61 protein-coding genes and 4 pseudogenes (2 of these 65 cut by a window edge) are annotated in these 55,067 nt (G+C 61.9%); 31 read left to right on the forward strand and 34 right to left on the reverse strand.

Annotated elements, in window-relative coordinates; genetic code table 11:
• The 11 genes from BJD99_RS13425 to BJD99_RS13470 all read right to left on the reverse strand — a co-directional run.
• On the reverse strand, positions 1-64 hold the start of the coding sequence (locus BJD99_RS13425) for an Lsr2 family protein (RefSeq protein ID WP_084347358.1). The gene continues 317 nt to the left of window position 1, outside the view; only the first 64 of its 381 coding nucleotides appear in the window; the start codon lies at positions 62-64; its stop codon lies off the left edge, out of view.
• 225 nt (positions 65-289) lie between these two features.
• A complete protein-coding gene (locus BJD99_RS13430) occupies positions 290-826 on the reverse strand; it encodes a hypothetical protein (RefSeq protein ID WP_256895675.1) in 537 nt (178 codons plus the stop codon).
• Positions 823-1,092: a metal-sensitive transcriptional regulator gene (locus BJD99_RS13435; RefSeq protein ID WP_084347360.1), complete on the reverse strand. Its 270-nt coding sequence runs from the start codon at positions 1,090-1,092 to the stop codon at positions 823-825. Before BJD99_RS13435 ends, BJD99_RS13430 begins: the two co-directional genes overlap by 4 nt.
• A gap of 125 nt (positions 1,093-1,217) precedes the next feature.
• Complete coding sequence (locus BJD99_RS13440; protein WP_084347362.1) at positions 1,218-1,628, reverse strand: DUF302 domain-containing protein; 411 nt, start codon at positions 1,626-1,628, stop codon at positions 1,218-1,220.
• A gap of 39 nt (positions 1,629-1,667) precedes the next feature.
• The gene (locus tag BJD99_RS13445) at positions 1,668-1,889 is read right to left on the reverse strand and encodes a YgaP-like transmembrane domain (RefSeq protein WP_084347364.1); all 222 of its coding nucleotides are present in this window, start codon (positions 1,887-1,889) and stop codon (positions 1,668-1,670) included.
• Positions 1,890-1,918: 29 nt separating this feature from the next.
• Positions 1,919-4,078: an MMPL family transporter gene (locus BJD99_RS13450; RefSeq protein ID WP_084347366.1), complete on the reverse strand. Its 2,160-nt coding sequence runs from the start codon at positions 4,076-4,078 to the stop codon at positions 1,919-1,921.
• A 122-nt stretch (positions 4,079-4,200) separates the two neighbouring features.
• A complete protein-coding gene (locus BJD99_RS20770) occupies positions 4,201-5,217 on the reverse strand; it encodes a zinc-binding dehydrogenase (RefSeq protein ID WP_143542156.1) in 1,017 nt (338 codons plus the stop codon).
• Positions 5,214-6,035, reverse strand: coding sequence for a phosphonate ABC transporter, permease protein PhnE (gene phnE / locus BJD99_RS20775; protein ID WP_143542157.1), 822 nt, complete (start codon positions 6,033-6,035; stop codon positions 5,214-5,216). Before phnE ends, BJD99_RS20770 begins: the two co-directional genes overlap by 4 nt.
• Positions 6,032-6,826 (reverse strand): phosphonate ABC transporter ATP-binding protein, encoded by a 795-nt coding sequence (locus BJD99_RS13460; RefSeq protein WP_084347368.1) that lies wholly within the window; start codon positions 6,824-6,826, stop codon positions 6,032-6,034. Before BJD99_RS13460 ends, phnE begins: the two co-directional genes overlap by 4 nt.
• Positions 6,823-7,731, reverse strand: coding sequence for a phosphate/phosphite/phosphonate ABC transporter substrate-binding protein (locus BJD99_RS13465; protein ID WP_084347370.1), 909 nt, complete (start codon positions 7,729-7,731; stop codon positions 6,823-6,825). The genes BJD99_RS13460 and BJD99_RS13465 overlap by 4 nt, the downstream gene beginning before the upstream one ends.
• A gap of 23 nt (positions 7,732-7,754) precedes the next feature.
• On the reverse strand, positions 7,755-8,852 hold the full coding sequence (locus BJD99_RS13470) for a TIGR03364 family FAD-dependent oxidoreductase (protein ID WP_084347372.1): 1,098 nt from the start codon (positions 8,850-8,852) through the stop codon (positions 7,755-7,757).
• A 170-nt stretch (positions 8,853-9,022) separates the two neighbouring features.
• On the opposite strand from BJD99_RS13470, the gene BJD99_RS13475 reads away from it, so the two are divergent.
• The gene (locus tag BJD99_RS13475; RefSeq protein WP_218775720.1) at positions 9,023-9,766 is read left to right on the forward strand and encodes a GntR family transcriptional regulator; all 744 of its coding nucleotides are present in this window, start codon (positions 9,023-9,025) and stop codon (positions 9,764-9,766) included.
• Positions 9,763-10,458 (forward strand): phosphonatase-like hydrolase, encoded by a 696-nt coding sequence (locus BJD99_RS13480; protein ID WP_256895676.1) that lies wholly within the window; start codon positions 9,763-9,765, stop codon positions 10,456-10,458. Before BJD99_RS13475 ends, BJD99_RS13480 begins: the two co-directional genes overlap by 4 nt.
• Here the strand turns inward: BJD99_RS13480 and BJD99_RS13485 are convergent.
• A complete protein-coding gene (locus BJD99_RS13485) occupies positions 10,455-11,075 on the reverse strand; it encodes a TetR/AcrR family transcriptional regulator (RefSeq protein WP_256895688.1) in 621 nt (206 codons plus the stop codon). The two genes, BJD99_RS13480 and BJD99_RS13485, sit on opposite strands and share 4 nt — an antisense overlap.
• A gap of 37 nt (positions 11,076-11,112) precedes the next feature.
• Positions 11,113-12,777 carry a class I adenylate-forming enzyme family protein gene (locus BJD99_RS13490; protein WP_084347376.1) on the reverse strand — a complete coding sequence of 555 codons (1,665 nt, stop codon included), beginning with the start codon at positions 12,775-12,777 and terminating at the stop codon, positions 11,113-11,115.
• Positions 12,778-12,995: 218 nt separating this feature from the next.
• On the opposite strand from BJD99_RS13490, the gene BJD99_RS21290 reads away from it, so the two are divergent.
• Genes BJD99_RS21290 through BJD99_RS13500 form a run of 3 tightly spaced genes read left to right on the forward strand, consistent with a single transcriptional unit; the run spans position 12,996 to position 15,319 of the window.
• Positions 12,996-13,937: an MFS transporter gene (locus tag BJD99_RS21290; protein ID WP_256895677.1), complete on the forward strand. Its 942-nt coding sequence runs from the start codon at positions 12,996-12,998 to the stop codon at positions 13,935-13,937.
• Positions 13,904-14,311: a hypothetical protein gene (locus BJD99_RS21295; protein ID WP_256895678.1), complete on the forward strand. Its 408-nt coding sequence runs from the start codon at positions 13,904-13,906 to the stop codon at positions 14,309-14,311. The genes BJD99_RS21290 and BJD99_RS21295 overlap by 34 nt, the downstream gene beginning before the upstream one ends.
• A 24-nt stretch (positions 14,312-14,335) precedes the next feature.
• A complete protein-coding gene (locus BJD99_RS13500) occupies positions 14,336-15,319 on the forward strand; it encodes an NADPH:quinone oxidoreductase family protein (protein WP_084347378.1) in 984 nt (327 codons plus the stop codon).
• 117 nt (positions 15,320-15,436) lie between these two features.
• Here BJD99_RS13500 and BJD99_RS13505 read toward each other — a convergent pair whose 3' ends face one another.
• Together BJD99_RS13505 and BJD99_RS13510 are read right to left on the reverse strand one after the other, a co-directional pair.
• Positions 15,437-16,138 carry a type 1 glutamine amidotransferase domain-containing protein gene (locus BJD99_RS13505; protein ID WP_084347379.1) on the reverse strand — a complete coding sequence of 234 codons (702 nt, stop codon included), beginning with the start codon at positions 16,136-16,138 and terminating at the stop codon, positions 15,437-15,439.
• A gap of 37 nt (positions 16,139-16,175) precedes the next feature.
• Entirely contained in the window at positions 16,176-17,648 is a 1,473-nt protein-coding gene (locus BJD99_RS13510) for an MFS transporter (RefSeq protein WP_084347381.1), read from the reverse strand.
• 101 nt (positions 17,649-17,749) lie between these two features.
• Here BJD99_RS13510 and BJD99_RS13515 point away from each other — a divergent pair, with 101 nt between their 5' ends.
• Positions 17,750-18,115, forward strand: coding sequence for a cupin (locus BJD99_RS13515; protein WP_256895679.1), 366 nt, complete (start codon positions 17,750-17,752; stop codon positions 18,113-18,115).
• A 142-nt stretch (positions 18,116-18,257) separates the two neighbouring features.
• Here the strand turns inward: BJD99_RS13515 and BJD99_RS13520 are convergent, their stop codons facing one another.
• On the reverse strand, positions 18,258-19,934 hold the full coding sequence (locus BJD99_RS13520) for an HNH endonuclease signature motif containing protein (RefSeq protein ID WP_084347383.1): 1,677 nt from the start codon (positions 19,932-19,934) through the stop codon (positions 18,258-18,260).
• Positions 19,935-19,997: 63 nt separating this feature from the next.
• On the opposite strand from BJD99_RS13520, the gene BJD99_RS13525 reads away from it, so the two are divergent.
• The gene (locus BJD99_RS13525; protein WP_084347504.1) at positions 19,998-20,999 is read left to right on the forward strand and encodes a hypothetical protein; all 1,002 of its coding nucleotides are present in this window, start codon (positions 19,998-20,000) and stop codon (positions 20,997-20,999) included.
• A gap of 9 nt (positions 21,000-21,008) precedes the next feature.
• Here the strand turns inward: BJD99_RS13525 and BJD99_RS13530 are convergent, their stop codons facing one another.
• Positions 21,009-21,992: an NAD(P)-dependent alcohol dehydrogenase gene (locus tag BJD99_RS13530; protein WP_084347385.1), complete on the reverse strand. Its 984-nt coding sequence runs from the start codon at positions 21,990-21,992 to the stop codon at positions 21,009-21,011.
• A gap of 51 nt (positions 21,993-22,043) precedes the next feature.
• On the opposite strand from BJD99_RS13530, the gene BJD99_RS13535 reads away from it, so the two are divergent.
• Complete coding sequence (locus tag BJD99_RS13535; RefSeq protein ID WP_084347387.1) at positions 22,044-22,709, forward strand: TetR/AcrR family transcriptional regulator C-terminal domain-containing protein; 666 nt, start codon at positions 22,044-22,046, stop codon at positions 22,707-22,709.
• Between the two features lie 163 nt (positions 22,710-22,872).
• On the opposite strand, the gene BJD99_RS13540 is transcribed toward BJD99_RS13535, so the two are convergent.
• The gene (locus tag BJD99_RS13540) at positions 22,873-23,622 is read right to left on the reverse strand and encodes a MerR family transcriptional regulator (RefSeq protein ID WP_084347389.1); all 750 of its coding nucleotides are present in this window, start codon (positions 23,620-23,622) and stop codon (positions 22,873-22,875) included.
• Positions 23,623-23,674: 52 nt separating this feature from the next.
• On the opposite strand from BJD99_RS13540, the gene BJD99_RS13545 reads away from it, so the two are divergent.
• The 5 genes and pseudogenes from BJD99_RS13545 (at position 23,675) to BJD99_RS20985 (ending at position 26,601) form a co-directional block, all read left to right on the forward strand.
• Positions 23,675-23,953: a hypothetical protein gene (locus tag BJD99_RS13545; RefSeq protein ID WP_084347391.1), complete on the forward strand. Its 279-nt coding sequence runs from the start codon at positions 23,675-23,677 to the stop codon at positions 23,951-23,953.
• Between the two features lie 266 nt (positions 23,954-24,219).
• Complete coding sequence (locus BJD99_RS13550) at positions 24,220-24,561, forward strand: hypothetical protein (protein WP_084347393.1); 342 nt, start codon at positions 24,220-24,222, stop codon at positions 24,559-24,561.
• Between the two features lie 159 nt (positions 24,562-24,720).
• A complete protein-coding gene (locus BJD99_RS13555) occupies positions 24,721-25,347 on the forward strand; it encodes a DUF1109 domain-containing protein (protein ID WP_084347395.1) in 627 nt (208 codons plus the stop codon).
• Between the two features lie 443 nt (positions 25,348-25,790).
• Positions 25,791-26,430: pseudogene (locus BJD99_RS13560) on the forward strand (RES family NAD+ phosphorylase).
• Between the two features lie 18 nt (positions 26,431-26,448).
• Positions 26,449-26,601: a hypothetical protein gene (locus tag BJD99_RS20985; RefSeq protein WP_179142331.1), complete on the forward strand. Its 153-nt coding sequence runs from the start codon at positions 26,449-26,451 to the stop codon at positions 26,599-26,601.
• Positions 26,602-26,710: 109 nt separating this feature from the next.
• Here BJD99_RS20985 and BJD99_RS13565 read toward each other — a convergent pair whose 3' ends face one another.
• Positions 26,711-28,054, reverse strand: coding sequence for an MFS transporter (locus tag BJD99_RS13565; RefSeq protein WP_084347397.1), 1,344 nt, complete (start codon positions 28,052-28,054; stop codon positions 26,711-26,713).
• A 117-nt stretch (positions 28,055-28,171) separates the two neighbouring features.
• On the opposite strand from BJD99_RS13565, the gene BJD99_RS13570 reads away from it, so the two are divergent.
• On the forward strand, positions 28,172-28,582 hold the full coding sequence (locus BJD99_RS13570; protein ID WP_084347399.1) for a MarR family winged helix-turn-helix transcriptional regulator: 411 nt from the start codon (positions 28,172-28,174) through the stop codon (positions 28,580-28,582).
• 587 nt (positions 28,583-29,169) lie between these two features.
• Here BJD99_RS13570 and BJD99_RS13575 read toward each other — a convergent pair.
• On the reverse strand, positions 29,170-30,132 hold the full coding sequence (locus BJD99_RS13575) for an oxidoreductase (protein WP_084347401.1): 963 nt from the start codon (positions 30,130-30,132) through the stop codon (positions 29,170-29,172).
• A 55-nt stretch (positions 30,133-30,187) separates the two neighbouring features.
• Here BJD99_RS13575 and BJD99_RS13580 point away from each other — a divergent pair, with 55 nt between their 5' ends.
• Positions 30,188-30,619: a MerR family transcriptional regulator gene (locus tag BJD99_RS13580; protein WP_256895681.1), complete on the forward strand. Its 432-nt coding sequence runs from the start codon at positions 30,188-30,190 to the stop codon at positions 30,617-30,619.
• Positions 30,620-31,036: 417 nt separating this feature from the next.
• Here the strand turns inward: BJD99_RS13580 and gap are convergent, their stop codons facing one another.
• The 4 genes from gap to BJD99_RS13600 form a co-directional block, all read right to left on the reverse strand.
• A complete protein-coding gene (gene gap / locus BJD99_RS13585) occupies positions 31,037-32,044 on the reverse strand; it encodes a type I glyceraldehyde-3-phosphate dehydrogenase (protein WP_084347509.1) in 1,008 nt (335 codons plus the stop codon).
• Positions 32,045-32,061: 17 nt separating this feature from the next.
• Positions 32,062-32,640: a TetR/AcrR family transcriptional regulator gene (locus BJD99_RS13590; protein WP_084347403.1), complete on the reverse strand. Its 579-nt coding sequence runs from the start codon at positions 32,638-32,640 to the stop codon at positions 32,062-32,064.
• Positions 32,641-32,851: 211 nt separating this feature from the next.
• Positions 32,852-33,790: a triacylglycerol lipase gene (locus BJD99_RS13595; protein WP_084347405.1), complete on the reverse strand. Its 939-nt coding sequence runs from the start codon at positions 33,788-33,790 to the stop codon at positions 32,852-32,854.
• A gap of 223 nt (positions 33,791-34,013) precedes the next feature.
• Positions 34,014-34,610, reverse strand: coding sequence for a TetR/AcrR family transcriptional regulator (locus tag BJD99_RS13600; protein ID WP_179142332.1), 597 nt, complete (start codon positions 34,608-34,610; stop codon positions 34,014-34,016).
• 134 nt (positions 34,611-34,744) lie between these two features.
• Here BJD99_RS13600 and BJD99_RS13605 point away from each other — a divergent pair, with 134 nt between their 5' ends.
• The 5 genes from BJD99_RS13605 to BJD99_RS13625 all read left to right on the forward strand — a co-directional run bounded on the left by BJD99_RS13605 (position 34,745) and on the right by BJD99_RS13625 (position 39,134).
• Positions 34,745-35,317: a pentapeptide repeat-containing protein gene (locus tag BJD99_RS13605; protein ID WP_084347409.1), complete on the forward strand. Its 573-nt coding sequence runs from the start codon at positions 34,745-34,747 to the stop codon at positions 35,315-35,317.
• A 456-nt stretch (positions 35,318-35,773) separates the two neighbouring features.
• On the forward strand, positions 35,774-36,367 hold the full coding sequence (locus tag BJD99_RS13610; protein WP_084347411.1) for a DUF6461 domain-containing protein: 594 nt from the start codon (positions 35,774-35,776) through the stop codon (positions 36,365-36,367).
• 183 nt (positions 36,368-36,550) lie between these two features.
• Positions 36,551-37,135 (forward strand): DUF6461 domain-containing protein, encoded by a 585-nt coding sequence (locus tag BJD99_RS13615; RefSeq protein WP_084347413.1) that lies wholly within the window; start codon positions 36,551-36,553, stop codon positions 37,133-37,135.
• Positions 37,136-37,155: 20 nt separating this feature from the next.
• Positions 37,156-37,881, forward strand: coding sequence for a YdcF family protein (locus tag BJD99_RS13620; RefSeq protein ID WP_084347415.1), 726 nt, complete (start codon positions 37,156-37,158; stop codon positions 37,879-37,881).
• Positions 37,878-39,134, forward strand: coding sequence for a hypothetical protein (locus BJD99_RS13625; RefSeq protein WP_084347417.1), 1,257 nt, complete (start codon positions 37,878-37,880; stop codon positions 39,132-39,134). Before BJD99_RS13620 ends, BJD99_RS13625 begins: the two co-directional genes overlap by 4 nt.
• 188 nt (positions 39,135-39,322) lie before the next feature.
• Here BJD99_RS13625 and BJD99_RS21520 read toward each other — a convergent pair whose 3' ends face one another.
• From BJD99_RS21520 to BJD99_RS13640, 4 genes and pseudogenes are all read right to left on the reverse strand, one after another.
• A complete protein-coding gene (locus BJD99_RS21520) occupies positions 39,323-39,613 on the reverse strand; it encodes a hypothetical protein (RefSeq protein WP_373270543.1) in 291 nt (96 codons plus the stop codon).
• Between the two features lie 40 nt (positions 39,614-39,653).
• Positions 39,654-39,734, reverse strand: a pseudogene (locus BJD99_RS20780) (transposase); the annotation flags it as partial.
• Between the two features lie 178 nt (positions 39,735-39,912).
• Positions 39,913-40,335, reverse strand: a complete 423-nt coding sequence (locus BJD99_RS13635) for a hypothetical protein (RefSeq protein WP_143542159.1) — start codon at positions 40,333-40,335, stop codon at positions 39,913-39,915.
• Positions 40,336-40,441: 106 nt separating this feature from the next.
• Positions 40,442-40,750 carry a hypothetical protein gene (locus tag BJD99_RS13640; protein ID WP_084347420.1) on the reverse strand — a complete coding sequence of 103 codons (309 nt, stop codon included), beginning with the start codon at positions 40,748-40,750 and terminating at the stop codon, positions 40,442-40,444.
• A 285-nt stretch (positions 40,751-41,035) separates the two neighbouring features.
• Here BJD99_RS13640 and BJD99_RS13645 point away from each other — a divergent pair.
• Positions 41,036-41,858: pseudogene (locus tag BJD99_RS13645) on the forward strand (transposase).
• A gap of 159 nt (positions 41,859-42,017) precedes the next feature.
• Complete coding sequence (locus BJD99_RS20785; RefSeq protein WP_143542160.1) at positions 42,018-42,206, forward strand: hypothetical protein; 189 nt, start codon at positions 42,018-42,020, stop codon at positions 42,204-42,206.
• 138 nt (positions 42,207-42,344) lie between these two features.
• Here the strand turns inward: BJD99_RS20785 and BJD99_RS13655 are convergent, their stop codons facing one another.
• The gene (locus BJD99_RS13655; RefSeq protein ID WP_136170175.1) at positions 42,345-42,923 is read right to left on the reverse strand and encodes a hypothetical protein; all 579 of its coding nucleotides are present in this window, start codon (positions 42,921-42,923) and stop codon (positions 42,345-42,347) included.
• Between the two features lie 58 nt (positions 42,924-42,981).
• A pseudogene (locus BJD99_RS21300) lies at positions 42,982-43,443 on the reverse strand (hypothetical protein); the annotation flags it as partial.
• Between the two features lie 2 nt (positions 43,444-43,445).
• On the opposite strand from BJD99_RS21300, the gene BJD99_RS13665 reads away from it, so the two are divergent.
• From BJD99_RS13665 to BJD99_RS13685, 5 genes are all read left to right on the forward strand, one after another.
• The gene (locus BJD99_RS13665) at positions 43,446-43,898 is read left to right on the forward strand and encodes a MerR family transcriptional regulator (protein ID WP_084347427.1); all 453 of its coding nucleotides are present in this window, start codon (positions 43,446-43,448) and stop codon (positions 43,896-43,898) included.
• Positions 43,899-43,910: 12 nt separating this feature from the next.
• Positions 43,911-44,903 (forward strand): aldo/keto reductase, encoded by a 993-nt coding sequence (locus BJD99_RS13670; protein WP_084347429.1) that lies wholly within the window; start codon positions 43,911-43,913, stop codon positions 44,901-44,903.
• A 306-nt stretch (positions 44,904-45,209) separates the two neighbouring features.
• Positions 45,210-45,692, forward strand: coding sequence for a hypothetical protein (locus BJD99_RS13675; RefSeq protein ID WP_084347431.1), 483 nt, complete (start codon positions 45,210-45,212; stop codon positions 45,690-45,692).
• Positions 45,641-46,252, forward strand: coding sequence for a helix-turn-helix domain-containing protein (locus tag BJD99_RS13680; RefSeq protein ID WP_084347433.1), 612 nt, complete (start codon positions 45,641-45,643; stop codon positions 46,250-46,252). Before BJD99_RS13675 ends, BJD99_RS13680 begins: the two co-directional genes overlap by 52 nt.
• Positions 46,245-46,664, forward strand: coding sequence for a hypothetical protein (locus BJD99_RS13685; protein ID WP_084347435.1), 420 nt, complete (start codon positions 46,245-46,247; stop codon positions 46,662-46,664). The genes BJD99_RS13680 and BJD99_RS13685 overlap by 8 nt, the downstream gene beginning before the upstream one ends.
• A 227-nt stretch (positions 46,665-46,891) precedes the next feature.
• Here BJD99_RS13685 and BJD99_RS13690 read toward each other — a convergent pair whose 3' ends face one another.
• On the reverse strand, positions 46,892-47,482 hold the full coding sequence (locus BJD99_RS13690) for a TetR/AcrR family transcriptional regulator (protein ID WP_218775721.1): 591 nt from the start codon (positions 47,480-47,482) through the stop codon (positions 46,892-46,894).
• Between the two features lie 71 nt (positions 47,483-47,553).
• Here BJD99_RS13690 and BJD99_RS13695 point away from each other — a divergent pair, with 71 nt between their 5' ends.
• A complete protein-coding gene (locus BJD99_RS13695) occupies positions 47,554-47,970 on the forward strand; it encodes a DUF1707 domain-containing protein (RefSeq protein ID WP_084347439.1) in 417 nt (138 codons plus the stop codon).
• Positions 47,971-48,175: 205 nt separating this feature from the next.
• On the opposite strand, the gene BJD99_RS13700 is transcribed toward BJD99_RS13695, so the two are convergent.
• The 3 genes from BJD99_RS13700 to BJD99_RS20990 form a co-directional block, all read right to left on the reverse strand.
• Entirely contained in the window at positions 48,176-48,898 is a 723-nt protein-coding gene (locus tag BJD99_RS13700; protein WP_084347441.1) for a class F sortase, read from the reverse strand.
• Entirely contained in the window at positions 48,898-50,259 is a 1,362-nt protein-coding gene (locus BJD99_RS13705; protein WP_218775722.1) for an ice-binding family protein, read from the reverse strand. Before BJD99_RS13705 ends, BJD99_RS13700 begins: the two co-directional genes overlap by 1 nt.
• Before the next feature lie 546 nt (positions 50,260-50,805).
• The gene (locus tag BJD99_RS20990) at positions 50,806-50,976 is read right to left on the reverse strand and encodes a hypothetical protein (RefSeq protein ID WP_179142333.1); all 171 of its coding nucleotides are present in this window, start codon (positions 50,974-50,976) and stop codon (positions 50,806-50,808) included.
• A 987-nt stretch (positions 50,977-51,963) separates the two neighbouring features.
• On the opposite strand from BJD99_RS20990, the gene BJD99_RS13710 reads away from it, so the two are divergent.
• The 3 genes in view from BJD99_RS13710 to BJD99_RS13720 are tightly spaced (each overlapping or abutting the next) and all read left to right on the forward strand, a layout consistent with a single transcriptional unit that may run on beyond the window.
• Complete coding sequence (locus BJD99_RS13710) at positions 51,964-53,460, forward strand: hypothetical protein (RefSeq protein WP_143542162.1); 1,497 nt, start codon at positions 51,964-51,966, stop codon at positions 53,458-53,460.
• Positions 53,453-54,856: a glycosyltransferase family 2 protein gene (locus tag BJD99_RS13715; RefSeq protein WP_084347447.1), complete on the forward strand. Its 1,404-nt coding sequence runs from the start codon at positions 53,453-53,455 to the stop codon at positions 54,854-54,856. The genes BJD99_RS13710 and BJD99_RS13715 overlap by 8 nt, the downstream gene beginning before the upstream one ends.
• Positions 54,853-55,067: the start of a hypothetical protein gene (locus BJD99_RS13720; RefSeq protein WP_084347449.1), read on the forward strand. Its footprint extends 1,774 nt past the window's final position; 215 of the gene's 1,989 nt are visible here — the first part of the coding sequence; it begins with the start codon at positions 54,853-54,855; its stop codon lies beyond the right edge, outside the window. The genes BJD99_RS13715 and BJD99_RS13720 overlap by 4 nt, the downstream gene beginning before the upstream one ends.

Here is a 55,067-nt window from a genome sequence, read left to right on the forward strand (position 1 = left end):
CGCCTTCGTCGATTGCTGTGCCGTCGATGTCGTCGACCAATTCATAGATTACTTGCTTCGCCACGGTGCGAGATCCCTTCGAGGTGTGTATTCCTCCCGAGAGTAGCGAATAAATGCGCTTGGTGCGAAAACTGAGAATGGACCGATATGCCCGTTTTCGCGGGTGTAAAAGAGTGGGTGATGTTCAATCGCTAAGTATCGAGCTATTCCCCAGTGCATTCACTAGTTAGAATTACCAGAGTTGCCGATAAGTAGTTGTTGCGGCCCATAGAATTACGCCCACGCGGGCTCAGAATTGCTGCACGAACCGGTACCAATCACCATCGTATCTTTCGTATCCGATGTCTCCGTCGCGCCGCGGTTCGCCGAGGTAGGGCGCGCCGTCCGGTAGGTAGGCCAAGCCGATCGAGTCGATGAGGCCGCCCACGATGAAGAACAGGCATCCGCTGTCGGTGGGGCGGACCGAACGGACCGCGTATGCCCCGATTCGGCGGGTGTCCGTGGATTTCGTGCAGTCCTGGGCGACGGTTTCCAGTGCGCCCTGCGATACCGCGAATGCGCCTTTCGACGGTACGGATAACAAGACGAGTGCGGCTGTGACGATGACGATGGCCGGTGCAACTGCGGTCCATCGCAGCGAATGGTATTCGAACCACCCGATCAGTGCCAGTACGAGCCATAGTGCGCCCAGGAACAGCAAGACGGCAGAGGCCAGTGCGTAGACGGGGAAGAAGACGACTGGCGGCGTGAAGGTGGAGATGATCACTGCGCACACCACTGCTACCAGTGCCGCGAGGGTCCCCGTCAACCACTTCCAGACGGTCAAGCCAGTGCGAGGAATAGCTTCTCGAGTTCGGCCTCGGTCATCGGTTCGGTGTTGTCGGCGGTCTCGCCGGTGATGCATTCGCGTAGCCCGGTGGCGACGATTTTGAATCCGGCTTTGTCGAGGGCGCGGGAGACGGCGGCGAGCTGGGTGACGACGTCTTTGCAGTCGCGTCCGTTTTCGATCATGCCGATCACGCCGGCGAGTTGTCCGTGCGCGCGTCGCAGTCGGTTGAGTACCAATGCGATGCTGTCTTGGTCGCCGTTCATGTCGGACTCCTTATGATTGTGCTGGGTGTGCCCCCCCAATGGTACCCCTGGGGGCATCTTCGGGAGTGGGGTGTCGAACGAGGGGCGGCCAGGATGAACCCAGCCGCCCCCGAACGCTGCTTGGATCAGGAGTTCTTGCCGCCGAGAGCGGAGATCGCTGCCTGCAGCTTGGTCGTCGCTTCCTGTGCGACGGAGGACAGTTCGGCTTCGCCGGTGACCTCGACCATGATGGCGGGGTTCATTGCCTCGACGAGGAACGATCCCGCGGTGGTGGTGTCGGCGCGGACGAGGACGTTGCAGGGGAGTAGCAGCCCGATCTGGGGCATGACGCCGACCGCGCGGTGCGCGAGGTTCGGGTTACAGGCGCCGAGGATCAGGTACTGCTCCATGTCCTCGCCGAGCTTGGCTTTCAGGGTGGCCTGCATGTCGATTTCGGTGAGGACGCCGAAGCCTTGCGCGGAGAGTGCTTCTTTGGTTTTGGCGACGGCAGTGTCGAAGTCGGTATCGGTCAATGTGGTCGATAGTGCAATGTTCATGAGTGGTTCCTTTCGGTTGTGAGTGGCACTGTTGAAGGCTTACCCGTTACGAAGACTGGGCACGCCGGCTTTGGAGAGAAGCAGGCTCGCCGGGCACCATCCGACTGCAGCGTAGAGGCCCAGGTTTGCCGCGGCGAAGGCGCTCAGGAACCGCCAGCGCGGGGAGCTGGTTTCGCCGAGGACCAGACCGGTGGTGACGACGGCGGCCGCGAGGGCGGGAACGGTGCGTTCGATGGGCCAGCCCGAGAACTTGTCGATCATGTTGCGTCTCCGATCTTCTGTAAAAAATGTCAGTGGGAAAAGCTGATGGACGGTAGGACCTTGCGGAGCCATGCTGGTGACCACCAGGCTGCGTGTCCGGTCAGGCGCAGCAGCACGGGGAGCAGGATGAGCCTGATCAGCACTGCGTCGAGTAGGACGGCGACGCCGAGGATGATGCCCATTTCTTTCGGTGGTAGCGGGTCGGAGAGCGCGAAGGTGAAGAACACCGCGACCATGACCGCTGCTGCCGCGAGGATGACGCGACCGGAGTGGGCGAGGCCGTCGACCTGGGCGATCTTTGCGTCACCGGACTTCTCGTAGTGCTCTTTCGCGGTGGCGAGGAGGAAGACGGTGTAGTCCATGGCGATGGCGAAGATCATCGCGAAGAAGAACACCGGTCCCCAGCCGTCGAGGAAGCCCTGTGGGGTGAAGCCGAGCAGTGACGCGCCGTGACCGTCCTGGAAGATCAGCTTCGCGACACCGAATGCGGCGGCGGTGGACAGCAAGCTGACGACGGTACCGAGCACCGCGATCAACGGAGCTTGCAAAGCGACGAGCAGGAGGATGAACCCGAGGACGAGGATGATGCCGATCACCAGCGGCAGGTAGTCGTTCAGGGCCTGCTGCAGGTCCAGGTTCTCCGCCGGTGCGCCGCCGACCAATGCGGACTCCGGAAGCTCGGCGCGGAGGTCGGTGAGGATGGTGCCCATCGCTTCATCCGAAGGATCGACCGTCGGAAGTGCTTGTAGCAGTGAGTATCCCGATCCGTCCATGGCGGGTTGGGGTGGGGTGACCATGGCGATTCCGTCGACGCCTGCTGCCGCTGACGCGGTCTGTTGGGCATCGGCGTCGGCGACGACTATCTGCAGTGCGCCGGGTGCGCCGTCGCCGAACTGTGTCTGGACCAGTTCGTAGCCTTGGCGGACGGGTGCGTCCTCGGGGACGACGGCGATGGACGGCATCGCGACCTTGAGTCCCAGGACGGGCAATGCGAGTGCGATCAAGATGCCGACGGAGACGACTGCGAACGGCCAGGGGTGCTTGTGGAGCAGTTCACCCCAGGCCGCGAACTTCGGTGAGCGGTGCGTTTGGCGTTTGGCGTAGGGCAGTGAAGCGGCGTTGACCTTGTGGCCGAGGGCGCCGAGTGTCGCCGGTAGCAATGTCAGGGTGGCGACGAGCACGAAGAACACTGCGAGCATGATTCCGACGGCCATCGTCCGCACCGCGGGGGCAGGGACGAGTAGGACGGCGGTGAGGCTGACCAGCACGGTCAGGCCGGAGAGCACCACTGCCTTACCAGCGGTGTCCATGGTTTCAGCGACCGCGGCCCGCGGATCGGACTTGCGTAGGGCGTCACGGAACCGGGCGACGATGAAGAGGGCGTAGTCGATTCCGAGGGCGAGCGCGAACATCATTGCGAAGTTCATCGCCCACACCGAGATCGGCGTGACCTGGTTCAGGAGCACGAGGCCGCCTGCGGAGGCGACGAGTCCGGCGACGGTCAGCAGTAACGGGAGGCCTGCGGCGACGAGGGAGCCGAACGCGAGCACCATGATCGCCAAAGTGACTGGCCAGGAGATCAATTCGGCCTGGATCATGGCGTCGTGGTTGGCTTTGTTGAAGTCCGACCACAGTGCGGAAGATCCAGTGGGGTAGACCTCGATGCCGTCACCGGACAGTGCGGTCAGGTCCTCTTTGACGTCGTCGACGGCTTTGACCATGTCGTCGGTGCTGGCATTGGCGCCGGCGATGACGATGCCGGTGTGCTGGTCGGGGCTGATTGTCATGCCTGGTTGTGGGGCGATGATCTCGCCGAACCGGGCGTCGCCGTCGAAGACTCCGGTCACCGCGGCGAGTGTCTGCTGCACCGCGGGGTCGTCGATGGTTGCGGTGTCGGAATGCACGACGACCTGCACTGCGGCCGAGGAGTTACCGCCGAAGTGTTCTTGCGCCAGCTCGCGGACCTGAACGGATTCGGAGCCGTTGGCCTGCCATCCCGCTCCGGCGAGCGAGGTGAAGACCGAGGGTGCGGCGGACCCGAGGGCGACGAGAGCGATGAGCCAGACCCCGAACACCCATCGGCGACGGGTGACCATCGTGCTGCCCAGTCGGCCGAGTATGCCGGGCGGGCGGTGCTGTTGTTTTTCCGATTCACGACGTGAATCCGGAACGGTGTCCGACTCGGACATCAGCTACTCCTATACGGGTGGGGGGTATGCGACCAGCAGCGGTCAGCGGTGGTTCTGTCGCTCCACTGTCGCACATACCGAGGGGGGTATGCAAGTACCCCCGGGGGTACCCCACCTGTGGGCTAGCCGACGGCACCCCGCACAGCGGACCGTCCGGAGTCGAAGGCAGCGTCGATCTCCTCGAGTGGATGAGGTACTCCGACGGCCGCAGCCAGTAGCTGCGCCGCCGGCGTGCGCTGCAAGAACTCCACCGCTTCGACGAGGTCGGCCGGCGCGTAGTTGTGGCTTCCGGCGATGGTGACGAGCTTCCGCACCAGAAGTTCAGGATCGAATTCGACCGCTGAACTGGGGAACACCGATCCCACCAATGCGATCCGCCCACCCAAGCCCACCACGTCGAGTGCAGCGGCGACGGAAGACGAGCTCCCGGACATTTCGAAGATCGCATCGGCTCCGCGGGCCGCGTCGGGTAGCTCTTCCGGCGCGCACACCGCGGTCGCACCGATTTCCGACGCCGATGCTCGACGGGCCGGGTCCGGATCGCAGGCCATCACCGATACGGCCTCGCGGTCGAGGGCGTAGGCCACAGCTGTCAGCCCGAGCATGCCGCAGCCGAGGACCACCACGGCGTCACCCGCGGTGAGCCCGATTCGGCGTGCCGCGCAGACGACGGTGGCGGTGGCGCAGCCTGCGGGGGCGAGGAGCGTCGCGGGCAGATCTTCCGGGACGACGACGGCGCGCGTCCCGGCGAGGAGGTGTATGTGAGTTGCGAAGCCGCCGTTGAGAGTCCACCGGTCGCTGATTGCGGTGTGCCCGTATTTGCGGAGGTCGACGCATTTCTGCGGTATCCCGCGCAGGCATCTCCGGCAGGTTCCGCAGGCTGTGCCGACGGTCCACACCACGCGATCTCCGACGGCGACGGTCGCGTCCGCGCCGATGTCGACTACGCGTCCGACACTTTCGTGCCCGAGGACGGTGGGAACCGGTGTGCTGCGATGCCCGGCGACGGTGTGCAGGTCGCTTCCGCACACCGTGGACAGTTCGATCTCGACGAGGACTTCACCGTCATCCAAGTCTGGGAACGGCACCTGCTGCAGGGAGAACGAGGTCCCCGACCACACGGCCGCGAGAGCGGTCATGCCCCGAGGCGCTTGCGCACTGCACCGCTGAGCAGGTCGACGGCGACGACGAGCACCAGAACCATCAGGATGTAGGTCATCATTTCGTCGAAACGGAACAGTGAGATCGACTGGTTGATGAGGAATCCGATACCGCCCGCGCCGACCAGTCCGAGAACGAGCGAGGACCGGACGTTGACGTCGAGCCGGTATAGCAACAGTCCGACGAACTGCGGAACGACCGTCGGCAGGACTACATGTACCGCCACCTGCGTGCTCGACGCGCCGGCGACGCGGAGTGCGTCGATGGGTCCCTGATCGATCTCTTCCATCGCCTCCGACCACAGCTTGGCCATCACTCCGGTGTTGTGCAGGATGATCGCCAGCACACCAGCGAACGGTCCGAGCCCGACGGCGGTGACGAAGATGAGCGCGAACACGATGTCGGGAACCGCGCGCAGGAACGACATGACGGCGCGAGCGGTCTGATATACGAACGGGTTTCGGTTCGTCGACCGTGATCCGAGTACGGCGAACAGGATCGAGAACGGGATGGAGAACGTCGTGCCGACGAGTCCGATCGCCAGCGTGACCAGGCATGCCTGGATGCCGGGTTGCACGACGGTCGTCCACGAAAAGTCCGGTGGGAAAGCAGAACCGAGGAACGACGCGATGCCCTGCCACCCGCTGATGAGGGCGGTGGCGGACACCTCGGTTTCCTCCACTGCCCAGATGTGCACGGCGATCAAACCGAAGATGAGGGCGGCGCCCCCGATCAGGCCCATTCGGCGACGCGGGTGCGGTGGGACCTCGAGGCGTCGAACATCGAGAGTGGTCATCGTTCAACTCTTTTGGAGGGGTTGTAGAGCGCGGCGACGGTGTCGTCGTCCAGGTCGTAGGCCCCGCAGGAGAAGGAGATCCGGCCCTGATCGAGCCCGACCATGCGATGGCAGTGCCGTCGCGCAAGATCGGGTTGATGCAGTACCGCGGCGACGGCGATGCCGTCGGAGGCCAAGGACTGCAGCAGCGTCATGACCTGCTCGGCGGAGGCTGGGTCGAGGGCCGAGACGGGCTCGTCGGCGAGGAGGACGGGCGCTCGTTGGCACAGTGCACGGGCGATGGCGACGCGTTGTTGTTGGCCGCCGGAGAGTCGGTCGGCGCGGTCGTGTGCTCGGTCGGCGAGGCCGACGCGGTCGAGGCATCCCATCGCCTCCTCCCGCAGCGCGCGCGGGAATGCGAGGGTGGACCACGACCGGCGGAGCGACAACCTGCCCAGCGCGCCCGCGCAGACGTTGTCGAGGACCGATCTGCGTCCGACGAGATGAATCTGCTGAAACACCATGGCTGCCTTACGGACACGGCCGTGATTCAGTGCGGATTCGCCGCCGATGTCGATACTGCCGCCGTCCACCGACGTCAGGCCTACGACGCATCGCAGCATCGTCGACTTGCCGGATCCGTTGGCGCCGAGGATGCCCACCAGTTCCCCGGCGTGCACGTCGAGGTCGACGCCGTGCAGGACGGTGCGGTCACCGAAGGAAGTTCGCAGCGCGCGGATCGACAACGCGGGGGCATTACGCTCGAAAGCAACTGCGTCCCTTACTGTTTTAGGCAACACGTCGGCGTTCATTCCGCGTCCTTGGAGGTGAGACCGAGGGCGTCGGCGAGGTCGAACAGTGGCTGATAGGTGCTCTTGTCAACAGGAAGGAGCTGGCCGGCCGGGTCGACGTCGAGCAGAGCGCCCGCCTCGGCGACGGCGTCGGGCGGCAGGTCCATCAGGGCGTCGGCGACGGCTTTCTGGAATTCGGGGCTGGTTCCGCCTGCGACGGTGATGGGGTCGTTGGGGATCGGGTCGGATGTCCACACCTGACGGAACTTCGAGGTGTCGAACTGGCCTTCCCCGGTGGACGTCGCCAGCTGTTGGGAGTTGATCTCGGCGGCGTCGACTTTGCCGTTGGCCAATGCCAGCAGCGCCTCGGGATGTCCTCCGGCGTAGGTGATGTTGACGTCGTCGTCCTTCATTCCGCTCTCGCGCAGCGCCATTCGGGGGAGACCGTCACCCGAGGTCGATCCGGGCTCGGAGAGGGCGAGGGTGCGTCCGCGGAGATCGTCGATCGAGTCGATGTCGGAGTCCTTGGGCACCCAGATCCCGGCGGTGTAGGTCGAGAGCTGACCGTCGGCCGTCCCGAAGGAGGCGAGCGCGCGGGCATCGGCTTCCTGGCTCGCGAAGACGTAACCGAGTGGGCCGAAGACGCCGAGCTCGAGCTGCCCGTTGCGCATGGCGAGGACCTCGGCGGAGTAGCTGTCCACTACGGTCACCTCTACGGGGCAGTTCAACTTCTCCGACAGAGCTTCGCCGACGACCTGGAACGCCGGAGTCAGCTTGGCGGGGTCCTCGAACGGCTCCACACCGAAGCGGATCTTCCCGCCGGGGCAGGTGGGTGTGCTCGCGGCGGAGTCGGAACTGTCGCCACAGGCGGTGAGGGTGAGTGTGAGCGCGGCGATCACGAGGGCCGCGTGGCGGGGCTTGAACATCGGTTCTCCTGGTGGGGTGGGGGTCAGAACGAGTCGAGGACGGTGGGTGCGAGGCCGAGCGCGGTGGTCATGCCGATTCCGGAGGTCACCGACACCACCCGGACGTTCGAGGAGGGGGAGGCAGTGAGGAAGTCGGTGCGGTCGCTGGTGGCGTAGACCCCACGCCACCGGCGCAGGACGGTCAGTGGTGCGCCGAACAGTGATTCGCCCTCGCGCAGAAGGAGTTCGGCGTTGCATTCGTCGTCGAACGGGGTGTGGGTGCGTGCGTAATGGTGAGTGTCACCGAGGACGATCGCGCCGTCGGGGCGTTGGGTGAGCATGAGATTCATGACGGCGTCGAGCAATTCGGGTGAATCTGCCTTCATCCGCGCGCGTACTGCGACGGCAGAAGGCATGGCCGCGAGCCCGTCGTAGCGCAGCATGGACAGTCCGGTGAGTACGGCCGCGTCGATGACGACGTCGCCTGGTGGGGCGACTTCGAGCATCTGCAGGCGGCAGCGTTCGACGTTCCATTCGGCGGCGATGTCGGGGAAGAGTCGGTCGACGTCGTGGCCGACGGCATGAATCATGTTCCGGCCGTGGATCTCCCCGCGCGAGGTGTGCACGGCATTCGTGTCGATACCGGTTACGTGTGTGTTCCAGAAGAATTCGACGCCTTCCGCTGCCAGCCACGCCGCGATCGCCGGCACCGCCTCGCGAGGGTCGACGCGGAGGTCGAGAGGGAGGTGCGCGGCGCCGACGCCGCCGAACGGGCCGGTAGCGGCGCCGAGCGTCACCTGTTCGGATCCGCGTTCGGCCGCGAACTCTTCCAGTACTGCCAGTTCGTCCGGTGCACGGGCGAGCACGAGGGTGCCGCATTCTCGTACCTCGAAGCCCGCCTTGCGTCCGAGCATCAGCCAGCGTTCGCGTGCGGACAGCGCCAGCGTCAGGGCGTGTCCGGATTGTGCTGTGGCGCAGATATGTCCGAAGTTTCGGATGGAGGCGCCGACAGCATGGTCGTCCTGTTCGACGACAGCCACGGACATTCCGCGCAGGACCGCGTCGACGGCATGGGCGAGGCCGACGATGCCGGCGCCGACGACGACGAGGTCGAATCGGTGGTGGGGGGTTCGGTCGATCATCACCTGGACAACAGTTCCCCCTCGGTGACCGGGCGTCAACGGTCCGGAGCGAGTTGTTCGAACAAGTTCACCATGCGTTCATGTCCGTTGTGCAGCATTGTTTCTGCCAGGTTCGAATGGTTAGACTGCGTAGCAACAAAGTTGTTCAATCATGTTGGAGGCCAGCCTCAGTGTCACTTCCGCTGCATTCCCGCGTCGCCGATGCGCTCCGTACACAGATCGCCGACGGCACCCTGCCCGTCGGTGCTCCCATGCCTTCGGAGGCAACGTTGTGCACCACATTCGAGGCCTCACGCGGGACGGTGCGGGCCGCACTGGCTGCGCTCCGTAACGAGGGGTTGATCGCCGGTGGCCGTGGACGTCCACCGGTGGTGTGCGACACCGCCGTCGGGCAATCGTTCGAGACGTTCATGTCGTTCACCGCGTGGGCGGAGGCGATCGGCCGTAAACCGGGTCAGCGCACCCTGGAGATAGCGCGCCGCGCAGCGACTCCGCTGGCCGCAGCCGCGCTCGGCCTGGAGGCAGGCACCGCTGTCGTCGACGTCCTCAGGCTCCGGACACTCGACGGCATGCCCGCGATGCTCGAGCGATCCAGCTTCATCGAATCCGTCGGACGCACCCTGTTCGACTTCGACCCCGACTCCGGTTCCATCTACGCATACCTGATCGGGCAAGGCATCGACCTGCACGAAGGAAGGCACACCATCGATGCCGTCGCCGCCACCGACGTCGACGCGGCGCACCTCGACATCGACCCAGGCGCACCACTGCTACGCGAAAGACGCAGAGCAGTAGACCTTTCCGGTACTCCACTCGAATACGCCGACGACCGGTACCGACCCGACCGCGTCGCGTTTACCATCGACAACACCCGATCCGCGCACGACCTGCGCATCGTCAAGGAGATTTCGTGACCACAACTCGCTCGTTCGACCTCGCCAGCCTCGACATGGCCGGCACCACTGTGGACGAGGGCGGCCTCGTGTACGAGGTGCTCTCCCAGACCGTCGCCGACGCAGCAGACACCCCACTACCCGCCGAACTGCTGGCCGCGTGGAAGGGGACCAGTAAACATGAAGCGATCGCCGGGCTACTCGACGGGCTGGGCGCGTCCACCGATCCGAAGTTCGTGGACGAAGTGTTCGAGGATTTTCGTGCGCGCCTCATCGTCGCCTACCGGCAGACCCCGCCGAAACCGGTGGCGGGTGTGCCCGAGGCCCTGCGGGCTTTGCGTGCTCGGGGCGTGAAAGTGGCTCTGCAGACCGGGTATTCCGCGGACATCGCCGACGCCATCCTCGCCGGGATGGGCTGGACCGTCGGGGCGGGGAAGGAAGACGCCGTCGACGCGCTCGTCACCTCCGACCTCGTAGCCGCGAGCCGGCCCGCGCCGTACCTGATCTTCCGCAGCATGGAGGCGACCGGAGTCACCGATGTTCGACGCGTCCTCGTGGCGGGGGACACGCCCAATGATGTTCTCGCCGGGCACAATGCGGGTGCTGGCATCGTCGTCGGCGTGCTCAGTGGTTCGTTCGGCGAGGACGAGCTCAGGAAGTCACCGCTCACGCACGTCTTGCCGAGCCTCGCCACTGTCGGTCGGCTGCTCTAGACCTCTGCGCGAACACCGACCGCACCCAACGCGATGGAGACATAGCGCTCAGCTATGTCATCGGGGGTCAAACTGCCGTTCGGTCGATACCAAGACGAGATGGCGACGCCCATGTTTATGATTGCTCGCGAGGCTTCGACCGGATACACCGTGGTGAAGACTCCATCGGTGACTCCGCGGTGGATGATGTCGCGAAACAGTTGCTGTTGTTGATCTCTGAGCGATATCACCAATCTATGGCCGACCGCGTCGAGGCTGCGGATCTCGGTCGAACTGATCAGAGCTTCAGCGGTGTTGCAGGCGTGGAACTGGACCCACGCGCGGACCACCGCCTCGAGTTGCTCCACCGGGGATTGCCCGGCGTTTATCAGCGCCGATTGGGTCCGAGAGATAACGGTTTTCAGTGCACTCTCCATGAGGTACTGGAGGATGTGTTGTTTCGATGGAAAGTGGTGATAGATCGATGCTGCAGTCATGTCCGCGTCCCGGGCAATATCTCGTATCGAAGTGCCATGATAGCCGCGGTTTTGGAAGTTCTTCGTGGCCGCCGCAATGATGGCGTCCCGGCTTGCGGTTGTGTCGGGACGAGTTGGGTAGCGTCGAGTGGGATGGCTCACTGCGTCCCTTTCGTCGGATTCGGTACTCGAGGCTGACCTAGGCATGACGCGGCTCTCTTCGCAGAATTTTTCCGCTTGAAGTTTTCGGAAGTTCTTCGAGGATTATCACAGAGCGAGGGTACTTGTATGCAGCCATTCGGCCGCGGCAGAACTCGATGATCTCCTCGGGTGAGGCTTTGGTTCCTGACAGGAGGGAGACAGAAGCTTGCACGGTCTCGCCGCGGTATTCGTCGGGAATTCCGCGCACCGACGCCTCCCTCACTGCGGGGTGCTGGTACAGGACGTCCTCGACATCCCTCGGGAAGATCTTGTAGCCCCCTGCGTTGATCATGTCCTTGAGCCTGTCGACGACGAAGAGCCACCCGTCATCGGTTGTCTTACCGATGTCGCCGGTATGTAGCCAACCGTCCCGGATCGCGTGGGCGGACTCCTCAGGAAGGTGCCAGTAACCCGGTACGACCATCGGACCGGCGACGACGATTTCACCGATCTCACCATGGCCCAGATCGTGGCCGTCTTCGAGGTCCACGATTCGCACTCGGGCGCCTGGAACTGGAACGCCGACTGACAATGCGCCGGTATCGGGGTCTGTCGGGGCGTCTACATCGGGTGGTCCAAGATGTGTGGGTGATGTCGTTTCTGTCATGCCGTATGCACCGCGAAGAACCCACCCGGTAGAAGCTCGAACACGGTCGAGGAGTGCCTGGCTGACGGATGCGCCCCCGGAGGGGGTCTTCGTCAAGGAAGAAGTGTCTGTGCTCGCGAGAGCGGGATGGGTGCTCAACGCAATGAACGCAGTACTCGCTGCGATCATGAATGTGCCTCGCCACCTTTCGATCGCGCGAAGCGTTTCCTCTGCGTCGAACCTGTGCAGAAGTACGAGGGGTACGCCACTGACGATGTGCGCACCGAATCCTGCGATCAGTCCGGTGATGTGGAATACGGGTGCGACGCCGACGATCACGTCGCGTTGCGGATGCAAATCCCACCACTGACTGAATACTGTCGAACTGTGCACCATGGCGCTGTGCAGGTTCATCGCACCTTTGGACGCGCCCGTCGTTCCGGAGGTGTACGTCAGCATCCCGATATCGTCACCACGAGTGTTCAACGGCGGTGGTCGCTGTCCGCGGTAGGTGTTCATCAGAGATGTCCAGTCGAGCGTCCCCGCGAAGCCCTGTCGTCGACCGATAATGGTGGACATCTTCGGTGAGAGGACGGCATCGGGGGTCATGTCGAGGGGGTGCGTGGTGATCACCGTGTGCAGTTGCAATTCATCTCGAACCTCCGCCACTACGTCGGCGTACAGGCTTTCCAGGCAGAGGAGGACCTTTGCCTCGGAATCGGCTAGGTGATGTGCCAACTCCTTGCTCAGTAGCATCGGGTTCACCGCGGTAGGGACCGCCCCGATCTTCCATACGGCCAGCATCGATACAAGCCATTGAGGATCGTTCTGTAGGTAGATCGCCGCACATTCGCCGCGACGGAGCCCGTTTTCGAGCAGAGCCGAAGCGAGGGCATTCGCGGCGTCTTCCAGGCCCGCGAACGTCAGCGTCACATTTAGATAATGGACGGCAGGATCGGTCGGTCGGGTGTGGACCTGGTGGTCCCACGCTGCCAGCATCGTCGGAAACTGGGTTGTCAATTCTGTTGTGACGCCCTTGGGGTAGTGGATCACCCAGGGGGGCTCGATGACGTCCATTCGATCACCTTTCTCTCTGCTTCGACTGCGTGCGCAGGACCGTCGACCTACCGAGATTGGCACTCGAACGTTCGTTTGTCAATGAAACTGGTAATTGGAACTAAGTCCAGTAAAAACCAGCAACATTGCACCTTTATCGGCTGAACGATTGACAAACGATCGTTCGGGACACATCATTCTGGATGATCTTGCTCACATGCCCACTCGAGGAGTTGTAAGTGTTCGAAGAACAAACCACGACCATCCAACCGGTGGTCCAGTCGGCAGAAAAAACGACGAAAGCACGCAGAGCAGCCATCGCAGGCGGTGTGGGCACGCTGATCGAGTACTACGACTTCAGCCTCTACGGCTACATGGCAGTGATCATCGGGCCGCTGTTCTTCCCGAGCGATCGACCCGTCACCTCGTTGCTGTCTGCTCTGGCGGTTTTCGGAACCGCCTACCTCGTCCGGCCCCTCGGAGGCCTGGTGTTCGGCCACATAGGAGACCGATACGGGCGTAAGAAAGCCCTTATGGCAACACTGATCTGCATGGGTGCGGGAAGCACGGCGATGGGGCTACTCCCCACGCCATCCCACATCGGGATCTGGGCCGCGGTCCTTCTCGTGGCGGTGCGTGTAGTGCAGGGGTTCTCTGCTGGTGGGGAGGTCGGCGGATCCGCGACGTTCATTGCCGAATCGGCGCCGGCGAACCGCAAAGCCACCTATGGCTCATTCACACCACTGGGTGCGACAGGTGGTTTCGCCCTGGCCGCCGCAGTGGCAGGCGTCGTTTCTGCCCTGACAAGCGATAGTCAGATGGAATCGTGGGGATGGAGGATCCCGTTCCTGCTGGCACTTCCGCTCACGCTGTTCTGCCTCTGGGCGCGCACGCGGGTGGAAGAAACATACGATTCTGCCGAAACCGACAAGTCGATCCATTCACCGGCCGGCGCGATCTTCCGACGTCAGCCGAGGGCGCTCGCCCAAGCGGTAGCCATCAGTGCAGCCGTCAACGGAACTGCGTACATCGGTCTGACGTACATGACCATCCATCTGGCCAAGCAGCTCGGATACGACGCCACCCCGGTGTACTGGGTAGCGACGATAGCCATCGGCATCTCGGCAGTATGCATGCCCTGGGTGGAATGCTCGGCGACAAAATCGGATTGGTGCGACTGATGACCATCGGCTTCGTCGGGTACATCGTGCTGACCTACCCGATGATGAGCATCATGCAATCCAGTTTGCTCGTCGCCACCCTTGCATACGTGGTGATCATGCTGAACACCGTTGCAGCGCAAGTGGGTGCATACACCGTCCTCCCCCAACTCTTCGAGAAGGAATCCCGCTACACCGGAGTTGCTCTTGGCTGGAACTTCGGTGTCATCATCGCCGGTGGCACAGCGCCTTTCGTTGCAGTCTGGCTCGTCGAATACACCGGCGACGTGCAGTCCCCGGCGTACTTCGTCATCGCCCTTGCGATCGTCGGACTGATCGCCCTCTCGACTATTCGGCACAGTCACACCTCTCGTGCCGACCTGCAAGCAAATTGAACCAACGAAACCAGGAGAAGCATCGTGAAAGCATGGCGCATAAACAAACTCGGCGAACCCCGAGATGTTCTAGACATCGAGGAGGTGCCCGATCCAGCGCCAGGAGCAGGGCAGCTACTCGTGCAAGTGCTCGCTGCACCGGCCAATTTTCCCGACGTGTTGTTGTGCCGAGGCGAATATCAAGTCAAGCCGACGTTGCCCTTCACCCCTGGTGTCGAACTCTGCGGCAGGGTCGTCGCGGTCGGAGACGGCGTCACCAGGTTTGCAGTCGGTGACCGAGTGATCGGCACCCCGACCTTGCCCATAGGTAGCTTTGCCGAATTGTCCGTACTGGACGAAGAGAATACGTTTGCCGCCCCTGTGTCATTGGACGATGCTGAAGCATCTGCGTTGACTATCGGCTACCAGACGAGTTGGTTCGCTCTGCATCGGCGCACCCAGCTGCAGCCCGGTGAGACGCTACTGGTGCACGCCGCGGCGGGTGGCGTGGGAAGTACCGCAGTACAGCTGGGAAAAGCGGCAGGTGCCAAAGTGATCGGTGTCGTCGGCGGTCGAGACAAGGCGGAATACTGTCGCCAACTCGGAGCGGATCTGGTGATCGATCGACGGCGTGAGGACTTCGTCCCACTCGTCAAAGAGTTCACCGACGGCCGCGGCGCCGACGTCGTCTACGACCCCGTCGGGGGCGACTCGTACATGAAGTCCACGAAATGCATTGCATTCGAAGGACGTATCCTCATCATCGGATTCGCCGGCGGCACTATCCAAACCCCCGGGCTCAATCATGCTCTGATCAAAAACTACTCGATCATCGGGCTGCATTGGGGGTTGTACAAGCAATACAACCCTCAAGCGATGCACGAGTGTCATGCCGAGCTGACAAGACTTGCAGATTCTGGTGCTATCAAGCCGATGATCAGTGAGCGGCTGCCCTTTGCTGACGTCGCAGACGGGATTGGACGCCTCGGCGAGGGAAAGACCGTCGGCCGCATCGTATTTCAGTTCTGATGTAGCCTCCGCGAGAACCGGGGATGGGATCTTCCGCGCTCACGAGGATGTTCATCACCCATGGTTGCGTGCAGGAACGGAGCGCCGTGTGGGCGCTCCGTTCCTTTGTCGTACTGGTTACTTCTTCAGCTGCGCGACGATCTTCTCGGCAACCTCGGTGCTCGACTGCGGGTTCTGGCCGGTGACGACGGTGCCGTCGACGACGGAGAACGGTCCCCACGCGGGCCCGACCTTCAGATCGGCGCCGGCGGCGCGGAGCCGGTCCTCGAGCAGCCACGGTGCCTTGTCGGCCAACCCGGCCTGGCGCTCTTCGTCATTGGTGAACCCGGACATCACACGCCCGGCGAATGCCCATTCGCCGTCCGGCTTCGTCGCGGAGAGCAGAGCGGCGGGGCCGTGGCAGACCGAGCCGACGACCTTTCCGGCGTCGAGCATCGTGATGAGCAGCTTGCCGAGAACCGGGGAGACCGCGAGGTCTTCCATCGGGCCGTGCCCACCCGGGATGTAGATGGCTGCATAGTCATCGGCCGAGACGTCTTCGAGCTTCACTGGTGCTGCGAGCTGGTCGTCGATGGCGTCCAGTGCGGCGCGCTGGCGAGCGGATTCTTCTGCGCCACCGGTCGATTCGGGGGCGAGGCTGGTTTCGTCGACCGTCGGGCGGACGCCACCCGGAGTAGCGATGGTGAACGGGATGCCGGCGTCGCGGAAAACGGACAGCGGGCTCAGCAGTTCCTCAGCCCAGAATCCCGTCGGATGGAGGGTGCCGTCGTTGAGGGTCCAATGGTCCGAGCCGGTGACGACGATAAGTACTGAGGTCATAGTTGTACCTTCTTCTCTGGTTGGCTTGATGTTGTCTTCAACGTCCGGTGACCGTCGACCATTCCGCGGCGAGGGAAGTCGCCCGTTCCTGTTCGATCTCCAGGGCGGTCCGGGTGTCGACGCGTGAACCCGGGCGAGGCAGGCCTACGGCGACGATGACGGCGCTGAGGGTGAGTCCGACGGCGCCTATGACGAAGGCGATGACGTACGAGGACTCCTTCGGCAGCCCGATGGGGAGCAGCTGGCTGCTGAGGAGGGTGATGACCACCGCGCTGGCCAGCGAACTGCCGACCGACCGGGCGATGGAGTTGACGCTGTTGGCGACACCGGTCTGATCGGGGCGGACCTCGTCGACGATGAGCGCGGGCATCGCCGCGTAGCCGAGGCTGACAGCACTGTTGATGAACAGCACCCCGAGGATGAGCTGCCAGCTGGCGGTGTGGAGAACGGCGATGAACGCGAAGCCGACAGCGCCGACCAGGGAGGCGAGGATGAGGGTGAAGCGGCCTCCGAAGCGGTGCACGAGGCGTCCACCGATCGGTGCGACGACCACTCCCGCTAATGCGCCGGGCAGGAGGTAGACGCTGCTGGCGGCGAGGACGCTGGCTGAGAAGCCGTAACCGACCTCCGATGGGGCCTGCACGAACCCGGAGACACCCAGGAACGAGACGAACATCGCGACGCCGATGAGGAGGCCTGCGGCGTTCGTGACCATGAACGGGCGGTTGGCCAGCAGCGACGGAAGCACGAGCGGCTCGTCGACCCGGCGTTCGAGGACGATCCAGAGCGCGAAGACGATCACCGACGCGACGAGGCAGCCGATGGTGGCGGGCGAGGCCCAACCCCATTCGTGACCCTGCGAGAGCGGGAGCAGCAGCAGTACCAATCCGGCGCCGAGCACTCCGCCGCCGAGCCAGTCGATCTTGCCGCCGCCCACTGGGCCGTGCTTGGGGACAGTGACCGCTGCCAGCACCAAAGACACCAATGTGACGGCGAGGGAGAGCCAGAAGATGCGGTGGTAGTCGCCGCCGTCGCGGGTCAGTAGCCCGGTGAGCACCAACCCGATGCCGCCGCCGATGCCGAGAGTGCCGCTGACCACGGCCATCGCGCCGGTGAGGCGCTGCGCGGGTAGTTCGTCACGCAGTACCCCGATAGCGAGAGGGAAGAGACCGAACGATGCGCCCTGCAGAATCCGCGCGAGGATCAGCAGCGGAAGCGAGGTGGTCAGCGCCGCCAGCAGCGAACCCGCCGCGACGACGAGGAGAATACCCAGGAGTACTGGGCGTCGGCCGCGGACATCACCGAGCCGTCCGAGTATCGGGGTCAGGACCGCGGCGGCCAGCAGGTTCGCGGTCACCGTCCAACCGACCGCTGAGGAGGATGCGTTCAAAGCTTTGCCGATGTCTGCCAGTACCGGGATGACCACTGTTTGGAGCAGCGCGACGACCATCACGGTGACGGCGAGCGCCGGGATCAGCACTGGACTGGCCTGCTTTTCGGTTGTGCTCATAGGTCTCCTCATGTTTGTGCAGGCGGCGCGGTGTCGATGCACCCGGAAAACAGTAGTTCACAACTATGTTGTGCACAACTGACGGGGGTGTGAGCTGCGCCATGCGCGGGGCGGTAGCGTCCGGTGACCGACTTCGACAGATGGAGGGCGAGCAGATGCGTTTCGTGACGGCCGGCGAATTTACCGCGGAGCAGGCTTGGGGCGCGCAGCTGCTCGCGTCCATCGACAACGCCACTGTCCGGCTGCATTGGACTGACAGTGCGTACGTCTGGCACGTCAACGATGGCACCGAAGTGTTCGTCGTCGTCGACGGCATCGTGGACATGCACTACCGTGACTCCGGGGGCGAGCACGTAGAAAGGCTCGTCCCCGGAACGATGTGCGTCGCCGAGGTCGGTGACGAGCACAAGGCGGTGCCGGTCGGGGAGGCACGGATCTTGGTCATCGAGCAGGCGGGTTCGATCTGACGGCTACTGCCCGGGTAGCTCTGGTCTTGCTTTTCGTGCTTCTCGCTATGCGGACTCTGAATGGGTTGGGGCACAGCAGCTCCTGGCGTCGATGTGATGTGGCCGGGCGGCGACGCCGGCCAGTGCTGACGTCAATGTTGTTCTACATGGCGGGTTTTCGTCTTCGGTGGTAGCTGGGTCTTGGTTTTCGGTGCGGGTCAACGGTGACTGGCGGGATGACGACGGGGTGGCCGTCGTCGCCGAATGCGATTTCCCATCCGTCGTTGTGGATGGCGCGGTGGCATTCATTGCAGACGAGGGCGAGGTTGTTCACGTCGGTGGGGCCGCCGTTCCGCCAGAAGACGACGTGGTGGAGCAGGCACCAGTCGGCGGGGCGCCCGCACATGACGCAGCAGCGGTCCCGGAGGATGACGGCGGTGCGTTGGGAGGTTGTGCCGAGGCGGACCGTCCGGCCCATCGCTAGGGGAATCCCGTTGTGGTCGATGATGATCGGCGTCAGGTCGGCGTCGCAGCTCAAGAGTTCGGCGAGGTTTTGGCTGATGGGCCCGGTCCACCCGAGGCGGAAAGGCCAGTCGGGACTGTCGGGACTCGGCTCTGCTGCGCCGCCGGGACCTTCACCGTCCGGCTCTGCTGAGTCGTCGGGACCGGGGACATCGGCACCTGGGCGGTCCAGACCCAAGGCATCGGCTCCTAGGCCGTTGGTATCTGGGCTGTCGGGACCCGAGACATCGGCACCTGGGCATTCGGTACCGAGGCCGTTGAAAGCTGTGCCGTTGGCCCTGATTCCGTGTAAACCCGAGCTGTCGGGCACCAGACTGTTGGTACCTGCTCCGTCGGAAACGGCTCCAGCACTCCCACCCATTTTTGCCTGCGCTTCGGGGGTGAGGAGGTCCCGCAGGTTGACGGTGACGTTCACCTGCGGCCTCGACCCACCGTGGCCGGGGGCGTACCCGGTGAGGTGTGCGTCGAGTAGCTCGGAGAGTGCGTCGGCCTGGCGTTTCGATGGACTCCGGGTGTCGGGGGTGGCCGCGGGCTCGGGTTGCGGTTTCGACAGCGGTGACAGGACCGTCCGCAGCTTTTCGGCGAGGATCTTGTCGACGTCCCCTCTCAAGGTGGTGCGTCCGTCGGATTGTAGGTAGAGGTCGAACCTGTTGAGTGCGGGGTTCTCCGATGCCGGTAGAGGAGGCGGCCCCTCGGGCACACCGTCGGCGCCGTCTTCGACCTTCTCTTCGTACTCTTCTTCGTGCTGGCCTTCGGGTTCGACTGCGTCACCGAGCTTTTCCTGCTCCCGGCGTTCTTCTTCGCGTCGTTGGCGTTCGCGCTGGGCTTCGTCGTAGCGGGCGCGGGCGTCATGAGCGACGGCGTGGGCGAGTTCGTGTGCCCGCTTCTGTACCTTCGCTGCGGTCGCGTCGAATGCGACGCCGAGTAGGTCGTCGACGATGTCGGCGATTCGGGTGCTGCCGAGCGTGGGATCGGCGGTGCGGATGTGGGTGTAGCCGTCGTAGATTTCTCTGACGTGCGCGATGTGGATGTCACCGTCGCTGAGGGCCTTCAATACTGCGGGCCAGTGGGTGAGCCAGTTGGCGGTGTCGAATTGTCGGGCGGCGTTTCCGTCGGTGACGCGGGTTCCGGAGGCGAGCCACCGCGTCGGCGTCGAGTATTTGAGGGTGACGTTGAGGCCGCGTCGGGAGAATTCGGCGAGGAGTGCGTATTTCTGTGCAGCGAAGTTGTTTTCGGCATGGGTGATGTCGCTGATGCCGGACACGATCTCCTGATCGGAGAGTGCGTCGGCGCTGCGAAAGTCCCCCAACTTGTGCATAAGAAAAAGATACAACGCCCCACCGACAAGAACTCGAAAGTTGCCGGGCGTAGCCTCGACGGCATGCGTCGCTCAGCTGTGTGGTTGCCGCTCGTGGCGGTGGTGTGTAGCTCGTGCAGTTTTGGATTGCAGATGGTCGGCATCGACGCGGTGTCGTTCCGGCCGCCGACGGCATCAGTGGTGGAGTCCGCGGATTGCTTGTCCCGGGACATTTATACAGCCTTGACAGGTGTGGGGCCCTGGGATCCGGGCATTGCGTCCACGGCACCGGAAGTGGGTTATCCACCTGCGGATTTCGAGCCGGTTGCGGTGGTGCGGTGCGAGCGTGGGGTCAGCAGTTCGGGTGAGATGTCGGTGGATTCGGTGCGTCTGCAGGGTGATGTGGGTGCTGTCGCGGACGCGTTCTCGGTTGGTTCGTCGCGGTATGCGGACAATATTTCGGCCAGCTGCGTCTTTGCGGTCGAGGTTCCGGCGGGGTTGTGGCTCGTTGATGATGCTGGCCAGGCCTTTCGCCCGGCGTGGCCGAGTGCTCCGTGTGGGTTTCGGGATGATCCGTTGGAACCCCTCGGAATGCTGGATGAGGTGTCGCGGTCCGTCCACCCGACGGGTGTCGCCGTCGATGCCCTGGGGTGTGGTGGCGCGTCGGGTAGCGAGTTCGAGAACACCACTACCGAGGACGTCGATGCGGCAGTGGAACGTGAGCGCGAGGGTGGCCGGGTTCGTCCGCCTGCGCTGGTGATGCCGATCAGCGATGTCGGCGGCCTGCAGGTCTGCAGGTATCCGGCCGAGCCGGCGGGGCTGGATGGTAGTTATGTCGTACCGGGATCGACACTTGCGTTGAATCGTTCCGACAGTGCAGCACTGGCGATATCGCTCGCGGATGCGCCTGTTGCACAGTCATGTTCGCTGGATGCGACGCAGATGGCGTCGACCGTTCTGTTGCGGCCTGATGGCTCGGGTGGAACTCAGGTGTCGTTCGAGCTCGACGGGTGTCGACGTGCCGTCGGATTCGATGGGTACCGGGAGTTGCCCGACGCGACCCTTGCCGTTCTGTCTCGTCCCTGACCTGCGGATTCAGATGGTGATGGCGATCTTCCCGCAGACACGTCCTGATTGCAGTTCGTCCAGTGCTGCGGGCACGGAATCGAGCGGGTAGGTGCGGTGTATGTCGGGGACGATGTGGTGGCGTTCGATGATGTCGGCGAGGCGCTCCAACTCCTCGCGCCGGGTGCGCGCTGTCACCACTGCGTAGCGCTGTCGCTTCGGGATCATGCGCGCAGCGTTGAGGAATGGCTTTTCGAAGCCTCCGGTCCAGGGGCCGCCGGTTTCGTTTCCGACGAAGACTGCTGTTCCGTCGTCGGCGAGGATTCGGCGGAGCTGCGGTAGTGGTGTGCCGCCGGCGATGTCGAGGATGGCGTCGTACGGATGTTGGGTTGTGGTGTGGTCCTCGCGCTGATAGTCGATGGTGTGCGTTGCGCCCCAACCTTTGACGATCTCGGCTTTTGCGCCGCTACACACTGCGGTGATGTCGGCGCCCCTGGCGGCAGCGATCGCGACGGCGTAGTTGCCGACCCCGCCGGACGCTCCGATGATCAGTAGTCGCGTGCCTTGTTCGACGCGAGCGGCATCGAGGGCTTGGAGTGCGGTGAGCCCGGATTCGGCAAGGACGGCGGCGTGCGCGTCGTCGAGTCCGGCGGGTGCGGGTGCGAGGGATTTTGCGTCGGCGATGGCGTATTCGGCCAGTGAGCCTTTCGCGATGCCGAATACTCGTTGTCCCACATGGAAATCGGTGACGCCTTTGCCCATGGAAACGATGTCTCCGGTGACGTCGAGGCCGGGGATGCGTCGGCGCGGGGTGCGGAGGCCGGTGAAGAGGCGCATCACTCGGGGGAGGCCGGTGAGGAGGTGGACGGTGCCGCGGGAAATGCCTGCGCCTCGCACTTGCACCAGTATCTGGCCGGGTCCGGGTGTGGGGATCGTGGTTTCGCCGACGACGAGTGTTTCGATGGTTCCGTAGCGCGGCTGCAGTATCGCGCGCATCGTGTGTGCTTGATTCATCAGCCGGCCTCCGGGAAGTTGATAACGTACAAAGTACGTTACTCTGGAACGATGGTAAAGGCACGCGCTCCACGAAACTCGCTGACGCGGGAACGCGTCGTAGCCTGCGCGGTGACGCTGGCAGATCGTGACGGCGTACCGGCGCTGACGATGAGGGCGCTCGCCGACGAGCTCGGGGTTCGCCCCATGGCGATCTACAACCACGTCGCCAACAAGGAGGACATTCTCGACGCGCTCGTCGATCACGTTTTCGGCGAGGTCTATCTGCCCGTGGCGGGCGGGGTGTGGAGTGAAGAGTTGGCGCGCAGGTCACGGTCGCTTCGGTTGACGCTGGGTCGGCACCCGTGGGCGACTGCGTTGATGGAGACGCGGGTCAGCCCGGGCGAGGCGACGTTGACCAATCATGAAGCTGTGCTCGATGTGCTTCTCTCGAACGGCTTTTCGCTGTCCGCGGCTGCCCACACTTACGCGGTGGTCGATGCGTTCGTCTATGGGTTCGCGTTGCAGGAGGCCATGCTCGCGAGTATCGACCTTCCGGGTTCGGCACCGGAGATTCGGGATGCGATGGATCTGAGAAAGTTCCCGCGGATGGCGCAGTTCGCCGGCGAACACGTGATGCAGCCGGGGTATTCGTTCGCGGACTCGTTCGAAATAGGCCTGGCGATGGTGATCGACGGCGCGGGCGCGCTTCGGGTGCCCAGCGACGAACATCGATAGACCGGCATCGGCCCAGTGCCGTTCTGCATGTTCGCGGGTCGGTTCGCTGCCGCCAGCAGAGCAGCCGAAACACGCACCCGAAGGCTGGATCATGTTGAACACGAGTGGTGTTGAAGACTTTAGTAGGTTCAGCGCCTGCGCTGGTCGACCAGGCACTTGGAGATCAGTAATCGCGAGGCGCTCCCTGCTCTGTTAATCGTTGAGTGAGGAGCTCTTCGAGGCGCCTCCACGCGGGGCTGTCGATGCCTTGATGGCCGGTGAGGATCTCGAGGGTCGCTGGGGGCGCTTTGTCGAAATCGGGAAGGTCGGAGACGAGCGTCATGTGCTCAGCGAGTAGTGCTGCTGCGTCTACGATTTGGAGGAGTCGGGGGTCGTCGGGATTCCAGTCGATTGCGTCGTCGTATTCGCGGAGCACCGTGATGTACTCCGGATCGCTCAGTAACGCGGTGCGTGTGGGAAGGATGGCTCGGGTGATGTCGGGGGCGATGGCGTAGCCCAGGATCCAACCGTCGCGGATTGCGTTCACGTGACGGTCGGACAGGCAGATTGCGCGGAGCCGTTCCATGTAGTCGATGGCTTCGGCCGGGAGGCATAGCCGCTCGGGCTGATCGAGGTGCTGTAGCCGGATCCGACGTTGCTGGAGCTGGCGGATGCGGTCGCGTAGCTCAGTATCGATCTGATCTATGTGTTCGGTGGCTGCGTCGGCGGATAGGACCGCGGGGATGCGGGCCAGCGGGACGCCGGCCTGAGCGAGGGTGATGATGCGTGTCAGGTCGATAATTGCTTGCGCGTCGTAGCGTCGGTAGCCGGAGGCGTCCCGTTTCGGTTCAGGCAGCAACCCCTTGGCGTGGTAAACACGGATTGCTTTCGTCGACACGCCTGCGTAGGTGGCGAGTTTCCCGATGGTGATCATCGATCATTCTGTACTTGACCTTGCCCCAGGGGCAAGGCTGCACACTAAGTTCATGACTGATCACGATGCCGATGCCGATGAGACGATCCTCCGTGCGCTTGCCGACGAAGGCAACGAGACCGCGCTGGATCGGCTCGCCGACCTCGCGGATGCCCGAAACGACGTGGATGCACTGAACGAACTGCTCGATGAGGGCAGCGAGCATGCCGGGCTCTTGCTGACCCGTCGCGCGGTCGAGAGCCGCGACTTGGTTGAGCTGCAACGACTGTCCGACGCCGACTGTCCGAACGCCGGCTCGGAGTTGGAACGACTCCTCGGTGACAGACCTTAGATATGACCGACCGCGTGCCCAGTCCCACCCCCGCAGCACATCGGACCGGTGCGGATGTACTCGCTCTCCGGGCTCATTGCCATAGCACCTCCGGCATTCCCGTTGATTTACGTACTCCTCCGGGGCAGTAGGCGTCGACGGTCGAATGCCTGGGATGATGGGCTGATGGCACAACGGACGATGCGGTACGAGTTCAGAAGTGGACTCTGATTAGGATCCGCGAACTACCGCGCCACCCGATCAATTGGGTTGCGGGTGCGCTCCTCTTGGCCGCGTCTGTCGTGTTCGCCAATTATAATTTCCAGGACGAAAGTTATCGGGAAGTTTTCTGGCAGTGGCACCGAGGGCCTCCTTTGATTTTGTTGGCAATGGTTGGCTTGATTTGTGAAGTGCTGTATTTGATCGGCAGGATGCGTCGAACGAGAGCGCTCATCTTGCTGCCATCGGCGATATATCAGCTTAAAAATGTGCTGTTCTTCCTGTACGCCCCGGATCCGACCTGGCTGCCAGGAATTGCAAGCGCCGCGCTGATCGTTGTCGCTGCAATTGTTGCGCTCGAAAAGCGAGGCCCGGAGATGCTGTCCGGGCCTCCGTTGCCTGCCGGATAACGTTGAATCAGAACTTAATTCGGACAATGACGGTGCGTGTAGCGTTCCATAGAATCGACGGGTGTCCAGAACTCGAAACGTGCGATATCCCATGATGGCGACGCCGGTTCACATGATTTGGACCAGCTCAGTCGAACCGCTCGCAGATATGGTGGCTTGATGACGAAGTTCCAGGCCCTGGATGAGTGGGTAGCTGAGAAATTGATCGGCGAGCCTGCATTGCGGAAGCCACCTGGCTCAATCTTCCTGGCGATTGTCTCCGCCGCCGTCATGGTGTGGATCTGTCTTCAGCGCAACTGGTGGCCTTCCCCGTTTGGGGTGTTCGCCTGGCTGGACCCTCTGCTCGTCACCCTCGCCCTGCTTTTCCTTTTCCTCGCTTTAGCCGTATTTTGGGCAATTCGCACTCTGTACGTTCTCTTGGCTGATCGTCGATGGTCCTGGTGGATCCTTCCGGCGCCGATCGGCGTAGGCGTAGGTATGGCTGCATTGGTGCTGCTACCACCGCAATCGATTCTCGGTGATCGAGCCGAATTTGAAACTGTCGCCTCGGATCTGCTGCGAACGCCCGGAACTACTCGCGAGGATTTCGAAATTGGGCCGTTCGACATAGGGTTCGCTCAGGCAACCCCGGAAGGCGAAGTCTACTTTCACGACGAGGGCAGCATTTTCCTCACCACTGTGGGATGGGTGTACTCACCCGACGGTGAACCCGCCGGGTTCGATGACTTCACCGCAACACATTTGGACGGTCCCTGGTACGAATTCACAGCCACCTGGCGAGACTGACGAGCACAATCGCAAACGCCGAGAATCGCCTAGTCGAACTCGATTCCGCGCGTGTCGAGGTTCGGCGCGACTTGGATCGACAGCGGCTTGGTGATGAGGCTTTCTACGAGCGTTTAGTCATCTTCTGAGATCTTGCGTGCAGAAGTGGACTTCACAAACGGTCATCCAGGTTCGAGTTATCGGAAGCTGAAACGGGGGTGGACCGACTCCGGAATTGAGGGATGGTCACCGACCTGGTGGCCTCCGCTCCTGTCTGCAGTGTTCACAGAGGACTAGGCGGGGGCTCCCACTCGGGGCGGCAAACTTGTTCGCACTGCTCGACCGTGGCACGTCCGGTCGCCGGCGACAGCGAGGGGAAGCATGGCCGGAGAGCCGGTCGACTCGGTGCTGCAGCTTGTCGAGGTTGGCGACTGGGTAGGTTCGTGACGTCGAATCCAAGTCCGATGCTGCCGGATTCACCTTCCCCACAAGTGCTGCGCGAGTTGGGGATCCAGGACGGTGAACTACGGGCGATTACGGCCGAGGAGGTGTGGTGGCGGGTTCATGGGACCGACGGCGACCATGTGCTGGCCTGGGAGCAAAATGTGTACCTACGGACCGCTGTTGCGCTTCGACCCGCACGCCCTACCTCTCGGCTATGACCCGATCGGTCGCGGTGTCTGGTACGGCGCATCAACTCCGGAAGTAGCTCTAGCCGACGCCTTTCAGGTAGATCGCACGATCGATCGAGAGTGCAATCGCCCCTATCTGACGGGTCTTTCGTTCAACCGACCGATCACCGTCCTTGACGTTGCGACCGATAGCGATGGAGCATGGGCGACGCGCACTGGCGGAAATTTCGCACTATCGACCGGACAGCATGCAGTCACTCAGCAATGGGCACGCCACGTCGTGGAGGCATTCCCGAACCTTGACGGACTGCGATACAACAGCCGGTTCGCCGGCGGGCCTTGCGTAGCGCTGTTCACACCTGCTGGCGCTGCAATGCCCATTCGACCAGTGCTTTCTTTACCGTTGAGTCATCCTGACCTTTCGGGCCGCATCACTGGCGCTGCAAAAAAGCTGGGCTACCTGGTGGTCTGAAGTCGCTGAGGGACGCAGGTGGCACCGTCAGCGACGACGACGCCGCCGAACTCGGCCGGCGCAGCAGCACGCGCCTACGTCGAAACTGCCGACTCCGACAACGTCGACGTCCCAGGTTGGATCCGTGACGTCGCAGCCGGCGGCAAGGTCCCACCGCCACATCAACACTGACCATCAACAGCGAAGGTCGCCGCCGCGAAATAGTGGTGGCGGCCTTCGACGCGTGCGGTGTCGGTGCGCAACGCAATACTCGCCGGTATGCAAATCCGAAACACTAATTTCATGGCCGTGGTCCGATGGTTGCCTTCGATTCGGCCGCTTTCTGGGTGACAGAAACATATATTGCACCAAGGGTGAGTGAGATTGCGGCGACCCCTGCGGCCACCGATGCGGCGTGGTCGGTGACGGGCACCAGCGCCACCGGGATGGCGAGGCCGACACTGGCACCGAGTTGTTGCAGGGTGCTCCCTATAGCCCCAGCGACGCCAGCATGAAGACCTGCGTTCTGGTTCATGGAACTGTTTGCAGTCGGCATCACACGCGAGGTGCCAAACCCCATGACGCCGAGGGCAAATAGCATGCTGAACAGGCTCATCGGGACCAATGCCAAGACTGCCTGCCCGAAGCCGATCAAACTTAAGCCGATACTGATTGCGTTCGCAGATGAGCCGAGCAGTCCGCGGCGTCCTACGAACAATCCAATTTGAATAGTCGCTGGGTAGACAAGGAAGAACGCGCCTGCTGCGAGGGGTGAGAAACCGAGATCTCGCTGGAGCGTTCCGCTGACCCAAACGAAGGTCGTGATAGTAGCCACTCCCCAGAGGAAAAGCGCAAGGTAGGCGCTCGCCCTGGCGCTATCGGTGAACAGCACGACTGGAATCAATGGAGTGCTGGAAGCCCGATCCAGGACCGAAAACACGACGATCACGATCAGCCCTGCAAGTGCGAACACAAGGGCCTCGGTCGGGTTGTCGGTCACAGTCAACGCTTGCAGCAGGGCGCCTGCACCGGCGGCAAGAATCAACCCCCGCCATGCTCCTCTCAGATGGCCCGGGGACCTTTCGGGAGAGTCCCTCGCATAGACCGAAAAGATCAGTGCTACAACAACGAACAACACGTTGACGTACATGCACCATCGCCAACCGGCGGACTCGGTCAGGATCCCGCCGAGCAGGACACCGACAGCGGTTCCACTACCCATGATCATTCCGAAGATGCCGTAGGCCCGGTGGCGATCAGCGCCGGGGAAGGCAGCTGACAATCGTGCCATCGCTGCCGGGGTCAGCACAGCGGCACCGACACCCTGAACTACCCGGGCGGCAATGAGAACTCCCGCATTGTCCGCGCTTCCCCCCACCGCTGAGGCAACCGCGAAAATGACCAGTCCGCACGTCATCATTCGTGTGTAACCCAAGGCTTGGGCAATGCGACCTCCGGTGATCATCAGCGATCCCGCAGTGAGTACATACCCCGCCATTACCCAAGTGGCTCCGGCACTCGAAAGCTCGAGGTCGGGAATCGCGCTCGGGAGTGCGAGCGCGAGGATGGTGGCATCGACCGCAACCATCAATTGAGCCGTGGCAACGCATGCAAGCACCTGCCAGGGTCTTGGTCCTTCGGTCATCGAGGCTCCTTATGTTGGTGTCACCAACGAACGGTAGGCTGTTGGTGACACCAACGCAAGGGGTATTCAATGGCCTATCAACCACCGCGCCGACTGCTGCAGACTCCCAGTTGGCTGATGACACAGACAGCGGTCACCGCTGCTCGAGCCTCACGAGAGGTGTTCGATGCGGTGGGTGCGGGCCGCTACCATTACGCAATTCTGTGCGCACTCGACGAATTCGGGCCATGCAGTCAAGCTGATGCCGGCAAGCACTTGCGCATGGATCGCAAAGACGTAGCAGACAGAATCGCTGAGTTGGAGGATTCTCAAAGTGTCACCCGTAAAGCCGATCCCGAGGATCCTCGCCGTAATCTAGTCCGCATCACCGATGCAGGGCGACGGCGAATGATCGAAATACATGACCGCTTGTCCATCGCGCAGGATGAGCTGCTCAAAGACCTCACCCCTCAAGAGCGAGCGAAGTTAGTTCACTTGTTGCAGGTCGTTCTCGGCCATCGAGCAAAGCCTTCCGCCAACGCAGACTGATTGCTCAGTCAATTCAGCTGCACTAGGCGGTCACGATCTACATCTGCACAGATTTCTCGATAAGTTCTGCGCGGTAGTCGGCCCACTGGGGCAGCTCCGTAAATCTCGATCCCGACGAAACTTGAAGGTAGAGGGGCATCAAACTGAAAGAAGTGTCATTGGGCTGGAATGGCTCGAGGTCTCACCCGAGAATCGAATTAGACTAAACGCCAAAGTCGCCGAAAATGCCTTCATCGCTGCCTATTTCCTGCTAGACCGGTCGCCGCGCAGGTTATCCTCCGGAGGGTAGAGGACGCCCGCTACCGACGAATTGACTGCAGTGTGGCCCTATCACCCGATCTTCACCAACAGAAACGTTTCCGGCGACGACCGTCACGTCAGCCGCGAACTCCATGCTGCTGCTGGAACCGTCACAGGCTGTTTGTACGCGAAAGGTCGCGGGATGACGCATCCTATCGATCCGTGACATCGCTTGAATGCCGACAACCATTGAAACGTTAGGCGGGCCAGCGGTCGAAATACCCCGGACAAGACCGGCACGACTTGCCGGTCAGCAACCGATGTAGAGCAAGTCGGATCCACTGGGGTTAGGTGAAGGCGTTGACGTCGGTAAGGGATGCGGAGAGGGTCCACAGTCGGGCGGCATCGACGGGGTCGATCGCCCACGGCTTGACGCCTCCAAGGAGCATGTCGTTGTCGATGGCCATAGAGGCGATGTCGCAGTCTTGGCAGTACGCCCCGGAAAACGCATCCAGGCCTGGAGCGGTCGCCGCCCAGACAGCGGTTGCTGCACCCTGCTCTGGAGTCTTGAACCCGTCGACCTGACGCCCATTCGGATCGATCCAGCCGAGCTCGATTTGTTCCTCTTCAGGGATGTGGCGTTGTAGGGGGGTCAGGATGCTGCCGGGATGAATCGAGAACGCGCTGATTCCCCGCGGGCCAGCGACTGCGGCGAGGTGCACGGCCATCAGCGCGTTGGCAGTCTTGGACTGCGCGTACGCCGCCCAACGGTCATAGCCACCACTGAAGTGCATGTCTTCCCACCGGATGCCGGAGAGAAAGTGCCCGGAGGAGGAAAACAACACGATGCGGGCTCGACCGGGAGTGAGAGCAGGCACAAGCCGGTTGATCAGGGCATAGTGCCCGAGGTGGTTCGTTGCGAAGTGGGCCTCCCAGCCTTCCCCGACGTGCGTTTCCGGGCAGGCCATGATGCCGGCGGCACCGAACGCGAGATCGAGGCGACGCCCCGATTCCAGATAGCGATCCGCGAACCGCTCTACGCTCGCGAGGTCCGCGAGGTCGAGTTCGTGGACCTCAACCGAGGGGATCCCAGCGACGGCCTTGGTGGCAGTGTCGACGCGGCGCGCCGCGACCACCACTGTTGCCCCCGCGTTAGCGAGCGCGCGGGTCGTCTCGAGGCCGAGCCCGGATGCACCGCCAGTGACCAGCGCGACCAGCCCGGAAAGATCGACACCGCCAAGAACATCCGCCGCGGTACTACGGGAATCGAATTGAGAACCGATGGGGTGCTGTTGTACGGGAGGTGTCATGCCCGCTGACGCTATGACCTAGAGCAGGCTCTAGGTCAAGCCGTAGACTCGCGCGGTGGAGTCCATCACCGAGGAAATGTCAATCGGCGAGGTTGCCAACGTGACGGGCTTGAGCGTGCACGCGCTTCGATTCTTCGAGCGTGAGGGACTGCTGCTTCGTGATGTCCCTAGGAGCGGGAGCTGTCATCGGGTATATGCGCCGGCGGATGTGGAGTGGTTGAAGTTGTGCAACCGTTTTCGTGCTTCGGGGATGCCGCTGGCGACCATCCGGACGTTTGCAGATCTTGTCCGGGCCGGGCCTGGCAATGAAGCCGAGCGTCTCGCGGTGCTTCGAAACCATGAGCAACATACGCGGGATCGGATTGCCTCGTTGAACGCCGACCTCCAGGTCATCCATGAAAAGGTGATCGCGTACGAGCGTCATGTTCAGGACGGGACCACTGACGGCGTGTGGGACCCCACTCAACCCCCTGCGGTGAAAGCGTAGACCGCCCGATAGTCGACGATGCCCGGTGCATCCTGATTGCGCCCCTTGACTCGTACTCGCCGAACTGTGCATTCCCGAAGCAGACCGGTACGCCATCCGAACCCGAGTAGTTCTGTGAAGCGCCACGTCAGAGACGGATCTTTAACTCCGTGCTGGAAATCGATTCGCTGTTTCCACCGAGAACTTGCAGATCCAACGAATCCTCTTGGCGGCGAGATTGATCCCGTATACACATCGATGAAGCAAATGGATCAGTCGATGATTACTCGCCCCAGAATCCGGGCACGGACGCGGTGCAGATCCGGTCTCGATTCGTTCGGGGCCGGCCGTCATCCGCGAAGCGCGTGGTGACCCGATCTTCTAGGGCTGACCCACTTTGTTGTCGGGGATGTGTTGACCTGTCGAGACCACGGTCGTTTACGGTTGAGCGCTCTCGGCGATGCGCTGGGACAGTTCGACTAGGCGGTTGGAGAATCCCCATTCGTTGTCGTACCAGGCGAAGACCTTGACCTGATCCCCTATGACTTGAGTGAGCGGGGCGTCAAAGATTGCGGAGTGAGGGTTGCCGACAATATCGGCCGACACCAGCGGTGCTTCGGAGTAGGCCAGATATGTCGACATTTCCGGGGCGGCGGCAGCACTGCGGAAGGCCGTGTTCACTTCCTCAGCGGTCACCGGTCGGCTGAGTTTGGCGGTCAGGTCAGTGATTGATCCGATAGGCACAGGAACACGCAGCGAAAGGCCGGTGAGCTTTCCATCCAGCTCGGGGATGATCCGCCCGATGGTACTGGCAGCACCGGAGGAGGTCGGGATCGTGGACAATGCGGCAGCGCGCGCCCGACGCAGGTCCGTGTGCGGAGCGTCTTGGAGGCGTTGGTCGCTGGTGTAAGCGTGAATCGTTGTCATCAAACCGGATTCGATGCCGAATGCTTCGTGTAGCACCTTCGCCATAGGCGCGAGGCAGTTTGTCGTGCAGGAGCCATTCGAGAAGATATTTCCCGCCAGGTCGACAGCGTCGTCGTTTACTCCGAGGACGATTGCGGGAACGTCGCTGTCGGCGGGTGCCGAGATGATAACCTTCTGCGCCCCTGCGGCCAGGTGTTGCCGAGCACTCGCGGTGCCCGTGAATCGGCCAGTGGATTCGATGACGACGTCCACGTTGTCATCACCCCAGGGGATACGGGCCGGCTCGCGTTCGGAGGTGACGCGGATCCGAGCGCCATTGACGACGATCGTATTTCCGTCGACATGCACACCGGCCAAGTGCCCAGAAAACGAATCCCATTCGAGGAGCGAGGCGAGGGTTGCCGCATCGGCGATGTCGTTGATTGCGACAACCTCGATGTCGGCGTTGCTGAGTAGTGCGGCGCGGAGGTAGCTGCGGCCAATTCGGCCAAAACCGTTGATCCCGATGCGAGCTGTCATTCGTGTCCCCTTGTTGATCATGACTCGGTGATGATTGCCAGTTGGGCGGCGTCGAGCAGCGAAAGTGCGCCCCTGATTGCTGCGTCCATAGGGCCTTGCTCGCCCTTGGCGCGAGCAAGCACATAGCCGCCCTGGATCACGGCGGACAGCGTTCGGGCAAGGTCGCTTGGGTCGATGCTTGTCGGTAGCTCGCCTGCGGCGATCGCGGCGGCGATCGTCTGTTCCCACCGATCGAGCATCGTGTCGAAAGCATCAGCGACGATAGCGATGAGTTCTTCGTCAGCGACGACTTGCGGGTCCTGGGTCATTCGTCCCACCCGGCAGCCCAACGTTCCTGGGCGCGGCAAAGAGAGATATTGCTTCATCCGTTTCAGCGGAGAGCCCCCTTCTTCGAGAGCGGCGGATGCGGCCGTCAGATCACCGGCAATGGTGGATAGTGCCTCGACGGCGAGTTGGTGCTTTCCGCTGAAGTGGTGATACATGCTGCCCTGGCCGACACCGGCACGAGCCATCACGTCACGTGGACTGGTTGCCGCATAACCGCGGTCCCACAGCAGATCCGCCATCGCATCCGTCAGTCGGTCTCGAGAAGTCATGCAGGGAATGTAACAACTAGTATGTACGGGTTGAAACTGCCCCCTCGGGGGATGGGCGGTTCGGTATCCCGATGCGTATCGACGCCGCCCTTCGGCGAGTATGTCCGGGGCCCGCCCGACCTCGTATTCGCATTGCGCCCTACATCCGCGGTGGCCTGGCTCGGTTCGATTGACCGCCGCCGGGACGCACTTACTCGATTGCTTTGTGCGCTCAGAAGGCCGAGCCGGACAAAGGTGCCGCTCGATCGCAGGGGACCGGCCGCGGATTCTCTGGATCGAGGGCGTTGAGCACGAAGTGGGCCGCTCGCCGGGATCCGGCGATGCCGGCGTGCTCGGTGAAGTCGACGTCGCATCCGTCCTGGACGAGGATGTTGTGAACGTTGTCGCCACCGGGCTGCAGGGCCGAGGAGTACGGGACGACGAGTTCGTCGTACTTCGTTGCGATGTTGGTGTACTCGATCTCGGGGTAGTAGTAGCCACCCTCCCGGATCGCCCGCATGAACGACGAGTCGGGATCGAGCTGGCCACACGCATGGCAGATCGGTAGGTCCTCGGTTTTCATTCCGAGTCGCCGGGCCTGTTCGAATATGAGGTCCATTCCTGCCACGGTGGTGCCGTTCCATGCGGGTGCGATCGAGATGTATTTGTCGATCTTGTCGCGGCCACCCAGATACTTCGCGTAGTAGGCAGGCAGGATCGTGCCCTGGGAGTGGCCGACGACATCCACCTTGGAGGCGCCGGTAGCGGTGAGAACTCCGTCGACGAAGGTGGCGAACTCGCTCGCGCTGTCCTCCATGTTTCCCATGCCCCCGATTGCCGTTGCAGGCCAGGGCAACCCGTCCGGTGCACCGTAGGTGAGCGCAAAAACGCAGTATCCCTCGTTCTTCAGCAGAGGAACGTATGTCCCCCAGTTGGTCTGTTGCGAGCCGCCGGTTCCGTGCACGAGCACCACTGGGTCGGGATGTTCTTCGGACGGCACGCACCCGTAGTCGTTGGAACCGGGTAGTGAGCCACCGGGATTGGTCAGCTCCGGCACGATGCCGCCGAAGAAGTCGTACGACACCGGGAGTTCCGACGCCGAGGCCTGGCCGGTTCCGGCGAACAGCAACGCAACTACCGAGCCGAGCGCCGCAATCAGTTTCCTCTGCATGTCGAGAACCTAGCCAATGCTTGATCTCATGGGGCCTGTTTGGTCAAAGAAGCGGACCATCGACTCCACGAGGGGAGCGACGACCGCACTGCCGGCACTGACCGAACTGCTCGAGGTACTTCTAACCGATGCGACAGTCAGGTATCGAAACCATCTGGACAGGAGCAGTTCTCAGTTTCCGGCAACGGGGACATGAACTCCCCGGAGTCGATCCAATTCCCGCTCAGTGTGGGGTGAGGTTTCGCAAGGCCAGACCGAGAATGCGCGGCAGGTCGTCGACTCCGTAGCCTGTCCCGGATTCGCCTGTCCGGTCGGTAATCAGGTGGTTGGACATTGCCAGCCCGTGCAACAGGACCCAGAGCAGCGGGCCGACGTCCCGGGCGTCGCCGGTGATGAGAATGTTGCTCCGCTGCGCCTCGACGACCAGTTCATGGAAATAGCTGGTGAAGTCGGTAGCGGTCTCTTTCAGCACCCGGCTCGGCTTGAACGCGTAGTCGCCTCCGAACTCGAGTCGGTAATGGTTCGGGTATTCCCAGGCGACACGGACGTAGGCAAGGCAGGCGCGGAACAGCGAGGTGGAAGCTGTCGCGGGGTCCGCTACTGCGCGCTGCATCTCCGCTTTCAAGAACGTCAGGTTCTCGGCGGCCACCGTACTGAGCAGATCGTCTTTGTCTTGGAAGTGGCGGTACGGCGCGGTCCGCGACACATCGGCGGCCGCGCCGACTGCTCGCAGTGTGACGTGAGCGGGCCCGCCCCGTGCCAAGAGGTCGCTGGCCGCGGCTATCAAGGTGCTGCGCGTGTCTCGGGTCTGTTCTTGCACCTCCTCAGGATATGAGGTTGTTGACGCTGTCAACGAGTCGCTGCTAGGTTGACGTTGTCAACTTGATGCTCGGTGGCGTTGGTTGCCCTGGTCAGGTGGTGGCCAGTCACTGTGCTTGTCCTACCGGGGGTTCAATGACATCGACAGCGCAGACGCATCTCCTCGAACTACTCCGCACGGATGTCGCGGCCTGGAATTCCCTCCGAGTCCGTGGCCTGAAGAGCGCCAGTCTCGTCGACGCCGATCTGGCAGGGGTGAACCTGGCGGGTGCAAACTTGTCGGGCGTGGACCTCACCGGTGCCGACCTGTCTGGAGCCGATCTCACCGACGCCACCCTCGCCGGCGCCGATCTGACGTCCGCCGAATTCGTCGGCACTGATCTGGCGAGGGCCGATCTCACTGGAGTGACCGCTCACGACGCCAACTTCACCGGCGCTTACCTCACGCGGGCTTGTCTGAGGGATGCAGACCTGACGTTGGCATATCTGACGTCAACCTTTCTCGGGCACGCGAATCTCGCCGGAGCGGATCTCTCTTGCGCGTACATGACCGGCGCGTACCTCGCTGACGCTGACCTGACCGGCGCCATCCTGATTGGTACCTATCTAGGCAAGGTCAACCTGACCGGCGCGAAAATCGGCACTGCTGTCCTGACCGGTGCAGATCTCACTGAGGCAACGATGCCGGACGGCACCTCGACGGATTGACGGCGATCGGCAATCGGTACAGAACTCGGTTCGCCAGCAGCCGTCCGAGCGAAGCGGTCAGGCCCAGCCCTCTGAGTGTCGACGTCAGAAACGACACACCACCCATTTGTCCCCGCCATGCTCGATGACCGACTGAACGGAACCGGCCCACCCAGGTCACCGATACAACGCTGCGCTCGCAGCTTGCACGAGCCGAACAGTCGAGAGTGTGCACCTCATACGCTCGGGGTTGCTTCCCTCATTGAGATCCGCATTCCATACAACGGCGCGTCAACGGATGAACTCGCAGTGGATCGTGAATTGGCGTTCGGGCCTTGACTGGTGCCGGAATGCAAGCGGACGTTTCTATGCTCGATGCTTACGCGTCATCCAAGAAACGGTCACAGGTATGTGAAGCCTTCTGATTACACGCGATACCGACAGGTTTGATCAGGGCAATCGACGTAGATTAGGACGATGACCGACGTGCGTTACACCGATTACGCATGGATCCGAGATAATCCATTTCTGTTCGACGAGGGATTCTGTTTGACGATCTGCACTTCAGCGACCATCGACGACGTAGCGGCAGTGCTACCGGCGGTGACCGCATCGAGTAGCGGTGATTACGAAGCCCTCACCGAATTCGCGTATGACCACGGGTTCGATCTGATCGGCGGTCTCCTTCAAGTCGATGATGCCGTCGTATTCTACGAGCCCTACGGCTACCTCGGTGACGATGCCAAGCAGTCACTATCGGTTGGTCGGACAGTGGTCAGCATCGATGGAAACCCTGCCATCAGCTACTTCAAGTTCTTCCGAGACGGGTCGACGGTCACAACGTTCGAGAAGATGTTCGCAGACTCACGGAGCGGCGAGGACCCTGATGCACTTCTTCCGCTCATGGAACGGATCGGTGGCTTTCACCTCGGTCGAGAACCTGATGAGATGCTGCCAGAGGTCGTCACCTATCACCAGGCAGCCTTCGCGCTGGCCGAGGCGATAACCGTTGTACGACTGACTCATTCGTTGCTGAGTCAGTCGCAGTACCGCATCTGTCAGTTCACCTGATCAGCAGTAGACCTTCGAGCTCATGCATTTCGCCGAGGGTGTCGACCGGGCCTAGCTCCAGGGTGTACACGTCGTAGTTCGCGGTGTCGGACATGGAGCCGACTGTAGGTCCTGTATTGCGACAAATTGTCCGGGGACTGCTGCGTGTTGGGCTGGTGCCTCTTCGAGTGGAAAGCTGTCCTGATGACGTCGACAGAAATTTCTCAGGACGATTTTGCGTGGGTCGAGGAGGACGACCGCTTCGATATGGGTTTGTGTTTCACGCTGGTGCATTCCGCTGATCCGGAGGCTGTGCTCGAGGTGTTCAATTCCGTGAACCCGAGGAAGGTGCGCCGGGCTGCGGGGATGAGTGACGACGAGTGGATGGATTCGCTCGGTGATGATGATCTGGCGCAGAGGTTTGCGGGTGTTGCCGGTGGCTGGGTGTGGGTGCTCGAGGAGTTCGCGATCAATGCGGTGTTGCCACCGCTGCCGGAGCGGTTGTCGGATGCGTTCGGCACCAGCATCACTGTGCAGTGGGATGTGAATTTGCTGTCGACGTTCGTGTACGCCGTCGATGGCGGCATCGAGCGGCATTTCGAGTTGGGGCGGGTGGCTGACCCTTCGGATCGCTCGGTTCCCGAGGGTTATCTGGATGAAGAGGACGAGATCGATTGGGACGAGTGGATGTCGGGTGGTTTGTGCATGCAGGCGCGGCTCGCGGGAGTGATTGCTCTGACGGCTGATCCGATCGAACCTTTGATCACCGAGACCTGCGGTGGGGCATAGCTGTCGGATAGGTTCGACAAATGTCCTTTGACGCACGTGCGGTTGCGCTCGGCCTCGTCGCGGTGCTCGGGCTTGTACTTCTGATCGCGGTGGTCGTTCTCGAGTTGTGGTTTTTCGTGCTGTGGGCGGCGGTGTTGTTGGTTGTGCAGCTCGCAGCGTTTGCCGTGTACGCCTTGATTTACGGACGTATCGAGCCGCCGGAGGGGAGTGCATCTGTCGTCGCGTTGGGCTGCGGGTTAGGTCCGGGCGGCAGCGTCACTCCGCTGTTGACGAGCCGGTTGGATCGTGCGCTCGGGGTGTACAACGGTCAGATCGAGGCCGGCAGCTGGCCAGCTCTGATCGTGTCGGGTGGGCAGGGGACCGACGAGTCGGTGGCCGAGGGCACTGCGATGAAGCAGTACCTCGCTGCGCGGGGCGTCGCGGAGGCGAAGGTCTTTGCGGAGACGGAGTCGCGGAATACCCGCGAGAATCTCGTGTACAGCAAGGAGTTACTGGACTCGGCGGGCCTGACATCTGAGCCGATGATTGTCGTCACCAGCGACTTTCATGTGCTGAGAACAGCAGGGCTCACCCGCGATCTGGGTATCAACGCTCATGTGACGGGGGCCAGAGCTGCCCGGACCCACTCGCGAAAGGCTTTCCTACGCGAATTCGCGGCTGTGCTGCAGCGCTATTGGAAAGCCAACGCCGTCTTACTCGTTGGCATACTTGCCTTCGTGGTCTTCCTACAGAACGTCAACGGATGAATGGGAAGCGCGCACTCGCGCATGTGACCCTGTTGGCGGGGGCGTTCGTGGCGGCGTTGACGCTGACGACAACGGTCTCGCACAACTTCGCGTTCGTCTCCGGCGGTGACCGGCTCGATGTCTTCTTCGACAGTGCCGCGTCGGCGGCGACGCTGGGTGCGATTGTTGCCGTGGTGATTGCGACGGTGGTATCACGTACCCGGAGTGCCGGTGCGGCAGCGGGATTCGGCGTCGTGCTGCTTGCGGTCGTCTCGCTCGTGCAACCGGCCGGGCAGTTGCAATTGCGGGCTCTTGCAGCGGGGCTGATTCTCGGCGGTGTCGCGGCTCTCACCGGCATGCGGGAGCGTCGAACATTGCAGTGCGCTCTGGTGGTCGGCGTGGTGTCCGCGACGGCTATGGCGGGCCCGCTGGAAAGCGAAGGCATGTCGCGTCGCTACGCCGACTACCTCGAGCCTGATGCACCGCAGACGTATCTACTGGTCGCGCTCGGTGTGTTCGCTGTCTTGTTGGCTGTGTCGGCGTCGATGAAAGCGTTCGACAAAGAACCCGAACCCGTGGACAACAAGGGTCGAGTCCTGTTGGTAGGGATAGTAATTCCTGTTGCCGGGTTGGTGCTTTACTGGCTGTTTCAGCGATCGGTGTGGAGCCTCGGGACCGGCGAGGCCATGCAGAATCGGTGGTTGCTCGGGCTTGTGGTGATCCCGCTACTGGTCGGCGCGGCGTTCGCTCTTCCTGCCGCGTCCGGGGCTGTCGTTCTCGCCGCGCTGGCGTATCTGGGTGCCGGCTCCACCGGTTCGTTCGAGATGTCGACAGCGCTCGTGTTCGTTGCGCTGTTGTTGGCGGGCTCGGTGGTCGGGTGGCGATGGCGTTCACCGATGACGGGTTTCGCGCTCCTGGCGGTGGTCGCTGCTACGGGATTGTTCACCGATCCACCGCTCGACTGGATCAACATGGGGGCCAACGTTTTCGTGCTTCCCTTCGCTGTCGGCTTGCTCTACGCTTCGCTGCTTCCTACGGATGTACCCGCCGCGACGATGTCGGTGACGACGCCGATCGCGGTGTCGATTCCGATCGTCGCCGAGTTCGGTTGGACGGCCTACACCCCGCTCACCACGATCGAGCCGACGTTCTCCCCGACCGCCTGGACGTGGACGTCCACCGCGGTGTCCGTCGGCTCGGTCCTGGCAGCAGGTGCGGCATTCGTGGTTCTGCGGCACACTCGCCGAGGAAGTTACGAGGCGCCATCGGGGTAGCTCCCCGGCGGCGCCTCACCATGCCCTCTTGACAAACTTTCCTACATATCAGTTTTCCTACATATCAACCGAGGCGGCTCATTCGAACCGCAGGTCGGCGAAGGACGGCGTTGTATCGGCGTCCCACACATGTTCGAAGGATTGTTCGACCAGTGGCCACAGGTGCTGTTCTCCGTCGTACACCGAGTTCACGACGTCGGCCCCGTCACCAAAGACCACGAATTCGTGGGGGATGACTCGTCCCGCCGCGTCTCGTCGCCCCTCCGGGTCCGGAAATCGCACAGCGACGACTTGTCCGTTTCGGCGCCACGCCGCGGGTTCGTCCGCGAGTTCGGCGAATGCACGCTCGTATTCTGGAAGCGGGCGAGTCCGTTGAACAGGCCGTGTTCGATGGCAGCGAGTATTTGTTCTCGGTGCCCGGCGATGCGACGTTGCAGTGTGACGAACGATTCGATACGGCTGCGCCGTGCCCACTGAATCCAGCGTTCGAGTGCGTCGGCGGCCCGGTCGACGGGGAGCTCCGGTGTCGTGGTCGACGACGACGGTGAGGTACTTGTGGCCGCGTTTATACGAGATCTCGTCGATCCCGATTCGTGTCAGGCCAGGCGGCAATTGTTCTGGTCGTGTTGTCGGTGTTCCAAGCTGGACAGAGTTATTTTTAAGAGCAGGCCCGCTACTCCCGCGACGATCCAGTTATCCCGATCGACAATTTCGGAGTACTCGTTCTGTGTGTGCTGGCCGCTGTCTTGATCGCCGCCGGGCCGTCACGGCCGGTCCGTCAACGTGGCATCGTCTGATTGCTGGACTTGCGCGAGGCGGCCAGCTGGTGGAAGACCGCCAGCACGAGCGCCGGTACCGTCACCGGGGCAGCGCTTGCCAGCGGCGACCACAACGATGGCGTCGACATGCCCGCGTTGTAGAAGCCCACTGCCGTCAGGACCAGCATGGTTCCTGCAGCTACCCATGACATCGAAGACCTGCAGACGACCGCGGCGACCAGAAAAAGCGCAATAGGGATCGCCAGCACGAGGACGAGCGGGAATCGGAAGTAGTCGAGTAGCGGCTGTTCACAGCTTTCTGGAGCCATCGTCAAGCCGAGTTCGCAGTTGGTTATTTGGAGCATCGGCCAGTCGGTGGCCCTTACGCCCAGCGCTACGGCGATTACTGCGAGCACGGCCCACGCGACTCGAATACCTGGCATCGCGTAATCGTCTCACGAGCGACTGTGGCTCCTCTAGCTCAATCCCTTTTGACCAGATCCCCGATACGTCCGACGCATCCTGGCACGGCGCATCCGCAGCAGCCGGTCATACATCGGCGAGGAAAAGCGCCATCATCAGCCCAGATCTATCGGAGGAGTCCGTGGTCTCGAAAATGTGATCGAGCAAAGCCTCTACCGGAACTGGCTTCGGGATTTCGTCATACTTGTCGCTGACCCTTCCGAGCTTCAACAGATCGCTGTTGTTGACGCAATCCAGAATTAACCTGACATCCGAGCGATCTGCATCCCCCGAGCTCGTCCCCATAAGCAGCAATACATCCGCGATCGAGAGCCAGTCGTCGATCTCTAGAATCCCGTGAAGGACCTTGCTGACCAGGTCGTCATAGCGCGACATGCATTTTCCCATCCTCGGATACAGAACGTTGTTCGATTCTAGTTGTGAGAAGCGACGGCCACCCGGCCGGGAACTGGCTCGATGTCACGTAACCCACGCAACGCTCGCTGGAGGTAATTAGTGGCCGTCCGCGGGGGCTACGCCGTGGCCGCGCTCCAGGGTTCGGATCCTGTTGGTTTTCCGAGCCATCACGGTTGGGTCGCTGATCGCGCCTGAGCGGCCACACGCCCTCCCCCGTCTAGGTTTTGGCTTGTCGAAGGTCAAAACTGAAGAACGGAGAACGGCGTGCAGAACGCTAGCTTATGGCGCACTGTGTTGGGCGTCGAGAACGTCGAGAACGTCGAATTCGACGACGACACACAATCGATCGTGGCGCATGCAAGGCCTGCAAGTGCGACCAGGGGTCGATGTGGAGCTTGCGGTTCGAGGGCCTCCTGGTATGACCGTGGGCAAGGTCGACGGCAGTGGCGCGGCCTGGATGTGGGAACCGTTCAAATCTTCCTGGAGGGAGATGCTCCGCGGGTTGATTGCCGCATCCACGGGCCGACGGTGCGCCAGGCCCCGTGGGCTCGTCATGGTGCCGGGCATACGCGCTCGTTCGATCAGCAGGTCGCCTGGTTGGCCACACAGTGCTCCAAGAAGGCAATCACCGAGCTGATGCGGATCGCCTGGCGCACAGTGGGATCGATCATCGCTCGGGTGTGGGCCGACACCGCCGCCGGTATCGACGCGATAGCATGCCTGACACGAATCGGGATCGACGAGATCTCGTACAAACGCGGCCACAAGTACCTCACCGTCGTCGTCGACCACGACACCGGAGCTCCCCGTCGACCAGGCCGCCGACGCACTCGAACGCTGGATTCAGTGGGCACGGCGCAGCCGTATCGAATCGTTCGTCACACTGCAACGTCGCATTGGCGGCCACCGCGAACAGATCCTTGCTGCTATCGAACACTGCTTGTCCAACGGACTCGTCGAATCCATGAACACCAAGATCCGACTCCTCACTCGCATCGCTTTCGGATTTGTCCGTCCAGAGGCACTCATCTCCCTGGCGATGCTCACTCTCGGAGGACACCGACCTTCACTACCGGGCCGCCGATGACCCCACACATCAGTCACAAGGGCCGATTTCCTTGACACTCGGCTATGTTTCGATGTGGGAAGCAAGCCAACGAATATCGTTGCGTCACAGTCGCGGCAACGCGAGGCCGACGATTTGAGGTTCGACGGTAGGACCAACCAGCGCAGACAGGAGCGCCACATGACGACTGCTGCATTGTTTGTTCTCGCAACGCCTGTGGTGTTGGTTGCGTTTCTGGCGGTTCTCACCGGCCTCGGTGAATACCGCCGCACCGGTAAATGGGCCTTGGCGGTGCTGGCCGTTCCATGCTTTCCACTGTTTTGGGTTGCTTGGTATGTCCGTGACGACCTCGGAAGCGCTTCGCGCTGACCGCGGTGGGCCGCTGTTAGTGAGGTGCCAGTTCGAGACGCCATCGGCGGTTGTCATTGGTGAAGCCGCTAACCGGGCCCAGGCGAACAGTGCATGGCCAGTACGTGGCCGCGGGTGTCTGTGTCGGAGTGTGCATCATCAGAACACTGGGCCGTCGGTGACTGAGGAGCATTTGACGAAGCCTGTGACGGTGACATCGGTGGTCGAGTCGGGTTCGATCGAGCGTGTTGTTGCCGAGAATCCCGCGCCGACAATCTCGGTGTCGACGACTTGAATGTCGAGCTGGTCCAAGGCAGTCAGGTCATGGTGGACGCCCTCGCGGTCGACGTACTGCAGCGACATGTAGTCCGTCTTTTCTCCTGCCTCGTTTGAGATGTGGGTGGGGCCGAACAGGAGTTTGAGCGAGAAGTCCTCGCCTGGTCTGGCGCTGCCTTCGTCGAATATGGCGAAGTCGCTGGTGGCGGCTGAAAAGGCGCGGGAGGATCCGTCGGAGTTGGTGGTGCACTGTGTTTCGGTTCCGGCCGGAAGGCTTGCGGCCCCGAACCAACCTGATTCGAACTGGATGTAGCTGCCCTGGCCGTCACTGCGCGGGGTAGTGGGAGCCGGGCGCAGGTCCACCTGGGCGTGACTCTCGTCCGGTCCTGTACTGCAGCCAACCGCTGCGGCGAGCAACAATGCCGTGATGAGTATCGGACTAACCCTGCCGGATGCGTGCACGTGCTGCCTCCCGATGGTTGATAGACACGGACAGGCTAGCGGTATGAGGTACGGACGTCAGTGACGCGGTGCCGGGCCGGCGGTAAGCGGCAGGCGGTCGTCCTGCGCGTGCTGAAGGCGGTCGGTGGTAATTGCAGTGAACGTTCCAGATTTCGACAGCGGTGCGTCGTTGCTGTTCACGGGAGTAGCGCACCTCCTCGGCGAGGATATGGCTGTAGCGTTCGACTTCCCGTGGGCACACCAACCGCAGCCGTCGGGGATTCTCCCGACTTTCTTGATGTCGACGTGCATCATCTGACCGGGTGGTTTCGCGAAGATCCCGATGGCGTCGGCGCGCAGTTCGAACGTAATTCGTGAGGCCGACCATTTTCGGGTTCACCGCATGGATTCGATCTCGGCCACGACCTGTGACGCTGTGGCGGGAGATGCCCATTTCGGCGGCCACGTGGGCGATCGGGCGACCCGGGCAGCGCGGAATCGAAGGTTGACTTGGAGTGCACTCCAAGACGTACTGTCGCATTCATGAGTGCACCAGCACGGCAAACATCGACTGGCCGACCCGAGGGCATCGGAATTGCCGAGATGGCGGAATGCTCGGGGCTGACCCAGGACACGCTTCGGTGGTACGAGCGAGAGGGGTTGACTCCTGACATTCCCCGATCACCAAATGGTCGACGCGTTTTCACGCCGAGGATGGTCTCCTTGCTGAATCTGCTTGTTCGCCTTCGGTCGACGGGTATGCCGACTGCTGATATGCGCGATTTCGTGAAGCTCATCGACGGCGGTCCGGCGACGCATCGTCAGCGGGTCGCTATTCTCTCCGCGCACCGCGCGCGTATCGCGGAGCGTCAACGGCACCTCACCGATGCCAGCAACGCTTTGGAGTCGAAAATTTCACACTACGAACTCCTCATCTCGGAGGGGCTGGACTGCGAGGGAGCCGCAGTCCCCAATCCAACGGACAACGACCAGTAAGTGGGTACACACATGTCAATTCCAACTCGTAGAATCCCCGCCCTCGACCGCGACGTCAGTGCCATCGGACTCGGCTGCATGGGCATCAACTGGGCCTATGCGCGCGACGACGCGGATTCGGCCCGCACAGGCTCGGAGATTCTTGCCCACGCACTCGCGTCGGGAATCGATTTCTTCGATACCAGTGACGCTTACGCCGCCGGAGAGAACGAAAAGATTGTCGGCAACGCTGTGGCTGACGCCGACGTCGTCATCGCGACGAAGGCGGGCCTGATCGGTTCCATGGACAGCGGGAAGCCGACACTGACACGTAACGGCCGTCCCGATCACCTTCGGAAGGCGTGCGATGACAGTCTGCGGCGCCTTGGAATCGACACCATCGATCTCTACTACCTGCACCGCGTCGATGATCAGGTGCCGATCGAGGAATCGTGGGGAGCGCTGTCCGATCTTGTTGCTGCAGGCAAGGTTCGAGCGTTGGGTTTGAGTGAAGTCACGGTCGAGCAAGCCGAGGCGGCGCACAGTATCCACCCGGTGGCGGCTGTTCAATCCGAACTATCGGTATGGACCCGAGACGCATTGGGGCAGGGCAATACTCCTGATGGTGCCGCTGTCGGGAACATCGTCGACTGGACCCGTGACCGCGACGCGGTGTTCGTTGCTTTCTCACCGCTGGGGCGCGGATTCCTGACCGGGAGCCTCGATACTGCGGCCCTGCCGTCGAGCGACTTCAGGACGACCCTTCCCCGGTTCACCGGTTCGGCGGCGCAACAAAATGAAGCAATCGTCGACGCCCTCGCGTCAGTCGCCGATCGCCACGCCACGACGCCGGCAGCTATCGCGTTGGCATGGGTATTGGCGCAGGGCCAGCACGTCATCCCGATCCCGGGGACGACGAAGGCGACTCACCTCGACGCCAACCTCCTTGCTGCGCAGCTCACTCTTTCTGCAGAGGATCTCGAGATCCTCGACGGTGCACCTGCCGCTGTCGGCCCACGGTACTGAGATGAAGCTGGGACGAGGTAAGGGGACAGGGTGGGACATTTGTCCGTCCACGTCGGTGACACCGCAAGGTAACAGATACCCCTTGCCTCCCGCGAAAGCCGCTTCGTCCGTCCGTCAACGTGGACGTGTCCTGTGTTCCCATACATCCGAAGTCGATACTGACCACCGGAGTGCCGAGAGGCTTCTTGGCGTTATGTATCGCTTTGCCAGGGTCATTCAGATGGGCGAATCCTACCGTCGTTGTAGCATCCGTATCCCGGACAAACGCGGCATGAGCCGTGCTCTTTCGATCAAGGGATTGCCCAGTTGCCTCAACGACGTGAACACTTTTCGAAAGCCTCTGCGGGTGGGTGCGAATGGTTCGAGACCGACCTCTACACCCGCACACTCGACAGATACTCGACTGAATCGGAACTGGAGATCGAGCATCTGCTCAACATGATGGATATAGCGGAAGATCCGGGCGGCCTACCCAACAACCAGTACGACGCCCCTATCGGGTGGCTGAGCAAGATCAGTCGGCACAACCCGCCATGGCTGGCCGAAATCAAATCGGCGGGACCAGAAGAACCCGACGGAGGCCACCGTAAATACCGCCTGTACTTCGGTGAGGCCCCATCTGATCAACACGCCTTGCTCGCAGCCCTCATCGAGTTCAAGCACACGAGCTGGTCGAACAACAAACAGAAGACCGCCCAGACGAAGCACATCAAGGCTGCGCTCGAATCCATCGCCAGATGGTGCTCCTGGAAAAGATGCGACTACCGGCACCGCTTGGACAGCCTCTGACGTGGCGTTCAACACCCGGTGTTGCGATTTTTGCATCAACCCAGGAGGCTGAGAACATGGCACGCACACCTCGACGACAAACGCGAAGCGCCGTACTAGCGCGACGCCTCTCCAATACGGAGCTTTCGTTCAAGCTGCAGCTGGTCAAAATTCGCAACGACCGCGGCCTGACACAAACCGACGTCGCAGAGAAGATGGGCGTCGACAAGAGCGCCGTCTCGCGCTTTGAGCGAATCGACGCCAACCCGCGTCTGGCCACGATCCGCGCGTACGCACTCGCCATCGATGCGATCTTTGAGATGACAGCGACCGAAAACGAGCCCGAAATCCACGTATTCGGCGTCGGAAAGCCCTCCGTATCGCGCCCCAACGCGAACGACGCCTATCGAATCCTGGTTCTACACAGCAATAAGAGCGCACAGTCACCTCCGGCCATCGTCTTTGGCGGCACGAAGCACAGCAATCTCAGTTTCGGCGAAGCCGGAGTTGCCGACCGTCGACAGGGTGCACTCGTAACCAGACTCACGCCCACGGACGCAGAGGACATGCACCATGTTTAGCTCGCTCTTCTTTTCCGCGCACGTCACGGTCACAGACGGATTGGTCAATGTCCTCGAAGGCGGAGTCAGCCGCGCAACCCGACCGGTCTTCCCAAGTCATCTAGGCCTCTACCTTGTCGCCGTTCTCGACGCCAATGGCAAGCCGGACGTCGAGGTCAAGATTCGACTCGTCGACGCAGATGAGCCGAATACGGTTATCACCGAACTGTTCGCCGTGGCCGAACTACAGCAAACACCCGGAGACGACTACGACCCTCGAACGATGTCCAACCCGCTCGTCGTCGACCTGACCAACGCTGTCATACCGAAGCCAGGCACGTACCGCGTAGAGACGTTCACAGACGGCGAGCCATCTCTGTCGATCTATCTACAGGTCGTACCCACACCGTCGAACGTCCCTGTGCCTGCCTGAGCGCCCCTTCTTTATCTCCTATGAGCCAGTCCGAATCGGCCACCGTACGAGTCGGTGAGTGCACCGACTCCGGCATTCTGGACGACGAGTAGTGTTGCCGTTGTTCGCATTCAGGCTCGACTGGGTCGAGCGGCGGGCGGTACTCTCTCACGAGATCGTGCACTTGGAACGCGGAATCTTCCACTCACCGAGACGGTCCATCTACATGCGCTGCTGGACGTCAGGTTTCAGGGAAGTGGGAGGAGCCGATTGATGACAACATCCAATGCGGCCAACGCTTCTACTTCTCTGCCCTCGTCGTAGAGCATGGTCAGCGCAAGACCGTCACTGGTTGCGATCAATGCATCGGCCACAGTTGAAGTTTCGATGTCTGCAGAAACGGCGCCTTGTCGTCGCCCCTCCTCGAGATACTGGGTGAGTGCTGCGCGGATGTCGTTGTCGACTGCAATGGCGGCTTCGGAGTAGGGGCGATGTCCGATCGCTCGGACTGAAAACTCCGCCCAAATTCGGGCTTCGGCTCTTCTTTCGGCGTCGAGCGGGAGCGTGGCGAGTAACCAACTCCGCACGACGTCGACGAGGGTGCCGGTGCGATCGACCGACTGGAGCCTGGCTTCCACTCGTTCGCCCACGAGTTGTAGTGCGAATTCGAGCATTTCGTCTTTGGTGCGGAAGTGCTTCTGGATTGCCCCGACGGAGCAGTCGGCGCGTTCAGCGACTGCTCGGATGTTTGTTCCGGCGAGGCCTTCGTCGGCGATCAATTCCAGCAGCATGTTTCCGACATGTCGCCGTCGCTCGTTGGGGTTGTAGGTCGGGGGCACAACATCCAGCATAGAATACAAACGTATTCTATGCTGGATGTTGTCAGTGTCGATCGAATGGAGTCCGAAACATGTCCGACTACCTGCCAACTCGTCGAGCCACCGACGCAGAGCGCCTCGATGCAACTCTCCACCTGACGGACGCTCTAGCCAGAGGGGCTTTGAGCGGTGAGGAGTACAACGATCGGATCGAGGACGTGAACAGCGCTCAATCGATAGACCAGATCACAGCCACTCTGATTGACCTGCCTCCTTTGCTGCCGGCCACCACCGCGAGCGAAAAACGTAAACGGGATGAACTACGCGAGTGGCTCAGAGAGTGGCAGTACTGGCTCGGCGGTTCGGTGCTGATGGTGGGCATTTGGGGAGTGCAAAGTCTGATGGACGGATCTGCGATCAAGTTCTGGCCGGGACTTCCGATTGGAATTTGGGCGCTCGTGCTCATCGCGTGTGTGTTCTGGCCGAGCGAGGAGCACGAAAGTAGCTGAACAGGGCGCATGTTACGAATGCACCGCGTCGATCGCGTTCGCTGCGATGGGGGTTGCGTCGCAGGTCTTACATTTGCGTAACCACGCCTCCAGGCGTGGTCCTCCGTTTCGATGGCGTTGTTCGCGAACTACTATGCGGCAGCGATGCCTTCGCTGCCGCATAGTGGAGAGCTCGTCGGTGACGATCTTGACTCTTCTGCTGGGTTCAAGTGAGAGCTGCGTACACGACGATGTTGTCGTCGTAACTCGCGGCATCGCTGTCGAACGCACCGCCGCAAGTGATCAATCTGAGACCGGCATAATCGATATCGCCGTACACCGATGCCGTCGGAAACTCGGCTTTGGGATACTGCTCGATGTCCGAGACGGTGAAGGTCAGCACGCTGTCATCCTGACGGCTGACGATGACACTGTCCCCGCTGTTCAGTTCGCGTAGACGATAGAAAATCCCAGGGTCGCCGCCCCAATCCACGTGCCCGGCGACGATGGAGGGGCCCATCTCACCCGGGGTAGGTGAACCGTCGTACCAGCCGCCAGGGAATCCACCCGACGGCACCTCCATGGTGCCGTCGGCCTGCAGCCCCAATCCGATGAGGTCGGAATCGACACCGATTGCCGGAATCTCGATCCGCACCGGCGTCGACGCCGAGAGCGGCGCGACAGCAACCGCCGTATCGATGGCCTGCGGATCTTCCGAAGGTGCGAGCGACGGCGCGGCCGGTTGAGGTGTGGCTGGCGAAGCTGAACTGGGGGAGTCGGCCAACGATAGCGGCTGGTTGACCGTCGACGTATCGGTATCTGTCGACGCGCCGCATCCGGTGATAAGCGCTATCGCGAGTACAACCGCAGTGACGAGCCCTCCCACCGCGCCCCGATGTCGAGGCGCGGTGGGACGATCGTTGTATCCCGAGTGGCGGTGGGAGAACATCAGCTGCCGTTGATGTTTCGGTTCTGGCGCCGAGCGACTATCAGTCCGGCTCCACCGACGAGTACCACCGCAGCCGTCCACATCGGTGCCGATTGACGCGTATTACTCTGCTGAGCGGTACTGCCGTCACCGGTGTCGACTCCACCGTTGGGAATCTGCGTGATCTGGCCACCGGGTGCATTGGTGCTCGGGCCACCGTTGGGTCCATTGTTGGGGGCTGGAGCTTGCGGTGCATTAGGTGTACCTGGCGCGTTGGGTGTCCCCGGTGCGTTCGGAACGCCGGGAGCATTGGGGACTCCTGGCACATTCGGTACGCCCGGCACATTCGGTGCTCCAGGGATCGGCGGAATCGTGATCACCGGTGGGACACCGGGAATCGAAGGTAGTCCGGGAATCGGGGGGATGGTGATGACCACCGGGGGGACGGTTGTTGTGGTGGTGGTGATCGGGGGTGTCGTTGTGGTGGTGGTGGGTGGCACGGTTGTGGTGGTGGTGGGTGGCACGGTTGTTGTGGTGGTGGGTGGCACGGTGGTTGTGGTGGTGGGTGGCACGGTTGTTGTGGTGGTGGGTGGCACGGTTGTTGTGGTGGTGGGTGGCACGGTTGTTGTGGTGGTGGGTGGCACGGTGGTGGTTGTGGTGGGTGGCGCGGTGGTAGTGGTCGGCGGCGTGGAACACGTCGGACGTGTGATGAGGTTGGTGTCCAGTGCGACTTGACCATTGCGTGCCAGGATTCGGCCGGCAACCGTGGCTCCGGTTTCCAGAGTGATCGAGGTGAGCGCCATGATTGTACCGATGAACGTGGTGGCGGTGCCCAGTATGGCGGAGCTGCCGACCTGCCAGAACACGTTGCAGGGGTCCGCACCGCCGATGAGGTTGACCTTGCTGCTCGGTGCCGTGATCAACGTCGAACCTGCTTGAAAGATGAAGACGGCGGCCGGATCTGATTGGGCGTCAAGGGTTACAGTCCCGGTCAGTCCGAGCGCAGAGTCCGCTTTGTACACTCCGGGAGCAAGGGTTTGTCCACCGAGGTCGGTCGAGACCAACGTTGGTGGCGTCCGCCCTGCAGCGTCGTTGTAGGCGGTGGTCAGGTCCGCCTGTGCCTGCAGTGCGGCGGCGTCCGCAGAATGAATGACCCCGTTGTTTACCAAGCCAGGGGGGAATCCGGTGACGGCGGTGCCGGGGCTGACGCCGAGATCGCCCGAGACGACCGATGGGCCTGTGTTGGTGACCGTGGTGCCAGCCAGCACCGCATAAGATTCCGCTGTTCCCAAGTCCACCGGCGCGATGGCTGCACCTGCCGTCGCATTGGGCAGTATGAGTAGCGCAGCGGTGCCCAATGCGAGAATGCCGACCGACGGCATGGCGAGAAATCGGATTCGTTTTGGGGAATGCGAGTTCGGTGCAGATCGTGGTTGTGGCATATGTGGTCCTTTTTGGCGGCGGCGTTTGTAGACGCACACCGGCGTCCCCCGACTAGCCGGTTTACGTTGAATGAGCCTCCGCGGCCCGCGACGGTTCGCCGCCCCGTGTGTGTGGGGCGATGATCGTCGAGGTTCCGCGTGTGCTGACGTGCAGCGGCGCAAGTCCGACCCTGATCGAGTCCGAAAGGTGCCTGATCGAAAGGATTGTGCAGAACTAAGCGCTTTGTCAGTGAAAAGATTACCGCGTGAAATCCGATGTGTGGCGTATGTGACATTAGCTGCAATGCCCAGGATTCAACACGAAATGCACGTTAAACAGAAGGTTTGTTTCAATTGAATAATTCAGCCAAATGGTTGTTTATGTTGTTCGTTTAACTTGCTATATACCGAAACGTCATGCCCCGAAGTCCGAGCGAATACTATGTTCGAAAGTAAGTTTCAGCTGCGCGAGCATCGTGGCGCGGCGCGCGTCAACCTCGACAGAGGTCAGGTTGGACTGCCCCGCATCCGATCATCGACTCGCAGCGGGAACTGCTGGCAGTGATGGTCGAGAAGCACCTCGTTTGCCACCGAAACCACACCCAACCGGTTGTCGCCGTCGAAGCGTTGGCCCGCTGGAATCATCCCAGCCGCGACGTCCGGTGCCGCCAATTTCATCGCAGTTACTGAAACGAGCCAGTTGATCATCGACCTTGATCCCGCCGTCCTCAGCGCTGGTGCGGTGGATCTGAGGGCCTGACTGCCAGCCGATACGGGCTTCGGTTCTGCACGTCAACCTGTCCGGTGCGCATTTCACGCATCCGAACTGCGTGGATTGCCTCACGTCCGTGGTGTGGGCAGCCGGCGTCGACCCTGAATCGGTAGTCCTCGAGATCACCGAATCGGTCGCTTTTCCGTGAACTCGGTCAGGCACAGTTCGTATGCGAGTTGCGTCGTATCGGCTTCGGCGTCGTCCTTGATGACATCGGTACCGGTGGATTTGGGCTTAACAGGGCTTAACACTTACGGTGGAAGGCGTCGAGACAGCAGAACGGCTCGCGCGACGTGCACGATGGAGCAGACCTTGCTTGTTATCAAATACGACAATCTTTTCGCGGTGGGTGATGGCGCGGCCACTGACCCGCTGCGTGCTTCCGCTCGCTGTAGAGAACCAGTACTCGTCGCTCACAATGTCTGTGCGCATCGCGTTCTACTACGCCCGGGCGGGTGTCGACGACGCGCAGTGGTGGCTGATGCCGGCGTTTGCTGTGGGCGTCAGCATCCCGAAGCTGGGACGGTGAGGGGGCTCGAACCGACCGGGTTTCGCGCGGGCCCGATGACCTCCTCGCTTCGATGGTTCATTCATACGAATGAATGGTTTCAGTGTTCCATTCAAGCGATAAGTCGAAAAGAATGCGCCGCGTAGAGCCCGTTCACAGCAAATGATCTTTAGTATTGATATGGCGCACCATTCGGTCTGAATGCCCGTTTTATCCACGTTGGTGAGCTGCCTCACTAACGTGGATACCGTGCTGTACTTTTTCGATTTACTTGCTTTACTGCCTATGGAGTAATTATCCGGTGCGTCACCCTGGCGGTGATCGGGCATGATGGCAAATGCCAAGGGGAGGGCGCGATGTCGGTCGCGGCTAGTCGGATCCGTCGATGACGACAGAGCAAGAAGCTCACGTGCAGGCACCCGACAAAGAGAATCTGCGTACGCGGATCTCCCGGAGTGTCCGTGCTCCTAGGCAATTTACCCTTACCGGTCGCTTTCTCCTCACTGCAGGGACGACCACTGTCGCATTCGCGCCGGTGATTTCCGCTAACTTTTTTGCAGCAATCGACGGTGCGCCCACGCTCTATCTGGTTCTGTTGCCGATGTGGGTGCTCATGATCGGGTATGGGGTCGGTCAGGTTACCCAGGGACGGGTCATCGACGACAAAGAATTGGACTGGATCGCAGCGCTGGTGATCTGCGTGGTGGCTATCGGCTGTACGTACATGGCGATTCCGCGACTATTGGCGAGTGCGACGCTGTGGCATATCGAGCTGGTACCAATTTTCGCGGTGGTTTTCTGCGGGTGCATTCTCAATTTCGGCATCAGACGGGCATTTCGCGGATGGCGCGTTCTTCTGTTCACGGCGTTCTGTTTCCCGGGAACGGTGGTGCTCGCCTCCGCGTACTTCGGCGGTACACCGCTGGTGTTCAGTCTCGTCGTCGCCGGTCTCAATACTCTTGCCGTGTGGTTTGCGATGGTGCGCCGGCCGGTGCGCTGGGGGTTGTCCTTCGCTGTGGCGGTGTGCACCGTTCTCGGCGCGGTGGCCTTGACGCCGCTGTCTAGTACCGCGGGTCTGGTGGTTCCGTCCATCGTGACGTCATGCTGTGCGGCCGCGTACGCGTTCTTTCGTCCTGGAGTTCATTCGTCCGGGGCGTATTTGGATATGCCACAGCGGTCGTTGATTTCGGTGTTCGTGCTGGCTCTGGTGGCCTTGCTCGCGCTGGCGGTTCTTCCGGACCCTGCTTCGCGCATGCGCGAATCGAGCATGGCGACCGCCCCGACCGATTGGCTCGACAGCCTTGCGGATTCGAACAGTTTCAACCTGAGTGAGCAGGAACGGTTCGATTGGGGACCGGCAATTCTGGGTCCCGGCGGTTCGGTTGTCCGGTACGAGTTGGACGTCGCCGGAGATCCTGAGCGGGTGATGTTCCTCGACGTGTTCACCGCCCGATCAGCGGGTGTTCTCTCCAGCTTCCGGGGGTCGATCTGGTACGCATCGAACCCGCCGGCCCGTGTGAAGGAGAAGTTCGCGGAGTTGGATCATGGTGTCGTAGTGGTGGGTTCGCAGAACGGCACCGACGAGGTCAGCACTCCGAATGAACCACTGTGGGCAGCGCTGGGGTGGACGTGGAAGACACAGTCCGCCGACGACGGCAAGGTGTTCCAGCGCGTGTATCTCATGATGTCCAAGCGCGCGGATGAACCTCGCAACGTTCCTCGCCCGAAGATGCCTACGTTCGAGGGAACCGTTCTGGGACCGATCGACTGGTTGGCTCGTCAGCAGGGCAGCGCGGAGTGGGATTCGGGCCAGGAGAAGTACATGGACACCCTGGTGGAGACGCTCGAATCGATCCTGGCGAGCGGATCCTTCGATGACTGATTACACCCAAGCGTTGCCTGCGCGTTGGTCCGCGGCCATGACCTTCACGCGTGGCCAGGTGATCGGGCTGCTTGCGTCGGCGTTGGTGCTGTCGACGGCGCTGGTGTTGGCGACCGACAAGACACTCACCGCAATCGTCGTGGTCGTCAACCTGTATTACCTGGCATCCATCATCGACAAGACGTACCTGCTGCACCTCGGAATGACCAAGAGTGTTGCCGTGCGCGTATCCGACGAACGGGCACTGGCTGTTCCCGACGACGAGTTACCCCACTACACGGTCCTGCTGCCGGTATTCGACGAACCCGAGATCGTTCGGACGCTGATGGACGGCGTCGGTCGGTTGAACTACCCGCCCGACAAGTTGGACATCTTGTTGCTTCTCGAAGCAGACGATTCCGCCACCATCGAGGCGTTCGAGGAAGGGCTGGTCGGCGGTGTCACTCCGGTACTGGTGCCGCCGAGCGAGCCTCGAACGAAACCGAAGGCCTGCAACTACGGGATGTCGCTCGAGTTCGAACGCAGCGAGTACGCCACGATCTACGACGCCGAGGACATCCCTGATCCTCTGCAATTACGCAGAGCTGCAGTCATGTTCGCCGAGTCGCCGCCCGAAGTTGCCTGTATTCAGGCCCGTCTCGGTTACTTCAACGAGAAGCAGAACATCCTGACCAAGTGGTTCGCCATGGAGTACGACCAGTGGTTCACCTACATGCTTCCCGCGCTTGCTCGACGCGGATGCGTCATTCCTCTCGGCGGCACGTCGAATCACTTCCGGAGCAGTGTGTGGCGAGAGCTGGGTGGTTGGGACTCGTTCAATGTCACCGAGGATGCCGACTTGGGAGTTCGCCTGGCACGCCACGGTTACCGGACGGCGCTGATGGACTCGGTGACCCTCGAGGAAGCGAACAGTGATCCGGTCAATTGGATTCGCCAGCGTTCCCGGTGGTACAAGGGCTACTTGCAGACCTTTCTGGTGCACTTTCGTTCGCCCCGAAAACTGGTACGCGAGATAGGCCTGGTGCCGACGCTGCGGTTTGCGAACACCACGTTGGGGATGCCGTTGAGCAACGTCATCAACTTGCTCTTCTGGTGCAGTGTCTTGTTCTGGTATGTCGGGCATCCGGCGATCATGGAGACGCTCCTACCCGGCGCGATCTACTACGTCAGTCTGCTGCTCTTCACGCTGGGGAACGTCGTGACATTGATGTTGGGGCTGATCTCCACGCGGGCAACCGAGAAACCTTATCTGCTCCTCGCCGCGCTGACCGTGCCCGCGTACTGGGTCATGCAGGGGCTCGCGGCGGTCAAGGGACTTTTTCAACTCTTCTTCCGTGCGTCGTACTGGGAAAAAACTGTTCATGGCCTGTCGAACGATGGTGAGGGAAACAAGTGAATGCGATCTGTGGTCGAGTGAGAACGGCGTGCTCGGTTCTCGTTGTAGGACTGGTGCTGTCGCTGTCGACGGCAGGATTTCCATCGACTGCCATAGCCCAGCCCTCCGAGTCGATCGAGGATCAGGAGGGCGAGCCGCTGGTCTTGACCTGGCCCGCGTTGGGGTTGGGATCCGAGATCGTCTTCGACGCGGCCGATGCGGAACAGGCTGT

The organism is Rhodococcus sp. 1163, assembly GCF_002091985.1.
GTDB lineage: Bacteria > Actinomycetota > Actinomycetes > Mycobacteriales > Mycobacteriaceae > Rhodococcoides.

Excerpts from the sequence above, each read along its gene's own strand:
- BJD99_RS13435 (WP_084347360.1), bottom strand. The coding sequence starts at position 1,092 with ATGAACGGCGACCAAGACAGCATCGCATTGGTACTCAACCGACTGCGA.
- BJD99_RS13440 (WP_084347362.1), bottom strand. The coding sequence starts at position 1,628 with ATGAACATTGCACTATCGACCACATTGACCGATACCGACTTCGACACT.
- BJD99_RS13445 (WP_084347364.1), bottom strand. The coding sequence starts at position 1,889 with ATGATCGACAAGTTCTCGGGCTGGCCCATCGAACGCACCGTTCCCGCC.
- BJD99_RS13450 (WP_084347366.1), bottom strand. The coding sequence starts at position 4,078 with ATGTCCGAGTCGGACACCGTTCCGGATTCACGTCGTGAATCGGAAAAA.
- BJD99_RS20770 (WP_143542156.1), bottom strand. The coding sequence starts at position 5,217 with ATGACCGCTCTCGCGGCCGTGTGGTCGGGGACCTCGTTCTCCCTGCAG.
- phnE (WP_143542157.1), bottom strand. The coding sequence starts at position 6,035 with ATGACCACTCTCGATGTTCGACGCCTCGAGGTCCCACCGCACCCGCGT.
- BJD99_RS13460 (WP_084347368.1), bottom strand. The coding sequence starts at position 6,826 with ATGAACGCCGACGTGTTGCCTAAAACAGTAAGGGACGCAGTTGCTTTC.
- BJD99_RS13465 (WP_084347370.1), bottom strand. The coding sequence starts at position 7,731 with ATGTTCAAGCCCCGCCACGCGGCCCTCGTGATCGCCGCGCTCACACTC.
- BJD99_RS13470 (WP_084347372.1), bottom strand. The coding sequence starts at position 8,852 with ATGATCGACCGAACCCCCCACCACCGATTCGACCTCGTCGTCGTCGGC.
- BJD99_RS13490 (WP_084347376.1), bottom strand. The coding sequence starts at position 12,777 with ATGGACGTCATCGAGCCCCCCTGGGTGATCCACTACCCCAAGGGCGTC.
- BJD99_RS21295 (WP_256895678.1), top strand. The coding sequence starts at position 13,904 with ATGCTCGGCGACAAAATCGGATTGGTGCGACTGATGACCATCGGCTTC.
- BJD99_RS13505 (WP_084347379.1), bottom strand. The coding sequence starts at position 16,138 with ATGACCTCAGTACTTATCGTCGTCACCGGCTCGGACCATTGGACCCTC.
- BJD99_RS13510 (WP_084347381.1), bottom strand. The coding sequence starts at position 17,648 with ATGAGCACAACCGAAAAGCAGGCCAGTCCAGTGCTGATCCCGGCGCTC.
- BJD99_RS13515 (WP_256895679.1), top strand. The coding sequence starts at position 17,750 with ATGCGCGGGGCGGTAGCGTCCGGTGACCGACTTCGACAGATGGAGGGC.
- BJD99_RS13520 (WP_084347383.1), bottom strand. The coding sequence starts at position 19,934 with ATGCACAAGTTGGGGGACTTTCGCAGCGCCGACGCACTCTCCGATCAG.
- BJD99_RS13525 (WP_084347504.1), top strand. The coding sequence starts at position 19,998 with ATGCGTCGCTCAGCTGTGTGGTTGCCGCTCGTGGCGGTGGTGTGTAGC.
- BJD99_RS13530 (WP_084347385.1), bottom strand. The coding sequence starts at position 21,992 with ATGAATCAAGCACACACGATGCGCGCGATACTGCAGCCGCGCTACGGA.
- BJD99_RS13535 (WP_084347387.1), top strand. The coding sequence starts at position 22,044 with ATGGTAAAGGCACGCGCTCCACGAAACTCGCTGACGCGGGAACGCGTC.
- BJD99_RS13540 (WP_084347389.1), bottom strand. The coding sequence starts at position 23,622 with ATGATCACCATCGGGAAACTCGCCACCTACGCAGGCGTGTCGACGAAA.
- BJD99_RS13545 (WP_084347391.1), top strand. The coding sequence starts at position 23,675 with ATGACTGATCACGATGCCGATGCCGATGAGACGATCCTCCGTGCGCTT.
- BJD99_RS13555 (WP_084347395.1), top strand. The coding sequence starts at position 24,721 with ATGACGAAGTTCCAGGCCCTGGATGAGTGGGTAGCTGAGAAATTGATC.
- BJD99_RS13565 (WP_084347397.1), bottom strand. The coding sequence starts at position 28,054 with ATGACCGAAGGACCAAGACCCTGGCAGGTGCTTGCATGCGTTGCCACG.
- BJD99_RS13570 (WP_084347399.1), top strand. The coding sequence starts at position 28,172 with ATGACACAGACAGCGGTCACCGCTGCTCGAGCCTCACGAGAGGTGTTC.
- BJD99_RS13575 (WP_084347401.1), bottom strand. The coding sequence starts at position 30,132 with ATGACACCTCCCGTACAACAGCACCCCATCGGTTCTCAATTCGATTCC.
- gap (WP_084347509.1), bottom strand. The coding sequence starts at position 32,044 with ATGACAGCTCGCATCGGGATCAACGGTTTTGGCCGAATTGGCCGCAGC.
- BJD99_RS13590 (WP_084347403.1), bottom strand. The coding sequence starts at position 32,640 with ATGACTTCTCGAGACCGACTGACGGATGCGATGGCGGATCTGCTGTGG.
- BJD99_RS13595 (WP_084347405.1), bottom strand. The coding sequence starts at position 33,790 with ATGCAGAGGAAACTGATTGCGGCGCTCGGCTCGGTAGTTGCGTTGCTG.
- BJD99_RS13605 (WP_084347409.1), top strand. The coding sequence starts at position 34,745 with ATGACATCGACAGCGCAGACGCATCTCCTCGAACTACTCCGCACGGAT.
- BJD99_RS13610 (WP_084347411.1), top strand. The coding sequence starts at position 35,774 with ATGACCGACGTGCGTTACACCGATTACGCATGGATCCGAGATAATCCA.
- BJD99_RS13615 (WP_084347413.1), top strand. The coding sequence starts at position 36,551 with ATGACGTCGACAGAAATTTCTCAGGACGATTTTGCGTGGGTCGAGGAG.
- BJD99_RS13620 (WP_084347415.1), top strand. The coding sequence starts at position 37,156 with ATGTCCTTTGACGCACGTGCGGTTGCGCTCGGCCTCGTCGCGGTGCTC.
- BJD99_RS13625 (WP_084347417.1), top strand. The coding sequence starts at position 37,878 with ATGAATGGGAAGCGCGCACTCGCGCATGTGACCCTGTTGGCGGGGGCG.
- BJD99_RS13635 (WP_143542159.1), bottom strand. The coding sequence starts at position 40,335 with ATGCCAGGTATTCGAGTCGCGTGGGCCGTGCTCGCAGTAATCGCCGTA.
- BJD99_RS13640 (WP_084347420.1), bottom strand. The coding sequence starts at position 40,750 with ATGTCGCGCTATGACGACCTGGTCAGCAAGGTCCTTCACGGGATTCTA.
- BJD99_RS20785 (WP_143542160.1), top strand. The coding sequence starts at position 42,018 with ATGACGACTGCTGCATTGTTTGTTCTCGCAACGCCTGTGGTGTTGGTT.
- BJD99_RS13665 (WP_084347427.1), top strand. The coding sequence starts at position 43,446 with ATGAGTGCACCAGCACGGCAAACATCGACTGGCCGACCCGAGGGCATC.
- BJD99_RS13670 (WP_084347429.1), top strand. The coding sequence starts at position 43,911 with ATGTCAATTCCAACTCGTAGAATCCCCGCCCTCGACCGCGACGTCAGT.
- BJD99_RS13680 (WP_084347433.1), top strand. The coding sequence starts at position 45,641 with ATGGTGCTCCTGGAAAAGATGCGACTACCGGCACCGCTTGGACAGCCT.
- BJD99_RS13685 (WP_084347435.1), top strand. The coding sequence starts at position 46,245 with ATGTTTAGCTCGCTCTTCTTTTCCGCGCACGTCACGGTCACAGACGGA.
- BJD99_RS13695 (WP_084347439.1), top strand. The coding sequence starts at position 47,554 with ATGTCCGACTACCTGCCAACTCGTCGAGCCACCGACGCAGAGCGCCTC.
- BJD99_RS13700 (WP_084347441.1), bottom strand. The coding sequence starts at position 48,898 with ATGTTCTCCCACCGCCACTCGGGATACAACGATCGTCCCACCGCGCCT.
- BJD99_RS13705 (WP_218775722.1), bottom strand. The coding sequence starts at position 50,259 with ATGCCGTCGGTCGGCATTCTCGCATTGGGCACCGCTGCGCTACTCATA.
- BJD99_RS20990 (WP_179142333.1), bottom strand. The coding sequence starts at position 50,976 with ATGAAATTGGCGGCACCGGACGTCGCGGCTGGGATGATTCCAGCGGGC.
- BJD99_RS13710 (WP_143542162.1), top strand. The coding sequence starts at position 51,964 with ATGACGACAGAGCAAGAAGCTCACGTGCAGGCACCCGACAAAGAGAAT.
- BJD99_RS13715 (WP_084347447.1), top strand. The coding sequence starts at position 53,453 with ATGACTGATTACACCCAAGCGTTGCCTGCGCGTTGGTCCGCGGCCATG.